At 40.3% G+C, this 57671-nt stretch carries 48 protein-coding genes and 1 pseudogene; all 49 read right to left on the bottom strand.

Annotated features, from left to right (window positions below; genetic code table 11):
- Positions 1–42: 42 nt before the first annotated feature.
- The 49 genes and pseudogenes from H0185_RS21235 to H0185_RS20995 all read right to left on the bottom strand — a co-directional run bounded on the left by H0185_RS21235 (position 43) and on the right by H0185_RS20995 (position 57329).
- Entirely contained in the window at positions 43–471 is a 429-nt protein-coding gene (locus H0185_RS21235; RefSeq protein ID WP_221875502.1) for a YlbF/YmcA family competence regulator, read from the bottom strand.
- A 1-nt stretch (position 472) separates the two neighbouring features.
- Entirely contained in the window at positions 473–2017 is a 1545-nt protein-coding gene (gene miaB, locus H0185_RS21230) for a tRNA (N6-isopentenyl adenosine(37)-C2)-methylthiotransferase MiaB (protein ID WP_221875501.1), read from the bottom strand.
- Between the two features lie 228 nt (positions 2018–2245).
- Positions 2246–2476, bottom strand: a complete 231-nt coding sequence (locus H0185_RS21225; protein ID WP_221875500.1) for a hypothetical protein — start codon at positions 2474–2476, stop codon at positions 2246–2248.
- Between the two features lie 380 nt (positions 2477–2856).
- Complete coding sequence (locus H0185_RS21220) at positions 2857–3723, bottom strand: 2-oxoacid:ferredoxin oxidoreductase subunit beta (protein ID WP_221875499.1); 867 nt, start codon at positions 3721–3723, stop codon at positions 2857–2859.
- On the bottom strand, positions 3724–5460 hold the full coding sequence (locus H0185_RS21215; RefSeq protein ID WP_221875498.1) for a 2-oxoacid:acceptor oxidoreductase subunit alpha: 1737 nt from the start codon (positions 5458–5460) through the stop codon (positions 3724–3726).
- 499 nt (positions 5461–5959) lie between these two features.
- Positions 5960–6220 carry a stage V sporulation protein SpoVS gene (spoVS, locus tag H0185_RS21210; protein ID WP_221875497.1) on the bottom strand — a complete coding sequence of 87 codons (261 nt, stop codon included), beginning with the start codon at positions 6218–6220 and terminating at the stop codon, positions 5960–5962.
- Positions 6221–6563: 343 nt separating this feature from the next.
- A complete protein-coding gene (locus H0185_RS21205) occupies positions 6564–7361 on the bottom strand; it encodes a TIGR00282 family metallophosphoesterase (RefSeq protein ID WP_221875496.1) in 798 nt (265 codons plus the stop codon).
- A 117-nt stretch (positions 7362–7478) separates the two neighbouring features.
- Positions 7479–9044: a ribonuclease Y gene (gene rny / locus H0185_RS21200; RefSeq protein ID WP_343223190.1), complete on the bottom strand. Its 1566-nt coding sequence runs from the start codon at positions 9042–9044 to the stop codon at positions 7479–7481.
- A gap of 274 nt (positions 9045–9318) precedes the next feature.
- A complete protein-coding gene (gene recA / locus H0185_RS21195) occupies positions 9319–10359 on the bottom strand; it encodes a recombinase RecA (RefSeq protein WP_221875495.1) in 1041 nt (346 codons plus the stop codon).
- 354 nt (positions 10360–10713) lie between these two features.
- Positions 10714–11952 (bottom strand): competence/damage-inducible protein A, encoded by a 1239-nt coding sequence (locus H0185_RS21190; protein ID WP_221875494.1) that lies wholly within the window; start codon positions 11950–11952, stop codon positions 10714–10716.
- A gap of 66 nt (positions 11953–12018) precedes the next feature.
- Complete coding sequence (pgsA, locus tag H0185_RS21185; protein ID WP_221875493.1) at positions 12019–12597, bottom strand: CDP-diacylglycerol--glycerol-3-phosphate 3-phosphatidyltransferase; 579 nt, start codon at positions 12595–12597, stop codon at positions 12019–12021.
- 105 nt (positions 12598–12702) lie between these two features.
- Positions 12703–13599 (bottom strand): helix-turn-helix domain-containing protein, encoded by an 897-nt coding sequence (locus H0185_RS21180; RefSeq protein WP_221875492.1) that lies wholly within the window; start codon positions 13597–13599, stop codon positions 12703–12705.
- 20 nt (positions 13600–13619) lie between these two features.
- Positions 13620–14411, bottom strand: a complete 792-nt coding sequence (locus H0185_RS21175; RefSeq protein WP_221875491.1) for a DUF3388 domain-containing protein — start codon at positions 14409–14411, stop codon at positions 13620–13622.
- 264 nt (positions 14412–14675) lie between these two features.
- Entirely contained in the window at positions 14676–14927 is a 252-nt protein-coding gene (locus H0185_RS21170) for a DUF3243 domain-containing protein (RefSeq protein WP_221875490.1), read from the bottom strand.
- Between the two features lie 81 nt (positions 14928–15008).
- Entirely contained in the window at positions 15009–15731 is a 723-nt protein-coding gene (gene ymfI / locus H0185_RS21165) for an elongation factor P 5-aminopentanone reductase (protein WP_221875489.1), read from the bottom strand.
- A 56-nt stretch (positions 15732–15787) separates the two neighbouring features.
- Positions 15788–17074, bottom strand: coding sequence for an EF-P 5-aminopentanol modification-associated protein YfmH (gene yfmH / locus H0185_RS21160; RefSeq protein ID WP_221875488.1), 1287 nt, complete (start codon positions 17072–17074; stop codon positions 15788–15790).
- Positions 17074–18351 carry an EF-P 5-aminopentanol modification-associated protein YfmF gene (yfmF, locus tag H0185_RS21155; protein ID WP_221875487.1) on the bottom strand — a complete coding sequence of 426 codons (1278 nt, stop codon included), beginning with the start codon at positions 18349–18351 and terminating at the stop codon, positions 17074–17076. The genes yfmH and yfmF overlap by 1 nt, the downstream gene beginning before the upstream one ends.
- Before the next feature lie 232 nt (positions 18352–18583).
- Positions 18584–19687 (bottom strand): GGDEF domain-containing protein, encoded by a 1104-nt coding sequence (locus H0185_RS21150; RefSeq protein WP_221875486.1) that lies wholly within the window; start codon positions 19685–19687, stop codon positions 18584–18586.
- Between the two features lie 131 nt (positions 19688–19818).
- Complete coding sequence (locus H0185_RS21145; protein ID WP_221875485.1) at positions 19819–20778, bottom strand: ABC transporter permease; 960 nt, start codon at positions 20776–20778, stop codon at positions 19819–19821.
- Entirely contained in the window at positions 20779–21825 is a 1047-nt protein-coding gene (locus H0185_RS21140; RefSeq protein WP_221875484.1) for an ABC transporter permease, read from the bottom strand.
- Positions 21818–23353, bottom strand: a complete 1536-nt coding sequence (locus H0185_RS21135) for an ABC transporter ATP-binding protein (RefSeq protein ID WP_221875483.1) — start codon at positions 23351–23353, stop codon at positions 21818–21820. The genes H0185_RS21140 and H0185_RS21135 overlap by 8 nt, the downstream gene beginning before the upstream one ends.
- A 194-nt stretch (positions 23354–23547) precedes the next feature.
- Positions 23548–24666 carry a BMP family lipoprotein gene (locus H0185_RS21130; RefSeq protein ID WP_221875482.1) on the bottom strand — a complete coding sequence of 373 codons (1119 nt, stop codon included), beginning with the start codon at positions 24664–24666 and terminating at the stop codon, positions 23548–23550.
- Between the two features lie 82 nt (positions 24667–24748).
- Positions 24749–25474 (bottom strand): GntR family transcriptional regulator, encoded by a 726-nt coding sequence (locus H0185_RS21125; protein WP_221875481.1) that lies wholly within the window; start codon positions 25472–25474, stop codon positions 24749–24751.
- A 294-nt stretch (positions 25475–25768) separates the two neighbouring features.
- Positions 25769–28153, bottom strand: coding sequence for a DNA translocase FtsK (locus tag H0185_RS21120; protein WP_221875480.1), 2385 nt, complete (start codon positions 28151–28153; stop codon positions 25769–25771).
- Between the two features lie 214 nt (positions 28154–28367).
- Positions 28368–28583 carry a YlzJ-like family protein gene (locus tag H0185_RS21115; protein ID WP_221875479.1) on the bottom strand — a complete coding sequence of 72 codons (216 nt, stop codon included), beginning with the start codon at positions 28581–28583 and terminating at the stop codon, positions 28368–28370.
- The gene (locus H0185_RS21110) at positions 28580–29308 is read right to left on the bottom strand and encodes a ClpP family protease (RefSeq protein WP_221875584.1); all 729 of its coding nucleotides are present in this window, start codon (positions 29306–29308) and stop codon (positions 28580–28582) included. Before H0185_RS21110 ends, H0185_RS21115 begins: the two co-directional genes overlap by 4 nt.
- A gap of 207 nt (positions 29309–29515) precedes the next feature.
- The gene (locus H0185_RS21105) at positions 29516–31186 is read right to left on the bottom strand and encodes a ribonuclease J (RefSeq protein WP_281427660.1); all 1671 of its coding nucleotides are present in this window, start codon (positions 31184–31186) and stop codon (positions 29516–29518) included.
- A gap of 252 nt (positions 31187–31438) precedes the next feature.
- The gene (gene dapA, locus H0185_RS21100) at positions 31439–32308 is read right to left on the bottom strand and encodes a 4-hydroxy-tetrahydrodipicolinate synthase (protein WP_221875478.1); all 870 of its coding nucleotides are present in this window, start codon (positions 32306–32308) and stop codon (positions 31439–31441) included.
- 63 nt (positions 32309–32371) lie between these two features.
- Positions 32372–33604, bottom strand: coding sequence for an aspartate kinase (gene dapG, locus H0185_RS21095; RefSeq protein ID WP_221875477.1), 1233 nt, complete (start codon positions 33602–33604; stop codon positions 32372–32374).
- 60 nt (positions 33605–33664) lie between these two features.
- Positions 33665–34711 carry an aspartate-semialdehyde dehydrogenase gene (asd, locus tag H0185_RS21090; protein ID WP_221875476.1) on the bottom strand — a complete coding sequence of 349 codons (1047 nt, stop codon included), beginning with the start codon at positions 34709–34711 and terminating at the stop codon, positions 33665–33667.
- 215 nt (positions 34712–34926) lie between these two features.
- A complete protein-coding gene (locus H0185_RS21085) occupies positions 34927–35529 on the bottom strand; it encodes a dipicolinate synthase subunit B (protein WP_221875475.1) in 603 nt (200 codons plus the stop codon).
- Positions 35526–36428 (bottom strand): dipicolinic acid synthetase subunit A, encoded by a 903-nt coding sequence (gene dpaA, locus H0185_RS21080; protein ID WP_221875474.1) that lies wholly within the window; start codon positions 36426–36428, stop codon positions 35526–35528. Before dpaA ends, H0185_RS21085 begins: the two co-directional genes overlap by 4 nt.
- 328 nt (positions 36429–36756) lie before the next feature.
- Positions 36757–36999, bottom strand: a complete 243-nt coding sequence (locus tag H0185_RS21075; protein WP_221875473.1) for a YlmC/YmxH family sporulation protein — start codon at positions 36997–36999, stop codon at positions 36757–36759.
- Between the two features lie 194 nt (positions 37000–37193).
- Positions 37194–38432, bottom strand: coding sequence for a M16 family metallopeptidase (locus H0185_RS21070; RefSeq protein ID WP_221875472.1), 1239 nt, complete (start codon positions 38430–38432; stop codon positions 37194–37196).
- A 139-nt stretch (positions 38433–38571) separates the two neighbouring features.
- Complete coding sequence (locus tag H0185_RS21065; RefSeq protein ID WP_221875471.1) at positions 38572–39543, bottom strand: polysaccharide deacetylase family protein; 972 nt, start codon at positions 39541–39543, stop codon at positions 38572–38574.
- A 154-nt stretch (positions 39544–39697) separates the two neighbouring features.
- Positions 39698–41815, bottom strand: coding sequence for a polyribonucleotide nucleotidyltransferase (gene pnp / locus H0185_RS21060; protein WP_221875470.1), 2118 nt, complete (start codon positions 41813–41815; stop codon positions 39698–39700).
- 290 nt (positions 41816–42105) lie between these two features.
- Positions 42106–42375 carry a 30S ribosomal protein S15 gene (gene rpsO / locus H0185_RS21055; protein WP_090742057.1) on the bottom strand — a complete coding sequence of 90 codons (270 nt, stop codon included), beginning with the start codon at positions 42373–42375 and terminating at the stop codon, positions 42106–42108.
- Positions 42376–42501: 126 nt separating this feature from the next.
- Positions 42502–43452 carry a bifunctional riboflavin kinase/FAD synthetase gene (gene ribF / locus H0185_RS21050; protein WP_221875469.1) on the bottom strand — a complete coding sequence of 317 codons (951 nt, stop codon included), beginning with the start codon at positions 43450–43452 and terminating at the stop codon, positions 42502–42504.
- Between the two features lie 33 nt (positions 43453–43485).
- Positions 43486–44406, bottom strand: coding sequence for a tRNA pseudouridine(55) synthase TruB (truB, locus tag H0185_RS21045; protein WP_221875468.1), 921 nt, complete (start codon positions 44404–44406; stop codon positions 43486–43488).
- Between the two features lie 370 nt (positions 44407–44776).
- Positions 44777–45142 carry a 30S ribosome-binding factor RbfA gene (gene rbfA / locus H0185_RS21040; RefSeq protein WP_221875467.1) on the bottom strand — a complete coding sequence of 122 codons (366 nt, stop codon included), beginning with the start codon at positions 45140–45142 and terminating at the stop codon, positions 44777–44779.
- Between the two features lie 20 nt (positions 45143–45162).
- Positions 45163–45444: a DUF503 domain-containing protein gene (locus H0185_RS21035; RefSeq protein ID WP_221875466.1), complete on the bottom strand. Its 282-nt coding sequence runs from the start codon at positions 45442–45444 to the stop codon at positions 45163–45165.
- Positions 45444–47720 carry a translation initiation factor IF-2 gene (gene infB, locus H0185_RS21030; protein ID WP_221875465.1) on the bottom strand — a complete coding sequence of 759 codons (2277 nt, stop codon included), beginning with the start codon at positions 47718–47720 and terminating at the stop codon, positions 45444–45446. The genes H0185_RS21035 and infB overlap by 1 nt, the downstream gene beginning before the upstream one ends.
- Before the next feature lie 19 nt (positions 47721–47739).
- Positions 47740–48039 (bottom strand): YlxQ family RNA-binding protein, encoded by a 300-nt coding sequence (locus H0185_RS21025; protein WP_425515840.1) that lies wholly within the window; start codon positions 48037–48039, stop codon positions 47740–47742.
- Positions 48039–48320, bottom strand: coding sequence for an RNase P modulator RnpM (gene rnpM, locus H0185_RS21020; protein ID WP_221875464.1), 282 nt, complete (start codon positions 48318–48320; stop codon positions 48039–48041). Before rnpM ends, H0185_RS21025 begins: the two co-directional genes overlap by 1 nt.
- 18 nt (positions 48321–48338) lie before the next feature.
- Complete coding sequence (nusA, locus tag H0185_RS21015) at positions 48339–49451, bottom strand: transcription termination factor NusA (protein WP_221875463.1); 1113 nt, start codon at positions 49449–49451, stop codon at positions 48339–48341.
- Between the two features lie 81 nt (positions 49452–49532).
- On the bottom strand, positions 49533–50000 hold the full coding sequence (gene rimP / locus H0185_RS21010) for a ribosome maturation factor RimP (protein ID WP_221875462.1): 468 nt from the start codon (positions 49998–50000) through the stop codon (positions 49533–49535).
- 323 nt (positions 50001–50323) lie between these two features.
- Positions 50324–51727 (bottom strand): annotated as a pseudogene (locus tag H0185_RS21005) (PolC-type DNA polymerase III); the annotation flags it as partial.
- 112 nt (positions 51728–51839) lie between these two features.
- Complete coding sequence (gene ltrA / locus H0185_RS21000) at positions 51840–53666, bottom strand: group II intron reverse transcriptase/maturase (protein ID WP_221875461.1); 1827 nt, start codon at positions 53664–53666, stop codon at positions 51840–51842.
- 654 nt (positions 53667–54320) lie between these two features.
- Positions 54321–57329 carry a PolC-type DNA polymerase III gene (locus tag H0185_RS20995; RefSeq protein ID WP_221875460.1) on the bottom strand — a complete coding sequence of 1003 codons (3009 nt, stop codon included), beginning with the start codon at positions 57327–57329 and terminating at the stop codon, positions 54321–54323.
- Positions 57330–57671: the final 342 nt, after the last annotated feature.

Genomic DNA, 57671 nt, shown 5'->3' with positions numbered 1-57671 from the left:
GCACCATCCATTTACTGGAAAGTATCCTAACACCCGATAAGTTTAGTGGCTACAGCTTGAGCCTTTAGCAAGCTCCGCGCCTGTTTGACCGCGCAATACGTCACCGCCGGTAGATTCAAGAATTTCATCTGTTACCGTATTGGAAATTGTTGAGGCAATAATTTGCAGCAAATCATTTACTTCGACTTGAGATTCTTTAAACTGTTGCACTACTGGAATTTCATCTAGTTCTGCTTCAAGCTTCTCAATTTTAGCTTCCGTTTTTTTCAATGCTTCTGGTTTCCCATAATGCTGGAAGTTCACTGCTTGCTTTTGTAACCCTTTAATAGAAGAAATCAGCATGCTGACTTTTTCATTCCCTTGAATTTGTGCTTCTGCACGCTTAAAGAAATCTACTTCTTCTGTTTCGGCAACCATTTTCGCAAGTTCTTTTGCTTGAGCAATGATATCATCTTTAGTATATTTAGCCATCCTATTTCACCTCAACTGATTGTTGTTCTTCCACCATTTCTCCGTTTAGTGACCAAGTTCTAGTATCGGTAATCTTGACTTTCACAATCTTACCAATCGCTGTTTTAGGGCCAACAAAGTTAACAAGTTTGCTTTTGCTTGTATATCCGGCAAGAACATCTGGGTTATTCTTGCTTTCCCCTTCAACAAGAACTTCAACCGTTTGACCTTTGTATTTTTCCAACGCTTTCGCAGACATTTCATTTACCACTGCATTCAATCGTTGTAGACGCTCTTTCTTGATTTCCATAGGAACATTATCCTGCATTTTTGCAGCTGGCGTTCCTTCACGTGGAGAATAAATGAACGTATAGGCAGCTTCAAATCCTACTTCTTTATATAAAGAAATCGTTTCTTCAAACTGCTCATCCGTTTCATTTGGATACCCAACAATAATATCGGTCGTTAAGGTAACGTTAGGAATCGCGGCTTTTATCTTTTCCACTAGTTCAAGGTATTGCTCACGCGTATATTTACGAGCCATAATTTTTAGCACATCAGACGAACCAGATTGTACTGGAAGATGGATATGATCCATCAAGTTTCCACCTTTTGCTAACACCTCAATTAAATGATCATCAAAATCACGTGGATGGCTTGTTGTAAAACGAACACGTGGGATGCCAATCTTACGGATTTCATCCATTAAGTTTCCTAAACCGTACTCTAGATCTTCAAAATCTTTCCCATATGCGTTTACATTCTGACCAAGAAGGGTGACTTCCTGATACCCTTGTGCGGCTAAGTCACGCACTTCCTGGATAATTTCCTCTGGACGTCGACTGCGTTCTTTCCCACGAGTAAATGGAACGATACAATACGTACAGAATTTATCGCAACCGTACATGATATTGACCCATGCTTTAATATTTCCACGACGTACTTTAGGAAGGTTTTCAATTACATCGCCTTCCTTAGACCATACTTCCACGACCATTTCCTTAGACATGTAAGCCTCTTTTAAAATATTTGGCAACCGGTGAATATTATGTGTACCAAAAATCATATCTACTTGGTTATATGTCTTAAGGATTTTATTAACGACAGATTCTTCTTGGGACATACAGCCACAAACACCTATTAGTAAATCAGGCTTTTCCGTCTTCAAATGTTTTAAGTGACCTAATTCACCGAACACTTTGTTTTCTGCGTTTTCACGAATCGCGCAAGTATTTAATAGAATCACATTGGCATCGTCAACAGAATCAGTTGCTTCATAGCCTAACGCCATAAAAATACCCGCCATAACTTCTGTGTCATGTTCGTTCATTTGACAACCGTATGTTCGAATATAAAACTTACGACCATTTCCTAGTCCACGGAATTCCTCAGATATTTGGAAATCATCATGATATTTTACTTCTTCCTTGCCTCGTTTTTTTGCATCCTTCAAGGAAGGCGGTACAAAAACAGTTTCGAAATATTTGCTATAATCCTTGGCGGATTTTTTGTCCGAAGGATTTGCAGTTTGAACTTGCTGGCCTTCTAGGCGTTGGTTTTCATTCATATTGTTTCTCCTTTCTTTCCTAAAAAATAAAAAATGAAAGTTTTTAAAGATATTAACATACAATAAGTAATTATAACTGTTATAAGACTCACAAACAATATCATATGTCACAGTTCAAGCGGTTAAAACATGACATCTTTCGGAAATAACCTACCAGCTTCCATTATAGTAAAATAACAAACTACAACCAAGCACAATAATTACCATGGAGTGTTTGTATTGTACAGATTAACTTCGTGCAAAGACGGCCATGGTGACCAAAACGCCTCCGTTGGATTTTCCAGCGTTACCTTTCTGCTCTTTCACAACCTTGTTTGGGCACGGTGGAACTTCCTGCGTTACCTTTTTCTCTTTCACAGCCTCGTTTGGGCACGGTGGAACTTCCTGCGTTACCTTTTTCTCTTTCACAGCCTCATTTGGACACGGTGAAACTTCCTGCGTTACCTTTTTCTCTTTCACAGCCTCGTTTGGGCATGGTGGAACTTCCTGCGTTACCTAATTCTCTTTCACAGCCTCGTTTGGGCACGGTGGAACTTCCTGCGTTACCTTTTTCTCTTTCACAGCCTCATTTGGACACGGTGAAACTTCCTGCGTTACCTTTCTGCTCTTTCACAACCTCGTTTGGGCACGGTGGAATTTCCAGCGTTACCTTTTTACTCTTTCACACCTTGTTTGGGCACGATGGAACTTCTTGCGTTACCTTTTTCTTGGGCACGGTGAAGCTTTCAGCATGAACCCTTCATGACAGCAAATTATTCATTTTATCAAATGATACGGGTACCAGGAAATAATAAGTTACTAAATAGAAAAAACCCCAACAAATGGTTGGGGTTTCCTTCTTATACAAACTCTGCAGTTAACTTATCAAAGTATTCTTGATCAAGTGTCAAGTCTGCTTCAGAAAGTGGTTTTTCGGAATAGCCACTTACTAACTCTTGGTAAGATGGACGTTCTGTGTTCTGGTAGATTAGTCCAGTTACAAGTCCGTCATGCTTCATCAAGGTTTGCATTGCATTTTCACGATTTGAAGGATCATAACCTTCGATATCACTTAGCTTTGTAAGATTCTCTTTAAACCAATCATACGTATTGACCTTATTATAGGTTACACAAGGGCTAAATACGTTAATTAACGAGAAACCTTTATGTTTAATACCTGCTTCGATTAAAGCAGTCAAGTCTTTTAGATCAGTTGAGAAGCTTTGTGCGACAAAGGTTGCACCAGCTGTCAGGGCCATTTCCATTGGGGAAATCGCTTGTTCAATTGAACCAGCAGGTGTTGACTTTGTTTTAAAGCCTGCAGCTGAACGTGGGGATGTTTGTCCCTTTGTCAAACCATAGATTTGGTTGTCCATTACGATATACGTAATGTCAATGTTACGACGAATTGCATGAATGGTATGCCCCATACCAATTGCGAATCCATCCCCGTCTCCACCAGAGGCAATTACTGTTAAATCACGATTTGCCATTTTTACACCTTGAGCGATTGGAAGAGATCTACCATGAATTCCATGGAATCCGTATGAGTTAATATATCCCGAGATACGCCCAGAACAGCCGATTCCGGAAACAACGGCCAATTGCTCAGGCTCAAGTCCAACGTTCGCTGCAGCACGCTGCATGGCTGCCTGAACTGAGAAATCGCCACAACCAGGGCACCAGTTAGGTTTTACATTGTTTCGAAAGTCTTTAAATGTAGCCATTTAGAACAACTCCTTGCATTTCGAGTGAATTTCGTGCGGCAAAAATGGATTTCCATCATATTTCAGCACTTTATGAACTTTTTCGGCATGACCGACGTTCATTTTTAAAATATTCGCTAGCTGACCTGTCGCGTTGTTTTCAATCACAGCAATTTTCTTTGCCGTTTTAACAAGTGGCAAGATTTCGTCAACTGGGAATGGGTGGATTAATCGAACTTGAGCATGGTTTACTTTCACACCATCTTGCTCTAATCGGTCCATTGCCTCCTCAATTGCACCTCTTGTTGAGTTAAAACCAACGATTAACAGATCTGCTTCCTCATGCGGAGCGTTCTTATGGACTGGCGTATCAAACTTAATATTGCTGATTTTGCGGAAACGCTTATCCATCTGTGCGATACGGTTAGCTGCTGACTCAGATGGTTTACCTGTTTCCTCATGCTCTACACCCGTAACATGATGGATTCCATTCTTCATTCCAGGAATCGTACGTGGGGAAACCCCATCTTCTGTTACTTCGTAGCGCTTAAAGTAAGCTTTGCTTTCAAGCTCAGGTAGTTCGCCAGTTTGAAGCTTACCTCTGCGAATTTCTACCTTACTAAAATCTAACGGTTCTACTGTTTGCTTTCCAAGAGAAAGCTGAAGGTCAGATAAGATAATGACCGGGCATTGATATTCCTCTGCTAGATTGAAAGCTTCTGCAGTGTCATAGAATGCCTCTTGGACGGTACTTGGAGCCATAACAATCTTTGGAATCTCTCCATGTGTACCATAAATCATCGCCATCAAGTCTGATTGCTCTTGTTTTGTTGGAAGTCCAGTAGATGGGCCACCACGCTGTGTGTCAACGATTACTAATGGTGTTTCAGTAATTCCCGAAAGACCGATTGCTTCCATTTTCAAGGAAAGACCAGGACCCGCAGAAGCTGTTATTGTCCTGACACCGCCATAGTTTGCACCAATCGCCATCGTTACTGCTGCAATTTCATCTTCTGTTTGAATGACTGTTCCACCAACAGCTGGTAGTTTCTTAATTAAATATTCCATGATTTCTGACGCAGGTGTAATCGGGTAAGCTGCCATAAATCGACATCCCCCTGCTAATGCACCCATTGCGATTGCGTCGTTCCCAATCATGAATAAACGCTTCTGGCCATCTGCTTTTTCAAGCTCCATGGCACCTACATTTGAGCCTAATTGTTCTTTCATATATTCATAGCCAGCTTTAATGGCTTCCATATTCTTTTCGACCACTTGTTGGCCTTTGCGTCCAAAGATTTCTTGTACAACTTCTTCGAATACTTGAATATCTAAGTCTAGAACTGCACTTGTTGCACCAATTGCAACCATGTTCTTCATTAGAGATGTGCCAAGTTCAGTCGCAATCTCAGTAAATGGAACCGCATACAAAGATGCTTCAGTATCTTCCGGTTTTGTTGGTCCGAATTTCGCATCTGCCATAATGACACCCTTACTATGAAGCTCCTTATAGTTCACATCAATGGTTTCTTGGTCAAATGCTACTAGGATGTCCAAATCATCGGAAATAGAACGAACCTGTGTCGTACTAACACGAATTTTGTTATTTGTATGGCCACCTTTAATACGTGAAGAAAAGTGACGATAACCATATAAATAATAGCCCAATCGGTTTAGGGCAATTGCAAAAATTTCCCCGGTACTCTCAATTCCTTCTCCTTGCTGTCCTCCAACTTTCCATGAAAGTTGATTGATCATCTCCTACACCCCTTTAGGTACGTTAAAAAATATGTAATTCTATTCCATTTATAATTTTAGCACTTTTCCAAGTAATTCACTAGAAATAACGCTTTAGCTTTTACTATAAAATTAACAACTTGGAGGGGTACTAAACGCTTTCAATTCTAGACCTTAGCTGGAAAAAAAGCAACCCTTTATGACTAAATATTGTACAAAATATGAATATTTTTTCATTTTATAGTTTTATTAAATTCAAACCACCTTTTTTGCCAGCATTACGCATATAATCCTTGATATTACTATGATTATACAAGCACCTAAGAAATTTATTCCTTCTTTCTCTCTTATCCTAAAATAATAATAATTGTATATTTATTCCATTTTATCGTTAAAAAAACCATCTGTCAGCTTGTACAGACAGATGGTTTTTCCAATTATATTCTGTTCCAGACAAGATGCCTTTGAAGGTTTCATACCTTGTACCATAATAAATAATAATGTTCCTAAATTCCCCGCATTACCTTGGTTCGATAATCAGTTTTATAGCGGTACGTTCCTCTCCATCTATCTGGATATCGGTAAATGCTGGGATGCAAATCAGATCTACTCCGCTAGGCGCTACAAATCCTCTTGCGATAGCTACTGCCTTCACGGCCTGATTCAATGCACCCGCACCGATTGCCTGGATTTCTGCATTGCCTCTTTCACGCAGAACCCCTGCAAGCGCACCAGCTACAGAATTAGGGTTAGATTTTGCTGAAACTTTTAATATTTCCATTCCTAGCTCCTCCTTATTTTATCCCCCAAAACCTGAATGCCCTATAATTCACTACTTTAGGGTAAGTTGTTCCACTGCTACTATATTCGGGAACTTCCGGGTATATAACCGAGCTGTTAAAAAAAGGAGGAGCTGTTTCCCTTTTATCTTAGCATTCTTCACTAACTTTGTAGCCTTCGCTGTTATATACGTCTAGAAAAGAGCTAGCAATCGATATTCATCGTTTGCTAGCTCTTTTCTAATTAGTGAAATTCCTTCGTAGCTCAAATCAGATGAGCCCAGAATAATGGTTTTTGCTTTATCATAGCAACAAAGGTTGAGAAAGGAGTTACGATTATAGGCATTAGCTAAAATGTGGCTGATCATCATTGATGCGTACACGTTGAATCTTTGTGGCACGCCCTGTTTTCTTATCTACATCGATGACCACGCCAGATAATTGTGTTCGTCCACCAGTACTGACCTCGAAACGGACCGGTAATGAGGTTAAAAATCGTTTAATAACCGCTTCCCTGTCCACGCCTAAAATTCCATCGTATGGACCTGTCATGCCTGCATCTGTTAAATAAGCAGTCCCTTCCGGTAGGATTCGCTCATCTGCGGTTTGAACGTGAGTATGAGTTCCGACTACTGCTGTTACCCGTCCATCGAGATACCAACCCATCGCCTGTTTTTCACTTGTTACTTCAGCATGAAAGTCCACAAAAATGATGGGAGTACGTTCCTTTGCTTCCGCAATTAGTTCGTCCGCCTTTTTAAAAGGGCAATCAATTGCTGGTAAAAACGTTCTTCCTTGAAGATTGATAACAGCGACCTCGTCTTGATTTACTTTTAAATATACAATCCCTGTACCCGGGACTTCACTTGGAAAGTTAGCTGGGCGTACCAGATACTTTGCCTTGTCAATAAAATCAAATATTTCTTTTTTATCCCACGCGTGGTTTCCTAAGGTAACAACCTGCGCTCCCATTTCTAAAAACTGGCGGTAAATTTTTTCATTAATCCCTTTTCCACTCGCAGCATTCTCACCGTTTATGATGGTTATTGTCGGACGATATTTTTCCTTTAGCTTTGGGAGGTATTCCTTTACCATATCCCGACCTGGTGATCCGACAACATCGCCGATAAATAATATTCTCATGTTTATTCCATTCCTAACATAATTTTTTTATCTAGTACAATTGTAGCACACTCATGATATTCCCCATATTTATTGTTTTTATCTATACAATATAAAAAGCGGTGCATATGCACCGCTTTATTTAGCGTATTCAACCGCCCTTGTTTCTCGAATGACCGTAACCTTTATATGGCCAGGATAATCAAGTTCTTCCTCGATGTTCTTCCTGATGTCACGAGCTAGGCGATGAGCTTGAAGGTCATCAATTAAATCAGGTTTAACCATGATCCGAATCTCACGGCCAGCCTGGATAGCGAATGATTTCTCAACACCCTCAAAGGATTCTGAGATTTCTTCTAATCGTTCCAAACGACGAATATAGTTTTCTAGCGCTTCACTACGTGCACCAGGTCTTGCAGCTGACAAGGCATCAGCAGCAGCAACTAGAACAGCAATAACAGAAGTTGGCTCTGAATCACCATGGTGAGAAGCGATACTGTTAATCACGACACGGTGTTCTTTATACTTTGTCGCCAGTTCAACACCTATTTCCACATGGCTTCCTTCTACTTCATGGTCAATTGCCTTTCCGATATCATGCAGAAGCCCTGCACGACGTGCTAGAATCTCATCCTCCCCTAATTCAGCTGCAAGCAACCCTGAAAGCTGTGCAACCTCCATAGAGTGTTTGAGAACATTTTGACCATAGCTTGTACGATACTTTAATCGTCCAAGTATTTTTATTAAATCTGGGTGAAGACCATGTACACCCACTTCAAACGTCGTCTGTTCACCGACTTCACGAATATGTTCATCGACTTCACGACGCGCTTTTTCGACCATTTCCTCAATTCTTGCAGGGTGAATTCTTCCATCTTGAACAAGTTTATCGAGAGCTAATCGTGCCGTTTCTCGACGAATCGGATCAAACCCGGAAAGAATGACTGCTTCTGGCGTATCATCAATAATTAAATCGATTCCTGTCAGCGTTTCTAATGTACGGATATTCCGTCCTTCACGCCCAATGATACGACCTTTCATTTCATCATTCGGAAGATTCACAACGGAAACCGTTGTTTCAGCAACATGGTCAGCAGCGCAACGCTGAATGGCTAGGGATAATAATTCCTTCGCCTTCTTGTCGGACTCTTCCTTCGCTCTGTTTTCGCTTTCTTTAATCATGACTGCAGTGTCATGAGCTAACTCCTGCTCAGTACGTTCTAAAATGATGGATTTTGCCTCATCACGCGTTAAGCTCGAGATACGTTCCAACTCGGCTTGTTGCACACGCACCATCTCGTCCACTTTGCTTTGCATCTGTTCAATATGCTGTTGTCTTTGGGTCAGAGAGTCATCTTTCTTCTCCAAAAGAATTTCCCGTTTATTTAACGATTCGTCCTTCCGGTCAAGATTCTCCTCCTTTTGCAGTAAACGATTTTCTTGTTTTTGCAGTTCATTTCGTCGCTCGCGCACTTCACGTTCTGCTTCTGTGCGTAGCTTATGAATGTCATCCTTTGCTTCAAGCAGGGCTTCCTTCTTTAATGCTTCCGCATCCCGCTTCGCATCTTCAAGAATCTGTTCTGCCGCATTCCTGGCTCCTGCTATTTTTGCCTCTGCAACGGATTTTCGATAAAAATAGCCAACAACTGCACCGACGATTAGGCCAAGCAAAATGGAGATGATTGGTAATATAAATTCCATCATTTCACCTCCTCTTGCTATGAACTTTTTTGTTACGTTTTTTAAAGTGTCGGCATGTATATTGTTTTATTTAAAATTCAACATACAGCACAAAGGCTTTTAAACGTTTTATTACTAGGAAAAGTAAAAATATACATGTTTAATTGTATGTTTTCCCATTTTTATTGTCAAGGGGTTGTCAGTCTTGGTGTTATAGTTTCCTACCAATTTTAAACAAATTTTCGATATGCAAGAAAAAGCAAAGCCAGATCAGCTTTGCTTTTTCCTCATTTAGAAATTATGAAAGCTCTAATTCTTCCTGATCTTCATCGGATTCAACTAGAGGCTTCTCTCCATCAAGACCATAGTGATCACGAATTTTTTGTTGAATTTCAAGACGAACAGACGGATTTTCCTTCAAGAACAGTTTCGCATTCTCTCGTCCCTGACCTACACGTTCATTATTATAGGAATACCAAGATCCACTCTTTTGAACGATATCAAGTTCAGAACCGATATCAAGGATTTCTCCTTCTCTAGAGATTCCCTCTCCGTACATAATATCCACTTCCGCTACCTTGAAAGGAGGAGCAACCTTGTTTTTAACTACTTTAATTTTTGTTTTATTCCCTACGATATCGTTGCCTTGCTTTAGGGATTCAGCACGACGTACTTCAAGACGAACACTAGAATAGAATTTAAGCGCACGTCCCCCTGGAGTTGTCTCAGGGTTTCCAAACATAACCCCAATCTTTTCACGAATCTGGTTAATGAAAATTGCAATTGTATTGGATTTATTAATAGCACCTGACAGCTTACGAAGAGCCTGGGACATCATCCTTGCTTGAAGTCCCATATGAGAGTCTCCCATTTCTCCTTCGATTTCAGCTTTTGGAACTAGAGCAGCAACAGAGTCAATAACAATGATATCAACCGCACCGCTTCGTACAAGTGCCTCAGCAATTTCTAGTGCTTGTTCCCCAGTATCTGGCTGGGAAAGCAATAACTCATCAATATTAACACCTAATTTTTGAGCGTAAACAGGATCTAGCGCATGCTCGGCATCAATAAATGCAGCCTGACCACCTGCAGCTTGTACTTCTGCAATTGCATGAAGAGATACAGTTGTTTTACCAGAACTTTCTGGTCCATAAATTTCAATTACACGTCCCCGTGGATACCCACCTATTCCTAGGGCTACATCCAATGTAATCGAACCACTCGGACTAGTAGATACTCTACGATCTGACTGTTCTCCTAGCTTCATAACTGAGCCTTTACCAAATTGCTTTTCTATTTGTTTTAATGCCATATCTAAGGCAGCTTGACGGTCACTCACTCAATTTCCTCCCTTTACAAAACGTTCTAGTACATAAAAGAAACGTCCATTTCTTAATTCAAAACTACTATTAATTACTACTCATACTATACCTTTTTTTTAGCTGTTTGTCGAGCAAAAAAACGAACATCCATTCGTTATTTTTGACTGGTAAGTTTCGCTAAAAAAATGATTTTGAACGCATTTTCACTCTCGCACCGTACAAATCGGATGCTAAAAATGCATTTTTCTCCATTTCGTTGGTATAAAAAGTTTCTCAGGGAACAGAGTTTATCTAACAAAGAGTCTAACAAAAAGTCTAATAAAGAGTCCTCGTTCTTATTACTAGAACGAGGACCCCCTTAGCTTCACAGCCTACTCTTTTAAACTATTAATCAGCAGTCGACAACCATGTTTGACCGCTCTCACCCGGTTGATTTCCCGAGTGCCTGCAAGCTGCAGCATTTTACTAAACGTTGGTTTTCCTTTTATGTGGATGCCCACAAAAACAGTCCCAGCAGGGTGGCCCTCAAGCTCATCGGGACCAGCAACTCCCGTAAAACTAATTCCGATATCGGCTCCCAGGAGCTTAGAAACATTTTGTGCTAGTTCTTCCGCACAAGCAGCACTAACTGCACCCTCTCCGGAAATGGTTTCTTTCCGGACCTTTACGATATCAATTTTAGCCTCATTTGTATAACAAACGACGCCCCCTTTTAATACACTGCTTGCACCTGCCAAACTCGTGAGCTGTTCCTGGAATAATCCACCGGTAAGGCTCTCAGCCGCAGCAATGGTTAAACCTTTTGTCTTTAAAAGTTTAAAAACTTCATTTATTAAGGAGGTATCATCATACCCATAAAAATAATCCCCAACACGAGCCAATATCTTTGCTTCTAGCTCATCAATAAGCTTTGCCGCCGTTTCTTCAGAGGCATGACTTGCTGTCAATCGAATGGTTACTTCCGACTCTGAAGCGAGCGGAGCAATGGTTGGATTGCTTTGACTCTCAATGAGATCCTCCAGTTTTGTTTCGAGAGCTGCTTCCCCAATCCCAAAGAAACGCAAGACTCTTGAAACAATCTTTGCTTGTTCGCTCATCTTCATTGTGATCGCTGGTATTCCATATTTCGTAAACATTGGTTCCATTTCACTCGGCGGTCCAGGCAATAGCATATAATGCTGATCTCCCTTGGTAAATAGCATTCCTGGGGCCATTCCATGGTCATTTTGCAACACTTCCGCTCCTTTAAGGACGAGAGCTTGTTTTCGGTTATTCTCAGTCATCACTCGGTTTGTTTTATTAAAGTAGCCTTCAATTGATTTCATCGCCACTTCATCAATCGCAAGATCAACACTTAGTTGACGAGCAATCGTTTCCTTCGTGAGATCATCCTTTGTTGGTCCGAGACCACCTGTTAGGATAATTAAGTCAGAGCGGCCTTTGGCCACCTCTAACACTTTTTCAAGTCTACCAGGATTATCGCCCACTACAGTATGGAAATACACATTCACACCAATACTAGCCAACTGCGCGGATAGAAACCGAGCATTTGTGTTGTTAATTTGGCCAAGCAACAGCTCTGAACCGACCGCAATGATTTCAGCGTTCATATATTTCCTCCGTCCTATTTGTGAATTCATTTTTAATCTCTAAGAGCCTGGTCCCTTCACTTCAAATTATTTCGAATTAAGAAACACTGCTTTATTTTTAATAAAATAGTCCAAACCAGACCAAATGGTAAAAATCATTGCAACCCATAGTGCGATATCATCGAAAGGGAGTGATATCATTTCAAAGATGATGTTATGTAGCAAAAGGGCAGATATCGCTACAATCTGAGTCCATGTCTTAATTTTCCCTAGCATATTGGCAGCAACTACTTCTCCACCTTCCGCTAAAATCGCCCGTAAGCCCGTAACTGCAAATTCTCTAAAGATGATGATAATGACAATCCAAGAAGGAGCAAGTTGAAGTTCTACTAACACAATTAGGGCAGACGCAATAAGCAATTTATCCGCAAGCGGATCCAAAAATTTCCCGAGATTTGTGACAAGATTGTATTTACGGGCATAGTACCCATCCACCCAATCCGTTGCCGATGCAAAGATGAAGATTAATGCTCCAATCAGATGGGTAATCGGCATCACTGTTCCTAGGAAGGAAACTTCCCCCCAATCAAAAGGAGCAAGCATCACCACTAGAAAGATGGGAATAAGGAAAATACGTGATATGGTGATTTTATTAGGTATATTCATTGGTTTTGCCTCCACAAACAAAATAAAAACCTGACTAGTAACGCCAGTAATTTTATATATTTTTTTATTTAATCAAAGGAAAAAATAGCCACCTTGCGATGACTATTATTCGCTTTTCGTATAACGAATTGTAATGTTCTGTGGTCTCGTAAGCTCACTCTCGGTAAAGGAGTATTCTAGCTTTTCACCATTAATGTAAATCTCTGTAGCTGGTACATTGCCAACGCGAATAACGGCTTCTGTTTCATTTGTAAAGTCAAGTGTCTCACTATCTTCCTTCTGCAGGGTTTTCTCAAAGAAAGACTTCCCCGCACTATTTTTAACACTTACCCATGTAGATCCTGTTGAAACAACCTTTAGTTCAAACGCGTCGGTATTTTTTAATTCATAGACAGTAGAACTTCCGTTGTTCTCAGTAAAAGCAAGTTCTTGCGCAGGTTCCTCTACTGGCTCTTCTACTTCATCCTCTGTCTCATCAGGAGTTGCGTCAGAGTTTTCGCCCTCACTTTCTCCCGCAGCGTCATCGGTGTTCTCGTCAACCACTTTTGGTTCCTCAATGTTTACCGGGTTATTTCCTTCACCTTCTAAGTCTTTCTTGTCATCTCCAGCACTTTGGACCATCCAGTACCAAACAAGCACAATCGCCCCAATTACAAATACGCCGATTAATATTTTTGGTAGTAAGTCTAAAACCTTTGATGAACTTGGCGACATGCTTTTCCGTGATTGAACACGAGAAAGCTGCTCTGGTAAATCATCATTATATGTACTCGGAATATCCTCTTTATATTGCTCAAAAATCTCGTCGGGATCTAAGCCTAAAGCTTCAGCGTATTGCTTAATGAAAGCTCGAACATAGAACTTTCCTGGCATCATTGCGTAATTGCCTTCCTCGATGCCAACAAGGTAGCGTTTTTGAATCTTAGTTATATCTTGTAGCTCATTTAGACCCAGACCTTTTGCTTCTCTTTCTTGTCTCAAGCGTTCTCCTAATTCTGTCACGATAACACCTTCCAATACATTTAAAAATCGAATCCTCCGAAATCTGAATCAGTGAACAAATGGTTTTGTTGAACCATATCATATGTTATTTCTTCGTCCTGATTGTTACGAAGCTCGATAATATAATCAAAGTCGTTCAATGAGTATTCCGTATTTTGAACAAATATATCAGGGTGCTCCACTACCTTAACTGCCGGCATGCGCATAATTTCCCTGACAAGCTGCCAATGTCGTTCATTCGCTCGTCTAGTTGAAACAATTCCATCAAGAATAAAAAGGTTGTCCGCATTGTATTCATCCTCAATTAACTGATTCCGAATTGTTTGCTTAAGAAGCGTAGAAGATACAAATAACCATCGTTTGTTTGCACATACGCTCGCTGCAACCACTGATTCTGTTTTCCCTACCCGCGGCATCCCTCTGATGCCAATGAGTTTATGGCCTTCTTGCTTAAACAATTCTGCCATAAAATCCACGAGGAGTCCAAGCTCACTACGAACAAAACGAAAAGTTTTTTTATCATCTGCATCTCTTTCTATGTAACGCCCATGACGTACAGCCATCCGGTCACGGAGTTTCGGTTCCCGTAGCTTGATTACTCTTATAGTGTCCATTGTATTTAAAATTGACTCGAGTCTCACGATTTGTTCATCATTTTTAGCTAAAATTAAAAGACCACGTCTTCCTTGATCAATTCCATTAATCGTTACGATATTGATGGCAAGCATCCCGAGTAAAGAAGAGATGTCTCCTAGCAAACCAGGACGGTTAATTGTAATTTCATATTCTAGGTACCATTCTTTCTTCTCCATCAAAACCCTCCAAACGTTCATATAGGTTTTCGTATTTCATCTATAATAAAGACGGAAATGCCTCACTTCAATTTTTAGAAACAGATTTGACAAGTAACTTCTAGCTTCTATAATAAATGATTTTGAACGAAGATGAAAGAAAAAGGAGTGAATGATAATGATTAAACCATGTTTGTCTTAATGTGGGGAATATCATTAACTATTGGGCTTAGTTTAAATATAAAAAGAGAGGCCTAAGCCCCTCTCTACTTGCTAAAACGTAAGTTAGCCGTTATTTTGAACAAGCTTCACCATTAGATTTGCAATTGCATGCTGCTCTTTTTCATCTGCAACAGACCACAAATCAGCAAGTACACGCTCTTGCTCGTTTTTCGGATCAACATTTTTCGCTAGATAATCCCCCACTTGGTACGCTACATCGGAGATTACATTATTGCTCATGCCTTCGCTTTGTGCTTGATCCAAACGGCTACCTAAAAAATCTTTCCATTGTCCCCAGTTATCTAATACAGACATATTTTGAACCTCCTTTTAAAGTGTTCATGGATATTTTGCTTTAGAAGCCTTCAAAATATTCATCAACCTAAAGAAGGATTTTTACATATACCATCCTCCATTTATTGCTAGCACATGACCTGTAATATAACTGGAATCATCAGAAAGCAAAAAGCCAACTCCATTGGCGATATCTCTGGGTGTAGCCAATCTGGATAACGGAATTTCCTCTTTAACAGCAGAAAGCTCATCAGGAGAAAAACCCGAAAGCATTGGTGTCTCAACTGCTCCTGGAGCAACTGCATTAACCCTAATGCCTGAAGGAGCTAGTTCTTTGCTTAATGCCTTTGTGAAAGAAATTTGAGCTCCTTTAACGGTTGAGTAAGCGACCTCAAATGAGGCTCCTGTCTGTCCCCAGATTGAGGAAATCACGATAATAGCTCCTTCTCTTTTCATGATTAGTTTAGGAAGTAAAGCCTTTGTTAATAGCAGTGGGGTTGTAACCGAGACATGTAGCAGTTTCGCCAAGTCATCCTCTGTTAAATCTTGTAGAAGTCCATATAAGGCCTGACCAGCATTATGGATGATTCCATCTAAAGAGAATATCTGAGATGCTAGCTGCTTATACCCATTTGGTAAGGATAAGTCCGCCATAATTGGAATATATTCTCCCTCAAAAGCTTCTAAATTATGTATTAATTTTTCAATCCCTTCACGATTTTGATTGTAGTGTAAGTATAAGGAGTATCCCTTTTCCGCAAGTTTAAAGGCGACTGCTTGACCAATTGCCCCACTAGCCCCCGTAATTAAAATAAACTTTTTCATCTTTTTCTCCTAACGAAGGAGCACCGACTTACCAGCCGGCGCTCCCCTTTCGTTCTTTATTTTGGTACCACTTGGCATACGGTAAAACGTTTTTCATCAATAAGGTCAGAGGCTGCAGCCTTTATGTCCTCAACAGTAATGCCCTCTAGCACCGGCACAACTTCAAATAAGTCCATATCATTAAATGCATAGCGTGTGAATTGGTTTGCAATGTACTCAGGTGAATTAATGGCACGTAAAAATGCGCCAATTTTTTTCTTTCTTGCCCTGACTAAGTTTTCATTATTAAAAATTGATCCAGTCTTCGCATCCATTAAGATGGAAGTAATTCTGTTTTCCAGCTTTTCAGGGTCATTTGTATCGCCCCCAGCCATTGCAAAACCAAAGCCCAGTTCTTGGCTGAAATCATAGGAAAAGGAGTCATCTATGAGTCCTTCATTATACAGCTCCGTATATCCAACCGAGCTTTTTCCAAATAAAATGTCGAGCATGATGTTAATCGACAGTTCTTTTTTCAACATTTCCTGTCCCTGTAGCGTAGAAGAAGGCGCCTTTATTCCAACGATACATTTAGGCGTTTGCACATTCATTTTCAACACTTGCTTTTTCTGTGCTACTTCCTCGATTTCTGATTCAAAGATTCTTTCTATTTCAGGTTGAGCACTATAGTCTTTCTTTGCCTGATTTTCCTTAATTTGCTTCATGATTTGGGTTGGTTCCACTGCACCGACAACAAAGAGCAACATATTACTTGGATGATAAAAAGTGTTATAGCACTCATAAAGCATATCCTTGGTAATATGTGAGATGGATTCTTTCGTTCCGGCAATATCAATTTTAACTGGATGTTTTTGGAACATATTCTCAATCACACCATAATATAAGCGCCAATCAGGATTATCATCATACATCGTAATTTCCTGACCAATAATTCCTTTCTCTTTTTCAACTGTCTTTTCTGTAAAATAAGGCTCCTGGACGAAATCCATCAATGTTTCAAGATTTTTCTCGACGTGGGAAGTACTTGAAAACAGGTAAGCAGTTCTTGTAAATGAAGTAAACGCATTTGCAGAAGCACCCTGACGACTGAATTGCTGAAACACGTCACCGTCTTCTTTCTCAAAAAGCTTATGTTCCAAGAAATGGGCAATCCCATCTGGTACTTTTGTAAATTCATCTTTTCCAAATGGCTTAAAATGATTATCGATTGACCCATATTTAGTCGTAAAAGTAGCGTACGTTTTATTAAACCCTTTTTTCGGGAGGATATAAACATCCAGCCCATTCTCTAGCTTCTCGTAATATAGTTCTTCCTTTAACTGTTCAAATTCAATTTTCTCCATTATTCCGCCGCCTCCATTCCAGTTAAAAAGTAAATGGTATCAAGGTTTACCTTGTTCGCAACGGCGACGACTTCATCCTTGGTCGTTTCTTGCATACCTTTTAACCAATCATCAAGGGAAACTTCCACTTTGGAAACTACATTATGGTACAAGAGTTCAACCATACCCCTAGCTGTATCAAGGGTTTCAAGCAGTTGATTTTCAATTACTGCCTTCGTTTGGTCGATTTCTTCCTCTGTGAAATCACCTGACTTCATGGCTTCCATCTGTTCTTTAATAATCTTTACAGCAAGGTCGAAATTTTCAAATTCGACCCCTGACATCACCATCATCAAGCCTTTATGACTCTCAAGCCGGCTAGCTACGTAATAAGCTAGACTATTTTTTTCCCGCACATTTAGGAAAAGCTTTGAATGAGAAAAGCCACCATAAATCCCATTGAACAATTGGAGGGCATAATAATCACGATCTCCGTACTTTATATTTGTGCGATAACCTATATTCAATTTACCTTGTTTTACATCTTGTTTTTCTTTAATGGTCTTCTCTTCTCGATTTGCACCATTAAGGGAATTGCTTTCTTTTGGAGTGCGTTCTGCAAATTGAAATAAGGTAGAGGCAGTGGTTGCTACCTGTTCAGGAGATACATCCCCAATGACATAAAGGTCTAATTCATCTTCAGCAAATGCCTTTTGGTAATACTCATAAAGGGAAGTGGCAGTAATTTTATCCACAGCTTCTAATTCTCCGTTAACTGGGAGGGCATAGGGTTCTCCAGCACACATTTCTTGGATAAGCCTAAAGCTTGAATACCTCATCTTGTCATCATAAACTGATTGAATGCGTTGCTTTAATGTGCGCTTTTCTTTATCAACTGTTTCGCTGTCAAATGAACCATTGTCTGCAAGTGGATTTCGTATCATCTCGGACAATAATTCCATTGCCTTCGCTAAAAGTGGTGTAGAATCACTAAGGAACTTTTCATTTGCTACTTCAATTGACAGAGAGATCACTTGATATTCGCCTTTTTTCGAAACATCCACAAACATATTTGCACCATAGAGGTCATCTAAATAAGATCGTAACTTGGCCGTTGTCGGGAACCCAGCTGTACTAGCTTGCAATACATGAGGAAGAAGAGCACGCTGTGTCACTTGATCTTTGGTCAAAGGTGCTTTCATTTTCCACACAATTGTATTGGTTTTGAATTTTTCAGTCTGTACGACGTGAAGCTTATAGCCTTGCATTTCCTTTATCGTTTCCGAAATCACTCCCATGAGGGGTCCTCCTTTTTGTTTCCAGGCATACATCATCTTTCTCTTGTTTCCTAGAACATTCTTTACCATCCCTATTACATCTTATGTATACCACATGTAGGTTATATTTTTATCTTTTCCTATTGCCACTTCCCTATTCTTACTATACCTTCCTATTTTCTAATTTTACAAGTAATGGGACTTCCTGCCTTCAGAGAAATACAGAAAGATGCTCCCCCTATTAGGGGAAGCATCAAGTCACACTAGTTATAGTTTCCTTATTCATCACGCTTGAATGTTGTTGAAAACTGATTGTCGATTCACCAGTATAGATAGTGGCTTGGTTCCGTCCAGAAGCTTTTGCTTTGTATAAAAGCTGGTCTGCATAGACGACCATCTGATCAATTGATGCAAATTGGCTACTTGTTGCAACACCAAAACTCATGGTAACTTTAATCCTATCCTCGGTGAAGCTCTTGTCTCGTAATTTATCGTATAGGTCGGACATAAAAGCCTCTATATGCGAGTTTGAGGAATCCGGAAGTAAGAAAGCAAACTCCTCCCCTCCATAGCGAAAGGCCATCCCTTGGTATTTATCGGCCAATTCACTGAAGACATTCCCAATTTCCTTTAGAACCAAGTCCCCTGCCATATGTCCATAGGTGTCATTCACATATTTAAAATAATCAATATCTCCTATGATTAACGTAAATGACTTTGAATCCGACTTTAACAACCGAATCTGTTCTTGAAAAGAACGGTGATTGAATAATCCTGTCAAATAATCGGTAATCATGAGTTCCTTGAATAATTCTTTTTGCTTCATATGGAAACGTTCTCTAAGCACAATCATTGAACCTAGTAATCCAATTATCCATACAAAAATGCTATTAATGGTAAAAACAAAAATCATATCAAAGGTCCATGTTTCTCCGAATAGAAACATAGCTGAATACCCAATCGTGACACCAATGGACGAAAAAACCGCTCCTTTGGTTCTCCAATAGATGGTCGCATGCATGATAATTAAAAAAGCAATAGGAAAGATTGGGCTTAGGACTTCTCCTGTGAGTGCTAAAAGCCAAAAGAAAGCTATAAAGTCAAAAAGGATGCCACCCTGTGTCAGAATAGAAAAATATTTATCTTGTTTTGAAAATCGAGTCAAAGCAAACTGTGCTATGGAAATATAAGCGATTGATAAGCCAAATAGTAATGGAAAACTTGCACTATTATATTGGAGACGTTCAGATAAAGGAGGAAAGTAAAACATGATGAAGGCAATGATCGCAAAAATCCACCTAAGATAGGAAAAAAGCTTTTCCGTTTCTGAATCATCCATGTATAAAGAAAACTTCATTTTCATGACCTCTTGTCATTGTTATTTTCTATTATATTTATTTTACCATAGGCAAACGCTTTCCTGCTGAAAAAATATGGAAGAAAAACAAAACTCCCGGACATAGTTGTCCGGGAGCGGTGAGAAAGATTTTATCTACTGCCCTTAATATAGTGAGTACCTGATGCTTTTGGTGCATCGGCACGTCCAATAAAGCCTGTTAATGCTAAGATTGTTAAGATATAAGGTGCAATAAGAAGAACAAGACTTGGTACATTCTCTAGGAACGGCAAGCTGTTTCCGATAATACTTAAACTTTGAGCAAATCCAAAGAAGATTGCTGCGCCCATTGCCCCTAGTGGATGCCACTTTCCAAAGATCATGGCTGCAAGCGCCATAAATCCTTGTCCACTTATCGTCGCGTGGCTAAAGTCAGAAGAAATCGATTGAGCATAAACAGCTCCACCTAATCCACCAAGTGCACCAGAAATGATTACCCCAATATAGCGCATTTTCGTTACATTAATCCCCATCGTGTCTGCCGCCATTGGATGCTCACCTGTGGAACGAAGGCGTAACCCAAATGGTGTTTTGAATACGACAAACCAAGCAATGATGGCAATGATAATTGCCACATAAGATGTCCAATAGGTGTTAGAAAAGAAAATTGGTCCAATAATCGGAATATCACTTAGGAAAGGAACATCAATTTTACTGAAACCTTTCTGGATAATATCTGTTTGACCCTTATCATAGATTAATTTCACTAGGAATAAAGTAACACCAACAGCTAATAGGTTGATTGCCACCCCTGATACTGTATGGTCTGCTCTAAAGCTGATTGAAGCTACAGCATGAATAAGGGAAAAAATCGCACCGACAAGCGCAGCTACTAAAAGCGCAACCCATGGGGTCCAGCTTCCTAATACTGAAACTGTTTCAAGGTTAAACACAATTCCGGTAAAAGCCCCAATGACCATTAACCCCTCTAAACCGATGTTAACGACACCAGAACGTTCCGAGAAAATACCACCTAATGCAGTGAGAATAAGTGGAGCTGCCCATAAAAGAGTAGAAGGAATCACAATTTGTAAGATATCCATGATGCCCACTTATTTCACCCCCTTTTTGCTCACGCGGTCAATAAACCAACGGATAATATAGCTTGATGCTACAAATATAATAATAAGTGCAATGATAATATCAACCAGTTCATTTGGTACCCCAGCTTCAAGCGGCATGTTTAAGGCACCAACCTTCAAACCACCAAATAATAATGCAGCGAGGACAACCCCGATGGCTGTATTTCCTCCAAGAAGTGCAACGGCGATTCCATCAAAACCAACGCCTGTAAAGCCACCCTTAACTGCCATGTATCCGAATGTTCCTAAACCTTCCATAGCACCAGCCAGTCCAGCAAAAATACCTGAAATGACCATAGATAAAATAATATTTCGTTTAACATTCATTCCTGCATACTGTGAAGCATGTTCATTGAATCCAACTGCTCGTAATTCGAATCCAGTTGTTGTTTTTTCAAGGATAAACCACATAATGATTGCACAGATAATCGCAATTGTGATTCCCCAGTGCATACGAGAATAATCTGTAATGCCTTCTAAAAACACTGACCGTAGAGAAGCAGAGTCTGCGATCATGTCAGTTCGTTCTTTCCCATCCGATAGTACCGAACGAATAATTTGATTCGTAATGTACAGTGCCGTATGGTTAAGCATAATCGTAACAATTACTTCGTGAACACGGAATCTTGCTTTTAAATAACCCGGGATAAAGGCCCAAAGTGCACCTGCCACCCCAGCTGCTAATACTGCTAACGGCAAGTGAATGATTTTGGGAAGATCAAAGCTAACACCAACCCAAATAGCTGCCACCCAACCCATGAGTAGTTGTCCTTCAACTCCAATATTGAATAAACCAGTTTTAAAGGCGAACGCAACCGCTAGCCCAGCAAGAATATAAGGAATAGTTTGGCGAATAACCTCACCAATAAAATAAATATCACCAAAGGCACCGTTCCATAGTGCTTGATAAGCAGTTATAGCATTATAGCCACTGGCAATCATAATAATTGTTCCAACTAATACCCCTAGCAAAACAGCAATGATGGGGGTTAATATATTTTTCATTCGGCTAGACATTTGCATCTTCACCTGCTTCCTTCTTCTTCGACCCAGCCATTAGTAAGCCTAGTTCCTGCTCCGTTGTTTCCTTAGGATCAACAATTGCAACAATCTCCCCTTCGTAAATAACGGCAATCCGGTCACTTACATTCATGATTTCGTCTAATTCAAACGAAACAAGCAGGACAGCTTTCCCCTGGTCACGCTGTTCAATTAATCGTTTATGAATAAACTCGATCGCTCCAACATCTAACCCACGTGTTGGTTGCGCTGCAATTAGAATATCAGGATTCCTGTCAATTTCACGACCAATTATTGCTTTTTGTTGGTTACCACCTGATAATGCTCTAGCAAGTGTGTATTCACTTGGCGTACGCACATCAAACTCGGAAATTAGATTTCTTGCTTTGTCATAGATTTTTTTAAAATTCATTACTCCAGATTTTGAAAAAGGTTTCTGATAATAGGTTTGTAGAACCATATTTTCGCCAATCGTATAGTTTAATACGAGTCCATGCTTATGACGATCTTGGGGAATATGGCCTAGACCCGTTTCCGTTACCTTCCTTGGTGGTAGGTTGAGAACATTCTTCCTATTAATTTTCACCGAACCACTTTCAGCCTTACGTAAACCAGTGATTGCCTCAATTAACTCTGTTTGACCATTTCCATCAACGCCAGCAATTCCGAGAATTTCGCCCGCACGAAGTGATAAATTCAGTCCTTTAATTGCTTGGACTCCACGAGAGTCTTTCACTTTCAAATTTTCTATTTCTAACACCTCAACACCAGGTGTTGCGTCTATTTTCTCCGTTTTAAATTCTACATCACGGCCAACCATCAGACTCGCTAAATCAGTAGGATTGGTTTCATTTACATTCACAGTCCCGATCCCTTTTCCTTTTCGGATAACTGTTACTCGATCACAAACCTCCATAATTTCCTTTAACTTATGTGTAATCAGAATAATCGATTTACCTTCTTTTATTAGCGTTTTAAAAATCTGAATAAGCTCTTTTATTTCTTGAGGAGTTAGAACAGCAGTTGGCTCGTCAAAAATTAAAATATCCGCCCCACGATAAAGCGTTTTCAGAATTTCTACCCGTTGCTGCATTCCAACTGAAATATTGGAAATCTTTGCCTGTGGGTCTACGGCAAGTCCGTATCTTTCAGAAATTTTACGTACCTCATCTTCTGCTGTCTTGATGTCGATAACCCCACCTTTGGTGGTCTCTTTCCCAAGAATGATGTTTTCCGTAACAGTAAATGTATCCACCAGCATAAAATGTTGATGAACCATTCCGATTCCTAGATCATTTGCGACATTCGGGTCGGTGATTTTCACGGTTTCGCCTTTTACCTTAATTTCTCCTTTTTCTGGCTGGTATAAGCCGAAGAGGACATTCATAAGGGTTGACTTCCCCGCACCATTCTCCCCTAATAGCGCATGGATCTCGCCTTTTTTCAACTGTAATGTTATATTGTCGTTAGCAACGAAGCCCGAAAATTCTTTGCGAATATTGAGCATTTCAATAACATATTCCACACGTTTCACTCCCCATCATGGTAGAAAATCCCTAGTAGTAAGATGTCAGACTTTACTACTTTTTTTAAAAAAGGGGCTTCCCCAATAAAACTTTAAATGAAAGGCAGAAACCATTCTGACCTTCAGTTAGAATTTTATTACTGCATCTAAATTTTAACCCTAGCGCCTTGATAACAAGGCGCCAGGATGGTTTATTATTCTGCAGAGAATGTTTCAAGTTCTTTCAGCGTACCAGGGATAACAAGGTCGCCACTCTTAATTTTTTCAGTGTACTCAGCAACTTTTGCTTCAATATCTGCTTTTGCTTCTACTGCATCGTTAATTGGTGCTAAACCAACACCATCATCAGCTAGAGTATAAACAGAAGTTTCGCCACCAGGGAAGTTTCCTTCTTTTGCTTTTGCTGAAATATCTTTAACTGCTACGTCTACACGCTTTAATGCAGAAGTAATGATAACATTTTGTTCTTTACCGTCAATTTCAACTACACCTTCAGCAGTTTGGTCGGAGTCAACACCAATTGCCCAAATCTTTCTTGAAGGATCTTTTTGCTTAAGGTCACGTGCTTCTTTAAATAGACCATTACCAGTACCACCAGCAGCATGGATAATAACGTCTACATTCGAAGAATACATTTTAGAAGCAATAGACTGTCCCATTTCTGCCTTATCAAATGCTTCTGCATATTGAACCTCTACTTCTGCTTCAGGGTTAACTGCTTTAACCCCTGCAATAAAACCAGCTTCGAAGCGTTCGATTACCGCACCAGTAACCCCTCCGATAAAGCCAACTTTGTTTGTTTCAGTTGTTAAACCTGCTGCGATTCCTGCAAGGAATGAAGCTTCTTGCTCTTTAAAAAGAATGCTCGCTACGTTCGGTTGTTCAACAACACCATCAATAATTGAAAAGTTGAAATCTTTTTGTTGAGCCGCAATTTCATTAACAGATTCTTGCATCATGAACCCTACACCAAAGATAAGGTTGTAATTTTTACGAGCTAAAGAATTAAGATTCGTTGTATAATCAGCATCTGATTGAGATTGTAGGTAAGTGTATCCATCGCCTTCAGTAAGGTCGTTTTCTTCACCAAACTCTTTAATCCCTTTCCATGCAGATTGGTTGAAAGATTTGTCATCAATTCCACCGACATCTGTAACCATTGCAACTTTAAAAGTTTCTTCGGTTTTATTACCAGAGTCGCCAGTTGTACCTTCTTTTTCGGCTTCATCAGTATCGCCGCCACCACAAGCGCCAAGAATCGTTCCGGCAGCTAATAAAAACGACATTGTTAAACCAAATTTACGTTTTTTCACGTCAGTACCCCCTAAGGATTTTGTTAGATTTAGTAGAAATGGAAGATTGCAACAAGCTACCGCTTTCAGTTTAGAGAAAAATTTAAATTCTTTTTCTAAAAACATGAAAGCTAAACTTATCAGCTTTGAAATAGTTGACCGAGTAAAGAATTGGAGTATCCATTTCATCAAAATGCATTTGTTTTAAAACAAGCAAGGCCGTTTCAGGTTCACACTCAAGAATCGGTGACACTTTCTCATGAAAACCAATTGGCTCAATCTGTGCTACCGCATAAGCAATTTTCCTGTCGGACCCCTCTTCTAGCATTTGAAAGATAGACTCCTTTTCATACGAAAAAGGCTCCGGAAAAATTTGGTGAGGAAATTTATCAATACAATAAACAACGGGTTCACCATCTGCGGTTCTAACCCTTTCAATGACATGAATTTCCTCTTCCGGAGAACAATTAAATCGACGAATATCTTCTTCAGTCGGACCTATTAATGTTGAATCTAAAAATACGGTTCCTGGTTTCATCCCCACCTGTTCAATCATATATGTAACACTATTAAGCTGCTCGATCCCCGATGTAAACAGTGGTCTGGAATTGACAAATGTACCAACTCCATGCCTACGAATCACGACATTTTCTTCTTCTAGAATACGCAATGCTTCTCGTAGTGTAGCCCTGCTAACACCTAATTGTTTTGCAAGATCAAATTCTGAAGGGAGTTTTTCTTTTTCTTTGTAAACACCTTTTTGAATATCTTGCTTTAGGCGATCAATTACTTGTAAATATAGGTGACGGTTATCTGACTTGATCGACATAAGGGCTTCCTCCAACCGAATTACTGCAGACATCAGACATCTGATGTTTTACATTTCTACTAATCGAAATTACTATATCACTTTTCCTAGTATAAATAAATAGAGTTTCAATTTTTTGTCGAAAAAAGTAGATAATATTTACTATTTGTACTTCTTACCCTTCCCATGATTTAAGTTAGCAAGTATAATTTAGTAATAGAGCTTTTTTTCGGCTGGAATTAAATAGAAAAGTGCCTCAAGACTTGTTATCTTGAGGCACTTTTTTGTGGCTGTATTCGGTAAAAATTGTTGTTATTATGAACTGGCTTCTTCTGATTTAGAGATAAGCACAGTACGAGGCTTACTGCCTTCGTAAGGTCCAACTACTCCTCTAAGTTCCATTTCATCAATAAGTCTAGCAGCACGGGAATAGCCAATCCTAAACCTCCGCTGTAGCATGGAAACTGAGGCGGTTTGCATCTCGATAATTAAATCAACGGCATCTTGATATAAGTCATCAGCTACTTCAGATGTTGTTTCGGGAACGTCCTCAGGTATCATTTCCTCTTGATATTGTGCTTTTTGTTGACCGATGACAAAATCAACAACTTCCTCTACTTCATCATCAGAAAGAAATGCGCCTTGTAAACGCACTGGTTTCGAGGCTCCTACTGGTAAAAATAGCATGTCGCCTCTACCTAATAGCTTTTCAGCACCACCCATATCAAGGATGGTCCGCGAATCGGTTGCTGAGGAAACCGCAAACGCAATCCTAGATGGGATATTCGCCTTGATCACACCTGTGATTACGTCAACCGATGGCCGTTGAGTTGCAATGATAAGGTGAATCCCAGCAGCACGTGCCATTTGAGCTAACCTTGTAATTGCATCCTCTACATCAGATGAAGCTACCATCATCAAGTCAGCTAGTTCGTCAACAATGACCACAATGTATGGCAGCAAAGGCTGCTTGGTGCCTTCCTCTTCATTTGCCCTTTTTACGTAATCATTATAGCCCTCAATATTTCTTGTTCCGGTATGAGAAAATAATTCGTAGCGGCGCTCCATTTCACTCACTACTTTTTGAAGTGCTTGTGAAGCTCGTTTCGGATTGGTTACAACTGGTGCAAGCAAATGGGGTACCCCATTATACACATTCAATTCCACCATCTTAGGGTCTATCATCATGAGCTTTACTTCATGCGGCTTGGCACGCATTAGTATGCTTGTAATAATTCCGTTAATACAAACACTTTTTCCGCTTCCCGTAGCTCCAGCTACCAAAAGGTGAGGCATCTTATTCAGTTCCGCAAGCACTGCCTCCCCTGTAATATCTCTCCCCAAAGCGATTTGCAACTTGGCTTCTGGTTTATTATTCCTTTTTGCCTCAAGCACTTCTCTCAATGAGACCATTGCGACCTCTGAGTTAGGGACTTCAATGCCAATGGCTGATTTCCCCGGTATTGGGGCTTCGATTCGAATATCCTTTGCAGCTAATGCTAATGCTAAATCATCATGAAGACTTACAATCCTACTTACCTTTACACCGACATCAGGATGGACTTCATATTTTGTTACTGCAGGTCCAAGATGAACTTGCGTTACTTTTGCTTTTACCCCAAAACTTTGGAACGTCCGTTCTAGCTTAGCAGCATTGGAGTGAATTAATTCGTATTCACCACTCTGATCTGTTTTATTGGGACGATTTAATAGACTTATTGGCGGAAGTTCATAGGCGACGTTCTCGACCTCGGTAAAAGTGATAGGTGGGGCCGTTCCGTCTTCCTTATCATCGTTTTGATCTTCTTTTTGCTTTTCTGCTTTTTTACTTATAGATTGATCATTCGCCACAACCTCACTCTTACCTCCCGATTCCTCGTGTACCAATTCCTCTGGGTAAGCTCTCTCGGCAAAGCTAGAGATAAGTGGTTCGGTATGGATAGGCTCATCTTCTACTAAAGTATCAGCTTCATTTTTATTCTTAGCAGCAGGCTTTGAGTTTTCCTTTGGCCTCTTTTCCTTTTTGACTTCGTGTTTTTCGGCTTTTTTTCGTGAAAAGTCTTGCTGCCACGTTTTCAAGTCCTCTAGAAACCCCTGCCATTGTCGGCCAATAAAGCTACCGATACTTTGGATTAGTTTACCAGCTGTTTCCCCAAAAGTTCTGCCCGTAATCAGGATAATTCCGATAATGATTGAAACGAAGGCGATTAACTGCGAACCCACTGCATCAAATAGGAAATAAAACATCGAAAATAATACGGCTCCAATCATTCCGCCCCCTAGTTCTGGCGTACTTGACTCACCTCTAATTTCCATCTTATACAGGTCCCAAGTATTCATAATCACACTAGGGTTTTCAAATTGACCACCATTTGACAAATTTTCAAAAAGGGTTACATGGCTTAATAGTAGAATCGCTCCAATGATTAAATATGTACCAAATAACTTAATTTGAAAGAGAAATGGAAGTTTCCGTTTCCACATAATATAAAAACTGAAAATGATTAGGCCTATAAGACTGAGCATGTACCATTCTCCCATAAAGAAACGGAAAAACAGCACAACTGCCTTACCAGCCGCACCTAACTTAGCTATCGCAATCACTGCTAAAGCCAGCAGTACGAGTCCGCTAAGTTCAAATTTCAGTGTCGATTTGAGTGGATCGCTTTTATGAGTTTGTCGTTTTTTCTTTTTAGCCATCTAATCACCTTACAATCTAGTCTTCGTTTTGCCTGCTGATAGAAACCCATTGTCTCCTTCTTAGATGAAGGTTGTTTTTATAAAGATAGTGTATAAAATCCTAAAGCATATTTTAAGTGTCTAGATGAAAAGAAGCAGCCTCTCTCGGCTGCTATCACAAGGGTATACTCACTATTATAACATAAGGTCCCGAGATGTTGGTCAAACATTCGTTCTATGAAAAGGATATTTTCGTACCAGGGGCACAATCTGTATTTAGATAATGCGAAGGGTCCGTGCTCATCACTCGGATAATCTGATAATTCATGGCATCAACCTGTTCAGCAAGGACAGGGACCCCTTTATAGTTCATCATCATCTGACCTGAGTTTTGCTGTTGTTCTTCTGGAGGGAACACCAAATCCTGCGGCATCATCGTATAGAGAATCATTGAATCAACCCCTCATTTTGTTCCTTTTTCAAGTCTATTAATTCATTTAACTTTTTCATAGCTACACCCAGTCCGCCTACTTCATTAATTAGACCACTTTCAACTGCATCAGCACCAACCACATTCGTTCCGATATCCCTTGTTAAGTTCCCTTTTGCAAACATCAATTCCTTAAAGACATCCTCTTTGATATTGGAATGTGTTGTAACAAAATTAATTACTCTTTCTTGCATTTTATCTAGATATTCAAAGGTTTGAGGGACACCGATAACTAGGCCAGTTAACCTAATCGGATGAATCGTCATCGTTGCCGACTCAGCGATAAAGGAGTAATCACAAGATACGGCTATCGGGACACCTATCGAGTGTCCACCTCCAAGGACAATTGAAACGGTAGGCTTGGATAAAGAAGTAATCATTTCTGATATCGCTAAGCCTGCTTCAACATCCCCGCCTACTGTATTTAGGATGACCATCAGGCCTTCAATTTTTGGATTTTGTTCAATCGCAACTAGCTGTGGAATTAAATGCTCATATTTAGTTGTTTTATTATGGGGCGGTAATTGTACATGCCCCTCAATCTGTCCAACAATCGTCAAACAGTGAATTTTGCTATCCTGTGACAGTTGCGGGACGTTTGTCTGCCCCAACTGTTGAATTTTCTCCATCAAACTAGACTTTTCTTCCTTTTGTCCTTCTGGTTTTTCTGGAGTGTTTTCATTCATTTCCATCATCCTTTTTTTACCCCCTACAGACATGATACCCATTAGTATGGACAATATTGGCTTTTTAATGCGGAATTCTGGATAATTGTGTGAAATCTGACGAAGCATTCAAGCTTCAATTAACCTTCATAATTTCTAGGCATTTGTCTCTTATACAACAAAAAGAGGATATCCAAAATGAATGGACATCCTCTTCTTCATCATACCTTATCTAACTTCCATTAAGATCGGCATAATCATTGGCCGGCGTTTCGTTTTATTAAACAAATGATAACTTAAAGCTTCTCTCATTTCTTGTTTGAGGCTAGCCCAGTCAAATGAATCTCTTGAAATTACTTTCTCAACAATTTGTTTCACGATTTCTTCGGATTCTGCCATTAATTTCTCTGACTCTCGAACATAAACAAAACCTCTCGAAATAATTTCAGGACCGGCAACAATACTGCGTGAAGGACGGTTTAGAGTCACAACCACAATTAGTACACCATCTTGAGAAAGGAGTTTCCGATCTCGGAGAACAATATTGCCCACATCTCCGACACCAATCCCGTCAATTAAGACATTCCCAGCTGGTACACGATCAACTGTGCGCACCCTACCTTCTACAAACTCAATGACATCCCCGCGATCTGGGACAATAATGTTGCCCACAGGAATCCCGGATTCTACTGCTACCCTTTCATGAGCTTTTAGCATTTTATATTCCCCATGAACAGGAATGAAAAATTTCGGGTTCATGAGATTGATCATAAACTTTAATTCTTCCTGACTTCCATGACTCGTAACATTAATTAAGCCTTTTCCGTAAACAACCTCCGCCCCTGCACGATGGAGTAAATCAATGGTCTTATTTAGGAACACTTCACTATTAATAAACGGAGAAACAGGAATTAATACCGTATCACCTTTTTGAATGTTGACAACTGGATGAGCCATCTTTGCCATCTTTTCAAGTGCTTCAATCGGCTCGCCTTGATTCCCAGTAATTAGGATTACTAGTTCATTATCTTGGTAGTGGTGGATATCATTGATAGGACAAATTTGTTCTTCTTCCACTTGTAAATAACCAAGTTCAATTACTTTCTCTAAAGTCCGTTTCAGACTTTTTCCGACGAGCACAATTTTTCGGTTACTTTCTAAGGCACTATTAAAAATGTGCTGAATACGACTTATATCTGTCGCAAAGCATGCAGCAATGACTCTACCTTCTGCTTGATCAATTCGATTGGCATATTCGCGCGCAACCACAACCTCTGATTGAGAATAGCCTGGTTTTTCAGCTCCAGTACTATCAGATAATAAGCATAAAACCCCTTTATCTCCGATTGCCGCCATCTTTCCTATCTCAGGTCGATAAAGCGCAGAAGCAGCTTGATCAAATTTAAAGTCACCAGTATGAACAATCGCTCCCTCTGATGTATGAATACAGACAGCTACAGAGTCTGGGATACTATGGTTTGTCTTAAAAAAGGTTACATGAGTCGAATCAAATTTGAGTTTTGAATTCGAGTGAATCACTCGAAAATCTGCTCTGCCCTTAAACTCTTGTTCTTTCAATTTTTCCTTTGCGAGAGCAAGTGTTAATCTTGTGCCATATACAGGTGCCTGTACCTTTTGCAGCAGATACGTTAATGCACCGATATGATCCTCATGTCCATGTGTTAGAAAAATTGCCCGTACTCTGTCTTTATTTTGAACCAAGTAAGTTAAATCGGGAATAACGATATCAATTCCGAGCATCTCATCTTCCGGAAACATTAATCCGGCATCTACGATAAAAATATCCCCGTCCACTTCTGTGAGGTACATGTTTTTACCAACTTCTCCGACGCCACCCATGGGTATAACCTTGATGCTTTCATTTACTCTATTATTCAATTGTTAGCTTCCTCCTTGCTGAATTGGGCCGACCATGACCAGTTATAGCTATTATACTTGATGGAGGAAACCCTTTACAATAGAAATCCGGTCCACAAATTGGCATTTATGCCAAATCGATTCAATTCGACTAGACTTCTTCCATTAAAAGCTAGATGAAACGTGAAGTCTCTCACATCAACGAAATAAAATCTATGAACGCACGCAGGGATTAATATAGAAATAAAAAAGCCAACCATTAAGGTTGACTTCTTAGTTCTTTATAAGCTCATAAATTTCGGCACGTTCCCGCTCATTCAGTGGAACAAGAGGCAGTCGAACCGATCCAACATCAAGTCCCATTAATTGTAGGGCTGTTTTAACAGGGCCAGGACTTGGAGCGTTAAATAATCCTTGCATAACTGGAAGCAACTTCTGGTGCAACTTTGCTGCTTCAGTATGATTTCCCTCTAGGAAAGTCCTAACCATCTTTTGCATTTCATTTCCAATGATATGAGATGCTACAGAGACAACGCCAACACCACCAATAGAGAGAATAGGAAGAGCCATGCTGTCATCGCCGCTATAAAGGTGGAAATCCTCTGATGTATTGGCAATTATTTTTGTCATTGCACTTAAATCCCCACTTGCTTCCTTCACACAAACAATATTGCGGATTTCTGAAAGACGGATAATTGTTTCTGGAAGTATGTTGACAACCGAGCGACTAGGAATATTATAAACCATAATCGGCAAGTCTGTACTTTCCGCAACTGCCTTAAAATGTTGATATAGTCCTTCCTGATTCGGCTTATTGTAGTAAGGAGCAACAATCATAATTCCGTCTACACCTAACTGTGCTGCCTTTTTCGTTAGTTCAATCGTAGCGTACGTATTGTTGCTGCCTGTACCAACAATTACAGGTACTCGTTTATCTACCACTTTTACAACATGGTCAAATAAGGCAATTTTTTCTTCTTTTGTTAATGTTGGTGACTCACCTGTTGTTCCTGCTACAACTAATGAATCGGTTCCATTCTTAATTAAATGATTGACCAGCTGAGTCGTTTTTGCGAAATCGACATGCCCCTTGCTATCAAAAGGTGTAACCATTGCTGTCGAAATACGGCCAAATTGGACCATTGTGATCCACTCCTTTACTTTTGTGCAACTCTATAAAAGAGTTTTACTCCGGTTTTCTAGCTGTCATTTTTCTTGTTGAACCGTTTCAAGCTGGAAAGCATCGTGTAACGCATTCACAGCAAGAACAAGGTCCTGCTCCTTGACCAATACCCAAATTGTCGTATGACTGTCGGCCGATTGTAGAATTCGAATCTCTTTTTCTGAAAGCGCCGTAACGATTTTCGAAGTAACTCCCGGAACTCCTGCCATTCCTGCACCAACTACAGAAACCTTCGCACAATTCCGTTCCACTTGTGGTTCATGCCCAAGTGATTCTAATACTGTTAGGGCACGGTCCGTCATTTCATCTGATACTGTGTAAACCACCCCTTTTGGGGAGATATTGATAAAATCAACAGAGATATTTTCGTTGGCCATCGCTTTAAACACTTCTGACTGAAGATTGTATTGGTCTTTTCTCGCAAAAACCTTTAACTGTGTTACATTCGAAACATGGGCAATTCCTGTTACTGGGCGCTCTTTTATATCAGCACCTTTGCTTTGTTTCGTATTGTTGTCCGTAACAAGTGTCCCTAAACCTTCTGAATAAGTAGAGCGAATTCGAATCGGCACCTTCGCCTGCATGGCAATTTCAACCGCACGTGGATGAATCACTTTTGCACCTTGATAAGCCATATTGCAGACTTCTGTATACGTGACGACAGCTAATGGTCTAGCGTTTTCAGCAATTCTAGGATCTGCTGTCATAATCCCTTCGACATCTGTGAAGATATCGACTCTTTCTGCACTAAGTGCTGCACCAAGAGCTGCAGCAGATGTGTCACTGCCTCCTCGGCCTATCGTCGTCACATCTCCATTAGGAGCTGCCCCTTGGAAACCAGCAACGACAACCGCATCGACATCCTCTAATTCTTTTAATAGGCGCTCACACTTCATATCCAGAATTTTTGCACTAGTATGTTCTCCATTTGTTAAAAAACCTGCCTGTGCGCCTGTTAGTGAGGTTGCTTTTACTCCATGCTCATGGAGTTTGCTTGTAAACACCACACTTGAAATCACTTCACCACAGGAGAGCAACAAATCATACTCCCTAGGCTTTAAACTATTTTTATTTTCACCAATGAGGGAAAGGAGGGTATCTGTTGCATACGGTTCCCCTTTTCTTCCCATTGCAGATACAACAACAACCACTTTGTAACCATTGCCTATGGCCTGCTTAATGTGGTTAATGGCATGCGCCCGACTTTCATCATCGCGAACGGACGTACCACCAAATTTTTGGACGATTATTTTCATCGTTACACCTCGAAGATGCTCTATTAATATTGTAAATTTTTTTACTAATGCTGCTAATTATTAGACTAACTTAAGTTCAATTAATTTTTCGGCAATCTGTACAGAGTTCCAAGCCGCTCCTTTTAGAAGGTTATCAGAAACAACCCACATATGGAAGCCTTGCTCATTGTCTAAATCTTTTCGGATGCGACCGACAAAAACATCATTTTTACCTACACAAAATGCTGGCATTGGATATAGTTGCTCTGATGGATTATCTTGTAAGACAACTCCTGGTGCATCAGAAAGCAAGGTTTTCACTTGATTGGAATCAATACCCTTTTTATCGATTTCGAAATAAACCGACTCGGAATGCCCTGTACCCACCGGAAGACGTACACATGTAGCCGCAACTTCTAGCGCTGGCATATGCATGATTTTCTTCGTTTCATTGATCATTTTCATTTCTTCGAATGTGAACCCGTTTTCTTCAAACTTATCAATTTGTGGGATCGCATTAAAAGCGATAGGATAATGTTTCTCATCAGAACCAACTGGTAAGATGTTTGCTTCAGGCTCTTTTCCATCTAGAATCGCTTGAGTTTGCTGATACATTTCCTCTACCGCTGCAGCACCAGCACCGGATACCGCTTGATAAGTCGAAACAATGACTTTCTTTAAGCCAAAGTTTTGACGTAAAGGTTCTAATGCCACGACCATTTGAATCGTTGAACAGTTTGGATTGGCAATAATCCCATTATGAGTTTTCAAATCCTCAGCATTCACTTCTGGAACCACTAATGGGACATTTTCATCCATTCGGAATGCACTCGTATTATCAACAACGATAGCTCCGCGCTTTACCGCTTCTGGTGCCAATGCTTTTGAGATACTGCCTCCAGCACTAAAAAGAGCAATTTGCACTCCCTCGAAGCTTTCTGGCTTTGCTTCTTCTATCGTAACTTCCTCACCTTTAAAAACAGCCTTTTTTCCAGCTGAACGAGCAGAAGAAAGTAAAGTTAGTTTTGAAATTGGAAAATTACGAGTTTCTAATGTTTTCAACATTTGTTGGCCAACAGCTCCTGTTGCTCCAACTACTGCTACATGGTATCCTCTCTCTTGTGCCATTCATAGTTCCCCTTCCAAATATAAATTAACCGACATCTGACGGGTCGATAGAAATATGAAGAGGCAGACCTATTCAATTGAATCAATCTGCCAATGTTATATTTTCATTTATTTTATCATATTCAACCACGAAGGAAAGGGAAATGGCAGATTTTATTTCGGTAAAGCATCGAAGAGTTAAGAATGGATGCTTTGCCCTTCCATATATTAAAGGGCTACTCCTCATCGCGAAAACGTTCTACTAAAACTGGCTGAACCTGGCGGCCATCCATCGCTGCTAGAATCGCATCTCTAGTCGCACCCATTCTAGCGACCAATGAGTTCGGTTTATTAACTGGATCGTCTTGACCGAAAGGAATAAAATAAACATTCTTTGTTGACATCAACTTCATGATGTTTACTCCATTTAGTCCAAGCGCATCATTGGTTGAAATCCCCAAAATAATTGGTTTTGAATTTCTCATAGTTGCCTTCGCAGCCATTAACACCGGGGAATCATTTTGGGCGTTTGCAAACTTACTTAAAGAGACCCCTGTCATCGGAGAAATAACCATTGCATCTAGCGGATACTTAGGCCCAAGTGGCTCCGCATCAACGATTGAATTAATCGCTTTATTTCCGGTTAAATCCACAATTCTTTGAACCCAGTCTTCCCCTTTACCAAATCTAGTGTCTGTTGATTGAACCGTCCACGATACAATTGGAATAACCTCTGCACCTTCATTGACTAATTTTTCAATTTCAGGGAAAACGGCATCGTACGTACAGTGGGAACCAGTTAATCCGAATCCAATTCTTTTTCCTTTTAAACTATTCATGATTGATTTTCCTCCCTCTTTTTCATATCTTCTCTAAGCAGCTTTATCAAGACATTTGCCAAGATTTGACCAGCAGTCTTGGGGGCAACGATCCCTGGGAGACTTGGTGCAAGCAGCGCTTTAATCCCCCTTTTTTCGGCATAGCGAAAATCTGTGCCTCCTGGCTTGGAAGCTAAATCGATAATGAGGGTATGGGTGGGCATCTTCGAAATAACCGATGCCGTTACAATCGATGTTGGGATGGTATTAATACAAATATCTGTGTCTTTTACATTTGATTCTAAATCGTTTAGATGAAATGCAGTGAGCCCCATTTCGGTAATCCTTGCGATATGCTCACTTTTCCTCGCTCCTACTTTAACCTTAGCTCCAAGCGCTTGAAAGGTTCGTGCAACGGTTACCCCAACTCTTCCAAGCCCTAAGACTGCAACGTTTGAGCCGTGAATGGTAAAATCAGTATGTTGAATCACCATCATAATGGTTCCTTCCACTGTTGGAATGCTGTTATAAATAGCCACGTCGTCACGTTCAAACAATTTAATGAGGCGTCGGTCAGCTTCCTTTGTGATTTCATCCAAATAGGAATTGCTGATTCCTGAAAATATAATTGCATGCTGAGGGAGTTTCTCAAGCATCTCTTTTGTCAAGAACACCTTCTCACTTGAAAAGATTGTGTCAACCTGACCTTTTGCATCTGTACCGCGAACAGGTAAAATCAGCGCATCCTGCACAGAAAAATCTATTTCAGTTATTTTTTCTTTCGTTGCTCCTGTAAAAGCATGATCCAATTGCTCAAAGCCAATTAGGGACAGTTTGGCATCATGCTCTGTCAGCTGGCGGATAATCTCCAACTGTCTGGCATCACCGCCAATTACAGCGATTTGCATTCCTGTCAGCATTAGAATGATCACCTTCTTTTCATTAGTCGAACAGGAATTTTTCTATTTACTCCAACATCATATGTCGTAGGTGTCTGTATGGTGAGTTATCCGCTGATTTCAAATATAAAAAGGCGCTGAAGCCTTATAAATAAAGGAATCTTGCGTTCCTTCAGTGTGCTTAAACAACTTGTATTTAAGCATATGGAAAAAATTTCGTTGAGGAGTAGTGCTTCGGGGAAATCCTATTTTACCGTATAGTCTTTTATCAACCTCGCTCGGGCATTTTGACGCCTTCTATTGGACAGGCAATATTTATAGAATAAAAAAAAGACTAGCTGCAGCTAGCCTAATTTTCATCTATAATGTCGACAATGACCATGTCGGTTCCTATCTTTTTAATCTGTCGCCAAGGTACTCTCAATTCTCCTCCTTGTCGTTTCATCCCGAACCATTTTACCGAGGGGATGACTAATGCTTTTATCTCGCCAGTCCGTTCATCTATTTCTAGATCCGTTTGTCCAAGTACCCCTAGTCTTTCTGCCTTTTTTACATCGACTATTTCTTTTCCACCTAATTCACTTAACCTCAAAGCCTCTCCTCCAATCTTTGTCTTACTATATATGTATCAGTTTCAATCGTAGTTTAGAATCGTAAGTCTCATATTAAAGGTTGGTGATTATACTAATGACTGGCTTTAAAGGGTAGTTGCCTTTTTATTAGATAAATTAACGTAGAAAGAACAAAAACAGCCTGCTCTAAAATAACAGGCTGTTCTTTATTTACTTATAATAATCCTTTTGGTAGTTCTCCATCGGGACTGATAAGTGAAACGGAGTATTCATCTGTAAAGATGTTGTTAGCCAATCCATTTACACTTTCAATTGTCACTTGGTCAATTTGCTCTACGATTTCATCAAGTGAACGATGGCGACTTAAGAGTAGTTCATTTTTGCCGTTTCGGCTCATACGGCTGTTTGTGCTTTCAAGGCTCAGCATTAGGCTACCCTTTAGCTGCTCCTTGCTATTGTTTAGTTCTTTTTCGGTGATTCCTTCTTGACGAAGCTTAGCAAGGGTTTCCTGAACGGTTTCAAATAAAACATCCAGCTGCTTCGCTCCCGTTCCACCATAAATCGTCACCACGCCAGAATCTCTGAAGGCAGAATGATAGGAAAAAACAGAGTAAGCAAGCCCTCGCTGCTCTCTTACCTCTTGGAACAGACGGCTACTCATGCTTCCGCCTAGAACATTGTTTAAGGTAATTAAGCTATAGACATCCTCATGACCAATTTGTAAGCCTTCAAATCCGATACATAGATGTGCCTGCTCAGTTTCTTTTTTACGAGCGACATGCTTAGCGTGGAAAGATGGCTTATGATACTCAATTTCTTTCTTTCCTGCTTCATACGAGCCAAACAGCTTTTCGACTTCTGAAATAAAGGTTTCTGGCACATTTCCAGCAATCGAGATGACGACATTCTCAGGAGTGTATGTATCAAACATATATTGATTTAATGTATCACCTGTGAATGTTTTTAAGGTATCCTCTGTCCCAAGAATTGGGTAACCGAGAGAATGTTCATTGTAAATCGCCTTACTTAAAAGATCATGAACAATATCATCAGGTGTATCTTCATACATCTTAATTTCCTCATACACAACATTCTTTTCTTTATCCAGTTCTCCTGCCTCAAAAGTAGAATTAAAGAACATATCGGATAAAACCTCAAGCGCATACTCGGAGTGTGTGTCTAGCACCTTTGCATAGTAGCATGTGTATTCTTTTGAAGTAAACGCATTTACCTGTCCGCCAATGCTATCGAAGGATTCAGCAATTTCTCTAGCAGATCTTGTTTTCGTGCCCTTAAAAAACATGTGCTCTAGGAAATGGGAGATCCCATTGTTTTCAGGTATTTCATTTCGAGATCCTGTCCCAATCCAGACACCAATGGCCACTGAACGCACAGTGGGAATTTGTTCAAGTACAATCCGCACGCCATTTTGGCATGTATATTTTTTTATCAAAAAGACCCCTCCTTTGGAAATAGCTAAAAACTACTCCTGCAATACCTTAGTATATTTCATTTTAGTTACTTTTTCCAAAATGAAGGCTTTTTTTTCATCTTTTGGACTTTTATTTTTTAAAACTTTAAGAATAATGAACTTAAGACTCCTCCTTCAAACCGTCCTTGTTCATAATTCTATCTTCACTGAAGAGTTTGGTAACTGTACCAATCTCTAAATTCTGTGCTTTAATCTGAGTAATTAATCGGTCCAACGATTTGGCAGTTGAATCGGTTGGATGCATTAAGATGAGTGCTCCATTATGGATTTTCCCCATTACCCTTTGAATCAAAACATCCGGAGAAGGCTTTTGCCAATCAATTGTATCTAGGCTCCACATAACGGTGCCGAGTCCATAAACGGAAGCGACCTTAGCAACCTCTTCCTTATAGCTCCCACTAGGAGGTGCAAACCACCGAGGCTTTTCTCCCGTAGTTGCCTCAATGACCTCATTCGTTCTTTTGACTTCATCGTGAATTCTTGACGTTGATAGGCTTCTCATATCCGGATGAGTAAACGAATGGTTTCCTACCTCATGTCCAGCTTCCACAATCATTTTCGCCAACTCAGGGTGATTTTTTACCCATCTTCCTTCAAGAAAGAACGTCGCTGTCACATGATGCTTTTTTAACGTTTCCAGCATATCGGACAAATATTCATTTCCCCAAGCGACATTAATGATAAAACTGACCATTGGTTTTTCTGGGTTTCCCTTATAAATAGCAGCGGGAGGAAGTTCAGATAAGTGTACTTGAGGATAGACTTCTTCGTACACCAATAGTTTCTCTGTGAATCTTCCCTCTTTCTTCATCTTTTTATACGATTTTTCAATATTGACCTTAACTCCGTTATAACCAGGAATGGCTTTCCAAACCGGATCGATTTTTGCGTCGGAGGGCTCTTTCTCATACTTTTTCGCTTTCTCTACTATTTCCATATAAAGAGGATCCTCATTCATCGATACCGTAATGGTTTCCGCTTTTAAATATGATAAGTAATGATCTGAAAAAGGATTGCTCACCAGTAGCCACGCACCGATTAAAATCGCGACCAAATAAGAAAACTTCTTCATTCCCCATACCTCCTTCATGAACCGGGAGATAGCCCTGTCCTGATTCCCTATAAAATAGAGTATGTTTAGCAAGGACAAGGTAGAACGAAGGAAAGGATTACTCTCCTTAGAAATGAAAAAAAACCAGGGTTAGCCCCGGGTTTTTTGATTATATTTATTCACTTTGTTCAGCTTTTTCACGTTGTTCTTTCAAAACGGCTTTGCGGCTAAGATTCACACGACCCTGGCGATCAATTTCAGTTACTTTGACTAAAATTTCATCTCCAATTTTAACAACGTCTTCTACCTTGCCGACACGTTCTTCTGCAAGCTCAGATATATGAACAAGTCCATCTTTTCCATTGAAAATTTCAACAAAGGCCCCGAACTTTTCAATGCGCTTTACTTTCCCTAGATACATCTGTCCTACTACTACTTCACGAACGATATCCTCGATGATTTGTTTTGCTTTTAGATTCATCTCTTGTTCCGTAGAAGCAATAAAGACAGTACCATCTTGTTCAATGTCAATCTTAACACCTGTTTCTTCAATGATTTTATTGATTTGTTTTCCACTTGGTCCAATAACATCACGAATCTTATCAGGATTAATTTTCATTGTTAAAATCTTAGGCGCATAAGCGGATAGCTGTTCACGTGGCTCAGCAAGGGTCGCTAACATGCTCTCAAGAATCTGAATACGTCCCTTCTTCGCTTGCTGAAGAGCTTCTTCTAATATCTCACGAGATAAACCATCAATTTTGATATCCATTTGAAGTGCCGTTACACCTTTAGCTGTTCCAGCTACTTTAAAGTCCATATCGCCTAAATGATCTTCCATACCTTGAATATCAGTTAGAATTGTGTAGTGTTCTCCAGATTTAACAAGTCCCATTGCAATCCCTGCTACCGGTGCTTTAAGTGGTACGCCTGCATCCATCATGGCTAATGTACTTGCACAAATGCTAGCTTGTGAAGTTGAACCATTGGATTCAAGTACCTCTGAAACAAGGCGGATTGTGTAAGGGAAATCTTTCTCAGAAGGAATAACCACTTCAAGAGCACGTTCTCCTAAAGCACCATGACCAATTTCTCTTCGACCTGGTCCACGGATAGGACCCGTTTCACCTACACTGAATAATGGAAAGTTATAGTGGTGCATGAAGCGTTTTTCTTCTTCAAGCCCAAGTCCGTCCAAAATTTGAACATCGCCCATGGCCCCAAGTGTACAAATACTTAATGCTTGAGTTTGTCCTCTAGTAAACAATCCTGAACCGTGTGTACGAGGTAAGATCCCTACTTCTGAAGACAGTGGACGAATTTCGTCAACACCGCGTCCGTCTGGACGAACTTTTTCTTCGGTAATCAAACGACGAACTTCACCCTTCACAATTTTATCAAGGATTTGTTTGACTTGTTTTAGCTTGTCTTCATCTGTTTCGTCTTCTTCATATTTTGCAACCACTGCGTTTTTAACTTCTTTTATCGCTGCTTCACGAGCATGCTTTTCTTGCACTTGAATGGCTTTAAGCATGTCGCTTTCGCATAATCCGCGGACTTCCGCTTCAATATCCTTATCAAGTTCAAAGAGTTTGACTTCCATTTTTTCTTTGCCAATTTTAGCGGCAATCTCTTCTTGGAATGCAATTAAACGCTTGATTTCGTCATGACCAAACATAATAGCTTCGAGCATGACTTCTTCTGATACCTCATCTGCTCCAGCTTCTACCATGTTGATCGCATCTTTTGTTCCCGCAACCGTTAAATGCATGTCGCTCTTTTCAGCTTCTTCAATTGTTGGATTGATGACGAACTTCCCATCAATACGACCAACAATGACTCCAGCAATTGGACCTTGGAATGGAATATCTGAAACACTTAGTGCTAAAGATGATCCAAGCATGGCCGCCATTTCAGATGGACAGTTTTGGTCCACACTCATGACGATAGAAATAACTTGTACATCATTTCTAAAGCCATCTGCAAATAATGGACGAATTGGTCGATCAATTAAACGGCTAGCTAAAATTGCTTTTTCACTTGGACGACCTTCTCTTTTGATAAAACCACCAGGGATTTTTCCAACCGCGTATAGTCGCTCCTCATAGTTTACTGTTAACGGAAAGAAATCTAAGTTCTTAGGTTCCTTTGACGCTGTAGCAGTACTTAATACCGCTGTGTCTCCGTAACGTACTAGGACTGCGCCATTAGCCTGCTTAGCCAACTGACCGATTTCAACACTCAGTTCACGACCGGCCCAGTCCATTGAAAATATCTGTTTTTCCTGATCCATTCATTAAGCCCCTCTCTTACTGAATCCGTTTGCAGCATCCTTACACTCTTTCCTTGCTGCAATGTACATTCAATGTATAGTGACAGCGACTTGAATCGCTGTACATTTTCAAAATCTTACTGAAAGTAAATTTCTTCAGTCTAGGTTTAGGCCTGTCCTGAAGACTTGCTCCGTTATTATTATGTACAGAAAAAACAAACTCTAAAATGAACAAGGATATGTTATTAATTTTATACCCAAACCTTTTATTTACACAATAAAAAAGCGGGAAAAATCCCGCTTTTTACAAATTATCGACGTAAACCAAGTTTGTTGATTAAGTCACGGTAACGTGTAACATCTTTATTACGAAGGTACGTTAAAAGGTTACGACGCTTACCTACCATTTTTAAAAGGCCACGACGAGAGTGGTGATCCTTCTTGTGAGTACGTAAATGATCATTCAATGCATTAATTTCTGCAGTCAGGACAGCGATTTGAACTTCTGGAGAACCAGTATCGTTTTCGTGTGTCTTGAACTCATTGATTAGTTCATTTTTACGTTCTTTTGTGATTGCCATCCGATTCACCTCCTACTTAATATCCCCTGTTACCGAGCAAGCGTCGGTGACTCGACTTGCCAAGCAAAGGTTCTTTTCTTTTTGGTACGTTTATAAGAATACAACTTTTTAAGTTAAAAAGCAAGTCTATGCGTAGTGTTTTTCAAAGTATTCAAGTGCACTCTGTTTATCTTGATCAATTTGAGCGACTAATGCATCAATTCCAGGGAACTTTTGCTCTTCACGGATCTTTTTATGCCACTCAACAATCGCGACTTTCCCATAAACATCTTGATTAAAATCAAAAATATGAACCTCTACGGTTGGTTTAGGGGCCTGTTCAGAGTGAAAAGTAGGCTTATATCCTACATTACAGACACCTTGATGCCAGCTGCCAGCTACATGGATTTGAACTGCATACACACCTGTTGATGGGAGAATGTATTCCTCTGAAACATCAACATTTGCAGTGGGAAAGCCGATGGTTCTGCCTCGCTTTTCTCCATGCGCAACAATCCCGCTTGTTGTATAGTGTCTACCTAGAAGCATTGGAATGGCATCCATCTTCCCCTCGCGTAGCTGCGTTCGAATTAACGTTGAACTAACCTTTTCACCTTCCACTGAGAGTTTGGGAACTACTGTATAGCCAAACAGTCCTCTTGAATGGAACTGTATGGTTTCCATCGTCCCTTTACCCATTTTCCCATATGTATAATCAAAGCCTGCCACTACGTGCTTAACATTCAATTGAATGATATAGTCGTCAATGAATTCCTGGGGCAATAAATTGGCAAATTGCGGAGTAAAGTGGATGATGTATAAACAATCCACCCCAAGCTTCTCAATTACGCGAATTTTTTCTTCGATGGGCGTGATGTATTCAACATGTTGAACGCTTCTGCCTAAGACAACAGAAGGATGTGGATCAAAGGTCATGACTGCGCTTTTCATTCCTTTGTCTGTTGCAGTCTTCATTGCTTCCTTAATGACTTTTTGGTGACCGAGATGGACACCATCAAAATATCCAAGAGCCATAACCTGAGGAGAAAACTCTTCTTTTTTATAGGAATGAGGGTGGTTCAATTTAATTACTTCCACTTCATACTCACCTTTTCTGACTAAGCCTATGTATCATAATTGATCATTTCTAAGCACTTTATCGGGCTTAAGTAATCCTGGTTTCCTTGGATGCTTTCGATAAATCGCTAACACCTTCCCATCGGTTTGGCTAACAGCTATCGGACCATCCTCTTGTAACAGATGTGGTGGAATATCCAGTAAAGCACCATTTTTCACTTTCTCTGCTACTGTATCATTTATTTTAAAATTCGGCAAATGAGAAATTCCGTCCTCAAGTGGCTTTAGCACCTTCTCAACCTCGCCCTTTTCTGCAAGCTCCTCGACTTGCTCTAATGTATAGCAATCTTCAAGCGTCATAGTTGCAGACTGTATCCGCTGCAGGTAAGACATATGTGCTGGATATCCAAGAGCCTCTCCAATCATGACCGCAAGAGTTCTGACATAAGTCCCTTTGCCACAGCTTACTCTAAATCTGAAGGAAACATTTTTCCCCGAAAATGTTTCACGGTCGTCAAGCAATTCAATCTTGTATATTTGAACGATTCTCGATGGTCGTTCGACTTCAATTCCTTGTCGGGCATATTCGTAAAGTCTTTTCCCATTGACCTTGACTGCAGAGTACATGGGAGGAGTCTGCTCAATTTCACCTGTTAAATTCTGTAACACCTCTAGAATTTCAGCCCTGGTAAAAACCTTCTCTACTTCTTTAGTTTCCACAGTATCCCCCGAAGCATCTTCGGTGGTTGTGGAAAACCCTATCGTCACTTCCCCTTCGTACGCCTTCCCTGCGTCGGTGATGTACTCGGCAACTTTTGTCGCCCTTCCCAAACATATCGGCAATACTCCAGTTACATCAGGGTCAAGGGTTCCTGTATGTCCAATTCGCTTCATCTTTAAAATCTTTCGTAAACGAAAGACACAATCATGCGATGTCATTCCTGCTGGTTTAAATAAAGGTAAAATTCCTTCCATGTTTCCTCCTAACTAGAAAAGCGTAAGCGCCCTGGTCAGCGGCGTATGGCCTGGAGCCCTCCAACCGAGATAAGGTTTTTCTTAGGGCTTCAGCCCTTAGAAAAATCATTCGGGTTCTTACGGGCAGTTTTAGAAGCTACCGCCCGTTAGAACGCGGAAAAGGAAACACGAAGAGCGTTAGCCCCTTCGTGCTTGACTCAATCGTAGGGCGGAGAGCGAAGGACACTAGCCGCTAGGGCACTGGAGCTAGACATTTCTCTAAATTAAAACTTTTATATTTACTTATCTTTTTTAGAAAAGCGTAAGCGCCTTAAAAGGCGAACTATCGAAAAAAAGGATAGACATGATGTCTATCCATTTTTTCTTTATCTTAATTTTCTCGTTCTTTTTCATCATCATTATTATGAACCTGGTGTAGAAGTGTATCAATTCGGTTGCCGTACTCTAAGGACGGGTCAAATTCAAAACTAATTTCTGGCGTCTTGCGAAGACGTATCCGTTGTCCGATTTCGGTACGAATAAATCCCTTCGCTTTGGCTAACGCCTTTAATGTGTTTTCTTTCTGTTCTTCGTCACCTAGAACCGAGATAAATACTTTTGCTTGCTGAAGATCACCTGTTACCTCGACATCCGTCACCGTTACAAAACCAATGCGGGGATCTTTGATTTTTCGGCCGATAATATCACCAAGTTCTTTCTTCATCTGCTCTCCAACACGATTTACCCTATGGGCCATGTTCGATCACCTCAGTCAAATTAAAGCCATTCAATATCTGTAATGGTTCGTTCTATTTCAGGAAACGAATCAATCATTTGAAGGGCATTTTGTAGTTCCCTTTCAGTTGACTGCCGAGCGGAAGAAACCGTCACAATGGCGATTTTTGTCCGCTGCCAGACATCCTGGAAATCCACTTCCGATACCGAAACATTATACTTCTGTTTCAGTCTTGTTAGAATCCGTTGTAAGACCGCTCTTTTATCCTTTAAGGAGTGAGCATCATAAATGATGCATTCACATGAAGCGAATCCTACAATCATTAACGTTCCACTTCTTCCATGATATATGCTTCGATGACGTCGCCTTCCTTCACGTCATTGAAGTTTTTAATGGTGATTCCGCACTCGTAACCTTGAGCTACTTCTTTTGCATCATCTTTGAAACGTCTTAGCGCATCCACTTCACCCTCAAAGATAACAATGCCATCACGGATTAAACGGACGCCACTATCACGGGTAATCTTTCCATCAGTAACATATGAACCTGCAATTGTACCAACTTTAGATACTTTGAAAGTCTGACGTACTTCAGCTTGACCAATTGTCTTCTCTTGATAAACAGGATCAAGCATTCCTTTCATTGCAGATTCAATTTCTTCAATTACCTTATAGATAATGCGGTGTAAACGAATATCGACTTCTTCTGATTCCGCAGCACGTTTCGCATTATTATCAGGGCGTACATTAAACCCAATTACAATCGCATTTGAAGCCGCTGCTAACGTGATATCGGATTCGTTAATAGCACCAACGCCTGTATGGATAATTCGGACATTGATTCCTTCTACGTCTAATTTCTGTAATGCTGCTGCAACAGCTTCTACTGAACCTTGTACATCAGCCTTTACAATTAGGTTTAAATCCTTCATTTCGCCTTGCTTCATATGTTCGAACAAATTGTCTAGGCTAATCTTTTGCTTTTCAGATCTTTGTGCTTGTAATGCATGAGTGGCACGAGCTTCTCCAACTTGACGAGCTGTTTTTTCATCTTCGAAGACAACAAAACGGTCACCAGCTTGAGGCACGTCGTTAAGACCTGTAATTTCAACAGGAGTAGAAGGTCCTACTTCCTTAACACGGCGACCAAGATCGTTCACCATCGCGCGGACACGTCCATAAGTGTTGCCGACTACGATTGGATCGCCGACTTTAAGAGTACCATTTTGGACAAGCAATGTCGCAACTGATCCACGACCTTTATCTAATTGAGCCTCAATTACTGTTCCAATAGCAGTGCGATTTGGGTTCGCCTTATATTCTTCAACTTCACTAACTAGGAGAATCATTTCAAGAAGGTTATCAATTCCTTCTCCTTTAAGAGCTGAAATTGGAACAAAGATGGTTTCTCCACCCCATGCCTCAGGAATAAGTCCATGCTCAGTTAATTCCTGCATTACACGATCTGGGTTTGCTGCTTCTTTATCCATCTTATTCACCGCAACGATGATTGGCACATTAGCGGCTTTCGCATGGTTAATAGCTTCCACAGTTTGTGGCATTACTCCGTCATCGGCTGCAACAACAAGAATCGTGATATCAGTGATTTTTGCACCACGAGCACGCATTGTGGTGAAGGCAGCATGACCTGGTGTATCTAAAAATGTAATCTTCTTCCCATTCTCTTCAACCTGATAGGCACCGATGTGCTGGGTAATCCCCCCGGCTTCACCTGCAGTCACCTTTGTATGACGGATAGAGTCAAGCGTAGTTGTTTTCCCATGGTCAACGTGTCCCATGATGGTCACAACTGGTGGGCGTTCTTGAAGAAGATCTTCTGTGTCCTCGGTGAAGTAAACTTCTAGGTCAGTTGTATCAACAAGAATTTCCTCTTCAACCTCAACCCCATAATCAGTACAGATTAGCTCAATTGCATCTTTATCCAAATCCTGGTTAATCGTTGCCATTACACCAAGCATAAATAACTTTTTGATGATCTCAGATGGTTCACGGTGTAACTTTTTAGCAAGCTCACCAACCGTTAATGATTCGCTAAAAGTAATCTTTGCTGGAAGTACTTTTTCTTTTTTATCTTGCGGTTGAGGAGTATGTGTCTGATTTTGTTTCCCACGATTGTTGTTTTGTTTTGATTTATTATTGTTGTTGCGTTTATTTCCTTGACCTTGACCTCCTGGTCTTTGTTGACCCTGACCTCCTGGTCTCTTTTGACCACCTTGACCTGATGGTCTTTGTTGGCCTTGACCTGATGGTCTTTGTTGACCTTGACCTGATGGTCTTTGTTGACCTTGGCCTGATGGTCTTTGTTGACCTTGACCTGATGGTCTTTGTTGACCTTGGCCTGATGGTCTTTGTTGACCTTGACCTGATGGTTTTTGATTTTGTTGTTGATTTGACTGCTGTGACTGTGGCTGCTTATCAATAGTTTTATTATAAATGGCGTCTAATCTCCTCACCGTATCTGTTTCAATTGCCGTCATATGGTTTGAAACTTCTATGTTCATTTCTTTTAATTTTGTAATAACATCTTTACTCGATACATTATGCTTTTTTGCATATTCGTACACGCGTGTTTTACTCATATTTTCACCCCCGCTAGAATTAATCGAGCAACGTCAACAGTTTCTTTGCAAACCCATCATCCAGTAGGGCAACAACCACACGGGCTTCTTTCCCAATTGCCTGGCCGAGCTTATACCGATCCTCTACCAGTTTATATGGCACATGATAGGAATTACATTTATCTGTTATTTTTTTTTGAGTATTGAAAGATGCATCCTTAGACAATAATACTAGCTTTGCCTTACCGTTTCGGATTTCTTTAACGGTTAGCTCTTCCCCAGAAATAATTTTACGCGCTCGATTGGCTAAGCCAAGCAATGACATCCACTGATCCTTCATCAGATTGGTCGTTTCTCCTTTTCTATAAGGTCAAGAAGCTCATCATAAAGTGACTCGTCTATGTTCGCTTCCAACTGTTTAGAGAGAATGTTTCGTTTCTTTGCAAGCAAGACAGTATCCTTATCCTTTGTGAGGTAAGCGCCCCTGCCAGATTTCTTTCCAGTCGGGTCAATGGATACTTCTCCCTCTTTTGAGCGAACAATCCGGATGAGTTCTTTTTTCGGTCTCATTTCACCGGTTGCGACACATTTTCGCATCGGAATTTTTTTACGGCTGTTCACGCTCATCCACCTCTTCCCTTAATCTAACTCTTCGTCTGAATAGTCTTCCTCATATCCTTCTAAAAGCGCACCGTCTTCACGAGGATAGATTCCAGCTTCACGAGCGTCTGTTTCTGACTTGATATCGATTTTCCAACCTGTCAGTTTAGCAGCAAGTCTAGCATTCTGTCCTCTTTTACCAATTGCAAGCGAAAGCTGATAATCTGGAACAACCACCGTTGTCGCTTTATCTGCTTCATTTACAATCACATCGAGAACCTTTGAAGGGCTCAAAGCATTGGCTACAAAAATGACTGGATCCTCTGACCATTTCACAATGTCAATCTTTTCGCCTTTTAGCTCATTCACAACTGCCTGTACTCTTGTCCCCTTAGGACCGACACAAGACCCAACAGGATCTACCTCTGGGTTATCAGAATGAACAGATATTTTTGACCTGTCACCCGCTTCACGGGCAACGGATTTGATTTCAACCGTGCCATCGTAAATTTCCGGAACCTCAATTTCAAACAGTCTTTTTAAAAGTCCTGGATGAGTTCTAGAAACAAAAATTTGTGGGCCTTTTGTTGTTTTTTCTACTTTAGTAAGAAAAACTTTAATTCGGTCGTGTGGCTTATATTGTTCATTCGGCATTTGCTCGTTCACTGGTAAAATCGCTTCAATTTTACCTAGACTTACATAAATGAACTTGGCATCGAGTCTTTGAACAATCCCTGTCATAATATCTTCTTCACGGTCAATGAATTCAGAGTAGATAATTCCTCTCTCTGCTTCACGAACTCGCTGAGTAACCACTTGCTTCGCTGTTTGAGCAGCAATTCGACCAAAATCCTTCGGTGTTACTTCCAATTCTACAACATCTTCCACTGCGTAGTTAGGGTTGATTTGTTGTGCTTCTTCAATGGAAATTTCAAGACGGGGGTCAAATACTTCCTCGACAACTTCTTTTCTAGCAAATACACGCATTGAGCCGTTTTCGAGGTTCAAATCAATACGTACATTCTGAGCCTGATTAAAATTACGACGGTATGCTGAGACTAATGCAGCTTCAATCGCATCAATCAATACATCTCTGGATATGCCTTTTTCTTTTTCGAGCACAATCAGAGCATCCAATAATTCACTGCTCATGAGATTCATATCCCCCTTTGGATTCTTACAATTATATTTTTCATAAGGCTGTTCATTCATGCCAAAATTTGTTTCACTTTATCAGAATGTGACCGCCAAACGAGCACTGGCAATTTTATCAAATGGCACAAGGACTTCTTTCTTTCTTGTTTTAATCTTTACTTCAATTGTTACCGTTTCACCATCAAATGCTTTTAAAATGCCTTCAAATGTTTTCTCATCATCAATAGGCTCATATGTTTTAATAAACACATTTTTCCCAATCGCCTTTTGGTAATCTTTTTCTTTCTTTAGTGGACGCTCTGCCCCAGGTGATGATACCTCAAGGAAGTAGTTATGTGGGATTGGATCAAGTTCATCAAGCTTCTCACTTAGACGTTCGCTGACTAGTCCGCATTCTTCAATATCAACGCCACTATCTTTGTCTATGTAAATTCGTAGAAACCAGTTCTTTCCTTCTTTTACATACTCTATATCCACTAATTCAAGGTCTAGATTCGATAATATAGGTGTCAAAAGATCCTCGACAACTTCTGTCACTTTGCTCATCTTTTATCCCTCCTTTATGGAATGGGCTCTTCCCGTTCTTTTGTCATTACATCCCGAAAAGGGCATACAAACAAGAAAGAGCGGGTTTCCCCACTCTTATCTGCCAGAGTTATCCTTAGTATTTCCAATAAAAATATAACATAACCAGATTTTTAATGCAAACAGATTAGGCGCCGCGAACGCTTGAGTTCCCTTGATTTTACTCTATTAACGGTAAGCTACTCCCCTTTTCCCCACAAAGACATGGAAATAACAACCTAAAGAAAAGGGTGCCTCAGAAGGAAGTTGCACACCCCCTCTAAGACACCTTTTTCCAAACCAATTTAAAACAATGAAAGCTGATTTTGATCAGGAAGTGCTTCCAGACAGCCATGATTGTCAAGGAATTCAATAATTGTTTTTGAAACTTTACCACGTTGCTGAAGATCCTCTTTCGAAAGGAACTCTCTTGCTTCCCGTGCTTTAACAATGTTGATTGCGGCGTTTGTTCCCAAACCAGGTATTGCATTAAAAGGTGGGATAAGTGAGTCGCCATCAATAATAAAATCAGTAGCACTTGAACGATAGAGATCTACCTTTTTAAAGGTGTACCCTCGCTCACACATCTCTAATGCTAACTCCATAACGGTCATCAAGTTCTTTTCCTTCGTAGAGGCATCTAGGCCCTTGGCATTGATTTCTTCAACCTTCGCTCTGATGCTGTGAGAACCACGAACCATCGCATCAACGTCAAAGTCTTCCGCTCTAACCGTAAAATACGCTGCATAATATAAAAGCGGGTGATGCACTTTGAAATACGCAATTCTGACAGCCATTAACACATACGCAGCCGCGTGCGCCTTCGGGAACATATATTTGATCTTTTTACAAGAATCAATATACCATTCTGGTACTTTGTTTTTACGCATTTCTTCTTCCATCTCATCTGAAAGACCTTTCCCTTTACGTACCGATTCCATAATCTTAAAAGCAAAGGATGGTTCAAGCCCTTGGTAGATGAGGTAAACCATGATATCGTCACGACAACCAATTACTTCACTTAACGTACAAACATTGTTGTGGATTAACTCCTGAGCATTTCCTAGCCATACATCCGTACCATGTGAGAGTCCAGAAATCTGTACAAGCTCAGAGAAGGTTGTTGGCTTGGTATCTTCAAGCATCTGACGTACGAATCTTGTCCCAAACTCAGGAATCCCGAATGTTCCTGTTTTACACATAATTTGCTCTTCTGTGACACCAAGAGATTGCGTGTTACTGAAAATTTTCATTACCTCAGGGTCATCCGTCGGAATCGTTTTCGGGTCAATTCCACTTAAGTCTTGGAGCATCCTGATCACCGTCGGATCATCGTGCCCGAGAATATCAAGTTTTAAGACATTATCATGAATTGAATGGAAGTCAAAGTGGGTTGTTCGCCATTCAGACGTAAGGGAGTCCGCTGGGAACTGAATTGGTGAGAAATCATATACATCCATATAATCTGGAATAACGATAATTCCCCCTGGGTGCTGCCCTGTTGTTCGTTTAACGCCCGTACAACCAGCTACAAGCCTGTCTGTTTCCGCTCCACGCATATGCAAGTTATTATCATTTTGATAGCCTCGAACATAGCCATAAGCCGTCTTTTCCGCAACGGTTCCAATTGTACCCGCGCGATACACATTGTCTTCACCAAACAAGACTTTGGTATAGTCATGGGCACGTGGCTGGTATTCCCCGGAGAAGTATGGCAATAGGTAAGCCTTTGATGTTATCTCTAGCTTTTCCCCTGCCCCACACCGTACGTGACCCTTTCGGTGTCATACGGCGCTCCATCGTCTTTATATTTACGATAATTTAAATCACCAACGCTTGGAATCCTACAACCTTGCGTAGTGTATTGAGTTTCTTTAATGCTTTGGCGTCTAATGTATGGACATGATGTGATTTAATAGGGTCTTTCATCGGATACTTTGTATGGATAAGCATATGAAAGTCTTTCTTTATAATGACTAAATTGTCGTACTCATCGGTACCGCCCATCTTTGTAGGCTGGATATGGTGACATATACAATTGATTGGCATTAGCCGTTCGCCTGTAATGTAGCACCTTCCTTTTTGTGCGACATATTTACTTATCCGATTGTTTTCGTACAAAGTAGATTTAGATGAGTAATTCCCTTTTCTTAAATGTTCAAGTTCTACTGCGGTCACATGTATTAGCTCTTTATGAATTCTTTGGCGGTCTTCTTTGGCGTAAATCGTAAATTCCGGGTCTCTTTGTCCTCGTATTCGATGCCGTACCGATTCAAATGGTAGTACAAGCAATCCATTACTTTTAAATCGTTTGTAATCGAAGTCATTATAGAACTTATCAATTACAGCATTCTTTTCTGTTGTTGGATTAAAAATATTCCGTTTCAACAAAGTTTTAATTTTAAAGTGTATGGTATGCCGTATATCATTAAAATCCGAAGACACCCTCGTGGCAATTTTATAGTAATTATGAATGCCTAAGGTAAACGAGTTGAGGTCAAGAACTTTGTTAGGATTAGGGCTCTTCCGTAGTTGACTTAGTTTATGTTGATAAACCTTCGTCACCTTTTCTTTTGCCTTCGGAGATATTTTTGAATTCACTATATATCCCGTCTTCGCTGTCCCTTTACGCACTGCTCGAAAACGCACGCCGAGAAAATCTGTCCCGTTCTTTCGAAGGTTTGTGATTTTACTCTTTTCAGGGCTCACATCCAAGCCTAACCGTTCTTTCAACCATTTTGTTACAGCAATAAATAGCTTGCGAGCATTTTCATAAGAGTTAGTAAAGATTTTAAAGTCATCAGCATAGCGAACGATATAACAAGGCTTTAATCTTGTTTTTCTCAAGGCATCTGTTCGATTCCTTTTTAGTTTATAGTCCACTCTTGTCGGTTTGGTTTCCCATTGATTCGATATCCACCAATCTAACTCGTTCAGAACGACGTTAGCTAGGAGCGGTGATAAAATCCCGCCTTGTGGAGTCCCTTTTTGAGGTATTCCCTCGCCTTCAATTTCAGCTTTTAACATTTTGCTTATAATGGTAAGAACCTTTTTATCTCTTATTCCAATCGCCCAAAGCTGTTTGCTTAACTTTTTATGATTTACGTTATCAAAGAACCCCTTTATATCCACGTCAACTACATAATGCTGGTGACTATGATTGACCATATGGTAACACCTTGCTAACGCATCATGCGTATTCCGATTTGGTCTGAACCCATAGCTTGATGGATGAAATTTTGCCTCAACGATAGGCTCAAGAATCTGTAGAATCATCTGTTGGATAAGTCTATCTTCTATCGTCGGTATTCCAAGAGGACGTTTATCTCCATTTGGCTTTGGAATCATCACTCGCCTGACCATCTCTGGTTTGTAGTCTAGTAGCTTCCGCCGAACCATTCTAATGAGCTTTTCTTTATTCATCCTGTTTAGATGTTTAATGGTGTGACCGTTTGTACCTTTTGTTTTGCTTCCAGTATTGCTTTTTATATTTCGAAAAGCGAGAAGAATATTTTCTTCTGTGATGATTAAATCGTAGAGCTTGTTAAAATACCTTCCCCTTTTACTTTCAGCGTACAAATGGTCAAATGTTTCTTGAACATTGAAGTATTCGTTATTTCTTAATTTTTGAACCATTAAGTCAGCCAACTAATCACCTCCAAAAAAGGCTTTCGTTTCTATTTAGTCATACAAGAATACTGACCTGTGTAGGATTTGTATCGTAAAAGACGACTTAAGCCCTTCCCTCAGAACTGTTTTTCCCTCGTACCTATTCAGTATATTCGGTCGTCGCAGGCAGTTCCTACAAACGGTACTACGGCTTTACTGCCACTTCGGCAAACCTTCATTATACTCAATCTTGAGCTTTTTGAAGAACGACTTTCAATCGGTGTGTAATCACCTCAAGTCTCCGAAGCTTCCCACGTTCCGTTAACTCTATCTATACATACTTCCGTAGGTTTCCTCTAAACTCCGTCTAGCTTGATAGCTCCTGTAAAGCTATATGGATTTTCATAACCTAACGTTTACTCATCCAAACTAGAAAGTCCTAAATGGACCCCTAAGCATTTCTACTTAGTGACATTCACGAAGAGTCAGTCGAGGATTCGTCCAGATAACTCTATCCATTCTAACCATAGAAGTTTTGTAGACACCCGGCCTATCATTTACAACCTATTAGGTTTTTCCTCACCATATTGTGTTAGGGTAAATTTCAGCCGACTTTAGCGGGCTCCAAACGAGTTCAACTATTTACATTGTCTCCTTCGCTTGCCGCAGATTCAGTGAGTGTGTTTCAAGGCGTTACCCTATCATTCCACACTTTGAGTTAACAGTTCTCCTAGCAAATTTGCTAGTGACCAATCTTTTCAATTGATAACGTGGCGCACTGAGATCGATATCGGGAACCTTATCTCCTTTAAAGCCTAGGAAGGTTTCAAACGGGATATCATGACCATCTTTCGTGTAGCGAATTCCACAGTTTGGACAATCTTTATCCGGGAGGTCGAAACCAGATCCTACCGAACCATCATCAAAGAACTCAGATTTCTTACATTTTGGACAAACATAATGCGGTGGTAAAGGATTGACCTCGGTAATTTCCGTCATTGTTGCGACGAAGGATGATCCTACCGATCCCCGCGAACCAACAAGGTAGCCGTCATTAAGAGATTTTTTAACAAGCTTATGAGAAATAAGATAAATCACGGCAAATCCATTATCGATAATACTCTTTAATTCTTTTTCAAGTCGAGCCTCAACGATTTCCGGGAGTTCTTCCCCATATATACTCCTTGCCATTCCATAACTCATGTTACGCATTTCTTCATCTGCCCCATCAATTTTCGGGGTGTATAGATCATCCTTGATTGGCTTGATGACATCAACCATTTCAGCCACTTTATTTGTGTTGGTGACGACGATTTCTTTTGCCTTTTCTTTTCCAAGGAAAGAAAACTCATCAAGCATTTCATCCGTAGTTCGGAAGTGTACATCAGGGAGGCGGTGACGATTGAGCGGGTTCGCTCCTCCTTGAGAGTTCACTAGAATTTTTCGGTAGATTTTATCATTAGGATTTAAGTAATGGACATTCCCAGTAGCAACTACTGGGAGATTTAGCTTTTCACCAAGTTTAACGATATTGGTAATGATGTTTTCAAGCGATCTCTCATCGCGCACTAGCTCTAGTTCTATCAAATGAGAATAGACCGGCTTAGGCATAACCTCCAAATAGTCATAAAACTGGGCAGCTTCCTCCGCTTCTTCCATTGACTTTTGCATCATTGTTTCAAAAACTTCACCTTTGTCACAAGCAGATCCTACTAAAATTCCTTCTCTGTATTTTTGCAGTACAGATCTTGGAATTCGAGGTACTCTGTAAAAATAGTTCAAATGTGAAATCGACACAAGTTTAAAAAGATTTTTCAATCCAGCTTCGGTTTGAGCTAGAAGCGTAATATGGTGTGGCCGAGCTCGCTTGTAAGCATTCCCTTGACCCATATAGTCATTCATTTGATCATGATACTCAATGCCTTTTTCTGCTGCTTCTTTGAGCATTTTGATTAAGATATAACCCGTCGCTTCCGCATCATATATTGCCCGGTGATGCTGGGTTAACTCAACATCTAATTTTTTGGCTAATGTATTGAGTCGGTGGTTCTTCATATCTGGGAATAAAAGTCTTCCTAATTCTAGCGTATCAATAACTGGGTTTGGTAATTTACCAATGCCAATTTTTTTACAACCGGTATTTAAAAAGCCCATGTCAAAGGATGCGTTATGCGCAACTAGAATGGCATCCCCAATCCATTCGTGGAATTCTCTCAGGACATCATCCACTTCAGGCGCGTTTTCTACCATATCATCAGTTATCCCCGTTAATTCAATAATGGTCGATGAGAGTCTACGATGCGGATTGGCAAAGGACTCAAAACGATCTACGATGTCCCCATTTTGAACTTTTACTGCAGCTAATTCGATAATCGTATCGTAGACTGCCGAAAGACCTGTTGTTTCAACGTCAAAAACAATATAGGTATCATCCGCTAGGAGGCGGTGTGCTGAATTGTAAGCAATTGGGACTCCATCATCCACAAGATTGGCTTCCACACCATAAAGGATTTTTATGTCGTTTTTCTTTCCTGCTCCAAACGCTTCTGGGAAAGATTGAGCAACGGCATGATCGGTAATTGCTATGGCTGAATGCCCCCATTTTGCTGCCTGAGAAACAAGATCACTAACACTGCTGACAGCATCCATTTGGCTCATCGGTGTATGAAGATGGAGCTCTACACGCTTTTCCCCGTCACGAGCCTTATCCTTGCGCAGCTTCGGTCTTATTTCATTGACATCATTACCAATCATTACTAAGTCACGGACAAAGGTGTCATTTTGAACGCTACCTCTAACCTTTAACCACATACCTTTTTTAATTACATTGAAAATCGCGGCGTCTTCTTTGTCACGAGAGAACATTTTTACCATAATGGAACTTGTATAATCTGTGATTTTAAAGGTTAAAAGTGTTCGACCACTACGAAGCTCTTTCGTTTCAGCATGGAATACATAGCCTTCAACTGTTACACGGCGTTCTTCATCCACAATTTCTTCTAAACGACGGAGATCAGCATCATCCTTAATCGTTAGGCCGATTGAAACCGGACCATCAGGCACTCCAGCATCGCCTTGGTCTTTCTCCGCTTCTTTCTTCTGCATTTCAACCATCGCCATAAGTGCACGTTCTTGGTCTTCTTTTTCCTTCGCTTTTCTAAACTCTTCATAGTCATTATTTGCTGAAGAATCTTGATTCACGACTGTATCAATGGTAAGGATTGGAAAGCCATAGGTTTGAAAAATATTAGCAAGGATTCCACTATACTTATTCTTAATCGCCATTCCTTCCGTTTCGTTCCGAACATTTAAAACCACTTTATGTCCCTGAACCTTTGGAAGTTGTTCATTCAGTAGTTTTAGTAACGGCGGAGCCATCCCATCAATTTCCTGAACACAATGTTTCCAATAGTCATGTACCAACTCTTCGGTAACAGATTGGTCAAGCACATTAAACGTACTTGTAACATTGGCGATATGAGAAAAGCTTCTGTCGAGTTGAGTCGTAAACCGGCTCATTAGGCTAGAAGGTATAATACGCTCAAACTGAAAAAAGAAATGCCACTTTTTCTGTTTCTTTTCGACCACCACTCGGTCAATTAATGCATCTCTAAAGTGTTCAACCATCGCATCTTCTGTTAGTTGAAGCTGCTGTAAAAGCACCTGAAAACTTTCTTTCTTTTTAGAGGAAAGATCGGTCATTGTTTCCCTCCTATCTATGAAATAAAATAAAACTACCATCAAAGAATTTCTGCCATGAATGAGTAGTTTGGGTAACTAGGAATCTGTCGAATATTTTTTTAGCAAAGGTAATTATAACATAAAACTCTTACTTGATTGCTTTCGGGGATTAAGAAATGTGTAGGAAATGATTAGAAGTCCTATTAGTGACCTTTTCTCTTTGGGATTCGCTCCACTTAGGGCACCTATCAATCCTATTGATGACCTTTCCCTTTGGGATTCGCTCCACTTAGGGCACCTATCAATCCTATTGATGACCTTTCCCTTTGGGATTCGCTCCACTTAGGGCACCTATCAATCCTA

This window comes from Mesobacillus maritimus (assembly GCF_019749255.1).
Taxonomy (GTDB): Bacteria; Bacillota; Bacilli; order Bacillales; family Cytobacillaceae; genus Mesobacillus_B; species Mesobacillus_B maritimus_A.
Note: the sequence above shows the minus strand (reverse complement) of the source record. Positions and strands in the feature narration are given on the sequence as shown.

What these genes read in the sequence shown, in the direction of transcription:
- H0185_RS21235 (WP_221875502.1), bottom strand. Translation starts at nt 471, where the DNA reads ATGGCTAAATATACTAAAGATGATATCATTGCTCAAGCAAAAGAACTT.
- miaB (WP_221875501.1), bottom strand. Translation starts at nt 2,017, where the DNA reads ATGAATGAAAACCAACGCCTAGAAGGCCAGCAAGTTCAAACTGCAAAT.
- H0185_RS21220 (WP_221875499.1), bottom strand. Translation starts at nt 3,723, where the DNA reads ATGGCTACATTTAAAGACTTTCGAAACAATGTAAAACCTAACTGGTGC.
- H0185_RS21215 (WP_221875498.1), bottom strand. Translation starts at nt 5,460, where the DNA reads ATGATCAATCAACTTTCATGGAAAGTTGGAGGACAGCAAGGAGAAGGA.
- spoVS (WP_221875497.1), bottom strand. Translation starts at nt 6,220, where the DNA reads ATGGAAATATTAAAAGTTTCAGCAAAATCTAACCCTAATTCTGTAGCT.
- H0185_RS21205 (WP_221875496.1), bottom strand. Translation starts at nt 7,361, where the DNA reads ATGAGAATATTATTTATCGGCGATGTTGTCGGATCACCAGGTCGGGAT.
- rny (WP_343223190.1), bottom strand. Translation starts at nt 9,044, where the DNA reads ATGATGGAATTTATATTACCAATCATCTCCATTTTGCTTGGCCTAATC.
- H0185_RS21190 (WP_221875494.1), bottom strand. Translation starts at nt 11,952, where the DNA reads ATGAACGCTGAAATCATTGCGGTCGGTTCAGAGCTGTTGCTTGGCCAA.
- pgsA (WP_221875493.1), bottom strand. Translation starts at nt 12,597, where the DNA reads ATGAATATACCTAATAAAATCACCATATCACGTATTTTCCTTATTCCC.
- H0185_RS21175 (WP_221875491.1), bottom strand. Translation starts at nt 14,411, where the DNA reads ATGGAGAAGAAAGAATGGTACCTAGAATATGAAATTACAATTAACCGT.
- H0185_RS21170 (WP_221875490.1), bottom strand. Translation starts at nt 14,927, where the DNA reads ATGTCTGTATTAGATAACTGGGGACAATGGAAAGATTTTTTAGGTAGC.
- ymfI (WP_221875489.1), bottom strand. Translation starts at nt 15,731, where the DNA reads ATGAAAAAGTTTATTTTAATTACGGGGGCTAGTGGGGCAATTGGTCAA.
- yfmH (WP_221875488.1), bottom strand. Translation starts at nt 17,074, where the DNA reads ATGGAGAAAATTGAATTTGAACAGTTAAAGGAAGAACTATATTACGAG.
- yfmF (WP_221875487.1), bottom strand. Translation starts at nt 18,351, where the DNA reads ATGGGAGTGATTTCGGAAACGATAAAGGAAATGCAAGGCTATAAGCTT.
- H0185_RS21150 (WP_221875486.1), bottom strand. Translation starts at nt 19,687, where the DNA reads ATGAAGTTTTCTTTATACATGGATGATTCAGAAACGGAAAAGCTTTTT.
- H0185_RS21140 (WP_221875484.1), bottom strand. Translation starts at nt 21,825, where the DNA reads ATGTCTAGCCGAATGAAAAATATATTAACCCCCATCATTGCTGTTTTG.
- H0185_RS21125 (WP_221875481.1), bottom strand. Translation starts at nt 25,474, where the DNA reads ATGTCGATCAAGTCAGATAACCGTCACCTATATTTACAAGTAATTGAT.
- H0185_RS21120 (WP_221875480.1), bottom strand. Translation starts at nt 28,153, where the DNA reads ATGGCTAAAAAGAAAAAACGACAAACTCATAAAAGCGATCCACTCAAA.
- H0185_RS21115 (WP_221875479.1), bottom strand. Translation starts at nt 28,583, where the DNA reads ATGATTCTCTATACGATGATGCCGCAGGATTTGGTGTTCCCTCCAGAA.
- H0185_RS21110 (WP_221875584.1), bottom strand. Translation starts at nt 29,308, where the DNA reads ATGAATGAAAACACTCCAGAAAAACCAGAAGGACAAAAGGAAGAAAAG.
- dapA (WP_221875478.1), bottom strand. Translation starts at nt 32,308, where the DNA reads ATGGTCCAATTTGGCCGTATTTCGACAGCAATGGTTACACCTTTTGAT.
- dapG (WP_221875477.1), bottom strand. Translation starts at nt 33,604, where the DNA reads ATGAAAATAATCGTCCAAAAATTTGGTGGTACGTCCGTTCGCGATGAT.
- asd (WP_221875476.1), bottom strand. Translation starts at nt 34,711, where the DNA reads ATGGCACAAGAGAGAGGATACCATGTAGCAGTAGTTGGAGCAACAGGA.
- H0185_RS21085 (WP_221875475.1), bottom strand. Translation starts at nt 35,529, where the DNA reads ATGAATAGTTTAAAAGGAAAAAGAATTGGATTCGGATTAACTGGTTCC.
- dpaA (WP_221875474.1), bottom strand. Translation starts at nt 36,428, where the DNA reads ATGCTGACAGGAATGCAAATCGCTGTAATTGGCGGTGATGCCAGACAG.
- H0185_RS21065 (WP_221875471.1), bottom strand. Translation starts at nt 39,543, where the DNA reads ATGAAGAAGTTTTCTTATTTGGTCGCGATTTTAATCGGTGCGTGGCTA.
- pnp (WP_221875470.1), bottom strand. Translation starts at nt 41,815, where the DNA reads ATGGATCAGGAAAAACAGATATTTTCAATGGACTGGGCCGGTCGTGAA.
- rpsO (WP_090742057.1), bottom strand. Translation starts at nt 42,375, where the DNA reads ATGGCAATCACAAAAGAACGTAAAAATGAACTAATCAATGAGTTCAAG.
- truB (WP_221875468.1), bottom strand. Translation starts at nt 44,406, where the DNA reads ATGGAAGGAATTTTACCTTTATTTAAACCAGCAGGAATGACATCGCAT.
- rbfA (WP_221875467.1), bottom strand. Translation starts at nt 45,142, where the DNA reads ATGGCCCATAGGGTAAATCGTGTTGGAGAGCAGATGAAGAAAGAACTT.
- H0185_RS21035 (WP_221875466.1), bottom strand. Translation starts at nt 45,444, where the DNA reads ATGATTGTAGGATTCGCTTCATGTGAATGCATCATTTATGATGCTCAC.
- infB (WP_221875465.1), bottom strand. Translation starts at nt 47,720, where the DNA reads ATGAGTAAAACACGCGTGTACGAATATGCAAAAAAGCATAATGTATCG.
- H0185_RS21025 (WP_425515840.1), bottom strand. Translation starts at nt 48,039, where the DNA reads ATGAAGGATCAGTGGATGTCATTGCTTGGCTTAGCCAATCGAGCGCGT.
- nusA (WP_221875463.1), bottom strand. Translation starts at nt 49,451, where the DNA reads ATGAGCAGTGAATTATTGGATGCTCTGATTGTGCTCGAAAAAGAAAAA.
- rimP (WP_221875462.1), bottom strand. Translation starts at nt 50,000, where the DNA reads ATGAGCAAAGTGACAGAAGTTGTCGAGGATCTTTTGACACCTATATTA.
- H0185_RS20995 (WP_221875460.1), bottom strand. Translation starts at nt 57,329, where the DNA reads ATGACCGATCTTTCCTCTAAAAAGAAAGAAAGTTTTCAGGTGCTTTTA.